Origin of the sequence: Allobosea sp., from assembly GCF_051860145.1 — a bacterium.
Lineage (GTDB): Bacteria > Pseudomonadota > Alphaproteobacteria > Rhizobiales > Beijerinckiaceae > Allobosea.
In genome coordinates this window covers 53,317-100,680 of record NZ_JBHYEM010000018.1, presented here as the reverse complement: position 1 = coordinate 100,680, position 47,364 = coordinate 53,317, and the positions used below count along the sequence as shown (strand labels likewise).

The 47,364-nt window shown below is 66.8% G+C and carries 47 protein-coding genes (1 of these 47 only partly in view); 22 read left to right on the top strand and 25 right to left on the bottom strand.

The features are described 5' to 3' along the window. Positions 1 to 82 precede the first annotated feature (82 nt). The gene (locus ACTIF2_RS22525; RefSeq protein WP_439499361.1) at positions 83 to 988 is read right to left on the bottom strand and encodes an AraC family transcriptional regulator; all 906 of its coding nucleotides are present in this window, start codon (positions 986 to 988) and stop codon (positions 83 to 85) included. Between the two features lie 218 nt (positions 989 to 1,206). Here ACTIF2_RS22525 and ACTIF2_RS22520 point away from each other — a divergent pair, with 218 nt between their 5' ends. Both ACTIF2_RS22520 and ACTIF2_RS22515 read left to right on the top strand, forming a co-directional pair. Further along, on the top strand, positions 1,207 to 1,941 hold the full coding sequence (locus tag ACTIF2_RS22520; RefSeq protein ID WP_439499360.1) for an SDR family oxidoreductase: 735 nt from the start codon (positions 1,207 to 1,209) through the stop codon (positions 1,939 to 1,941). Positions 1,942 to 2,010: 69 nt separating this feature from the next. Further along, complete coding sequence (locus tag ACTIF2_RS22515) at positions 2,011 to 2,364, top strand: Atu4866 domain-containing protein (protein ID WP_439499359.1); 354 nt, start codon at positions 2,011 to 2,013, stop codon at positions 2,362 to 2,364. Positions 2,365 to 2,518: 154 nt separating this feature from the next. On the opposite strand, the gene ACTIF2_RS22510 is transcribed toward ACTIF2_RS22515, so the two are convergent. Further along, positions 2,519 to 3,130 (bottom strand): NAD(P)-dependent oxidoreductase, encoded by a 612-nt coding sequence (locus ACTIF2_RS22510; RefSeq protein WP_439499358.1) that lies wholly within the window; start codon positions 3,128 to 3,130, stop codon positions 2,519 to 2,521. A gap of 125 nt (positions 3,131 to 3,255) precedes the next feature. Here ACTIF2_RS22510 and ACTIF2_RS22505 point away from each other — a divergent pair, with 125 nt between their 5' ends. The 5 genes from ACTIF2_RS22505 (at position 3,256) to ACTIF2_RS22485 (ending at position 8,156) form a co-directional block, all read left to right on the top strand. Beyond that, a complete protein-coding gene (locus tag ACTIF2_RS22505) occupies positions 3,256 to 3,654 on the top strand; it encodes a winged helix-turn-helix transcriptional regulator (RefSeq protein WP_439499357.1) in 399 nt (132 codons plus the stop codon). A gap of 110 nt (positions 3,655 to 3,764) precedes the next feature. Next, a complete protein-coding gene (locus tag ACTIF2_RS22500) occupies positions 3,765 to 4,349 on the top strand; it encodes a flavin reductase family protein (protein ID WP_439499356.1) in 585 nt (194 codons plus the stop codon). Positions 4,350 to 4,527: 178 nt separating this feature from the next. Continuing rightward, complete coding sequence (rpsO, locus tag ACTIF2_RS22495) at positions 4,528 to 4,797, top strand: 30S ribosomal protein S15 (RefSeq protein ID WP_439499355.1); 270 nt, start codon at positions 4,528 to 4,530, stop codon at positions 4,795 to 4,797. A gap of 317 nt (positions 4,798 to 5,114) precedes the next feature. After that, positions 5,115 to 7,283, top strand: coding sequence for a polyribonucleotide nucleotidyltransferase (gene pnp, locus ACTIF2_RS22490; protein WP_439499354.1), 2,169 nt, complete (start codon positions 5,115 to 5,117; stop codon positions 7,281 to 7,283). A gap of 237 nt (positions 7,284 to 7,520) precedes the next feature. After that, entirely contained in the window at positions 7,521 to 8,156 is a 636-nt protein-coding gene (locus ACTIF2_RS22485) for a pyridoxamine 5'-phosphate oxidase family protein (RefSeq protein ID WP_439499353.1), read from the top strand. A gap of 163 nt (positions 8,157 to 8,319) precedes the next feature. Here ACTIF2_RS22485 and ACTIF2_RS22480 read toward each other — a convergent pair whose 3' ends face one another. The 5 genes from ACTIF2_RS22480 to ACTIF2_RS22460 form a co-directional block, all read right to left on the bottom strand. Continuing rightward, a complete protein-coding gene (locus ACTIF2_RS22480) occupies positions 8,320 to 9,318 on the bottom strand; it encodes an adenosine kinase (protein WP_439499352.1) in 999 nt (332 codons plus the stop codon). 74 nt (positions 9,319 to 9,392) lie between these two features. Continuing rightward, on the bottom strand, positions 9,393 to 9,767 hold the full coding sequence (locus ACTIF2_RS22475; protein ID WP_439499351.1) for a helix-turn-helix domain-containing protein: 375 nt from the start codon (positions 9,765 to 9,767) through the stop codon (positions 9,393 to 9,395). Beyond that, entirely contained in the window at positions 9,764 to 10,321 is a 558-nt protein-coding gene (locus ACTIF2_RS22470; RefSeq protein ID WP_439499350.1) for a Smr/MutS family protein, read from the bottom strand. The genes ACTIF2_RS22475 and ACTIF2_RS22470 overlap by 4 nt, the downstream gene beginning before the upstream one ends. A gap of 3 nt (positions 10,322 to 10,324) precedes the next feature. Continuing rightward, on the bottom strand, positions 10,325 to 11,503 hold the full coding sequence (gene mltA, locus ACTIF2_RS22465) for a murein transglycosylase A (RefSeq protein ID WP_439499349.1): 1,179 nt from the start codon (positions 11,501 to 11,503) through the stop codon (positions 10,325 to 10,327). After that, positions 11,500 to 12,231 carry a Tim44/TimA family putative adaptor protein gene (locus ACTIF2_RS22460; RefSeq protein WP_439499348.1) on the bottom strand — a complete coding sequence of 244 codons (732 nt, stop codon included), beginning with the start codon at positions 12,229 to 12,231 and terminating at the stop codon, positions 11,500 to 11,502. Before ACTIF2_RS22460 ends, mltA begins: the two co-directional genes overlap by 4 nt. A gap of 250 nt (positions 12,232 to 12,481) precedes the next feature. On the opposite strand from ACTIF2_RS22460, the gene secB reads away from it, so the two are divergent. After that, positions 12,482 to 12,976, top strand: coding sequence for a protein-export chaperone SecB (gene secB / locus ACTIF2_RS22455; RefSeq protein WP_439499347.1), 495 nt, complete (start codon positions 12,482 to 12,484; stop codon positions 12,974 to 12,976). 179 nt (positions 12,977 to 13,155) lie between these two features. Continuing rightward, a complete protein-coding gene (locus ACTIF2_RS22450; RefSeq protein ID WP_439499346.1) occupies positions 13,156 to 13,899 on the top strand; it encodes a TerC family protein in 744 nt (247 codons plus the stop codon). Positions 13,900 to 13,913: 14 nt separating this feature from the next. Here ACTIF2_RS22450 and dnaQ read toward each other — a convergent pair whose 3' ends face one another. From dnaQ to ACTIF2_RS22425, 5 genes are read right to left on the bottom strand one after another with little or no spacing between them, the layout of a single operon-like run. Beyond that, complete coding sequence (gene dnaQ / locus ACTIF2_RS22445; RefSeq protein ID WP_439499345.1) at positions 13,914 to 14,624, bottom strand: DNA polymerase III subunit epsilon; 711 nt, start codon at positions 14,622 to 14,624, stop codon at positions 13,914 to 13,916. Beyond that, positions 14,617 to 15,243, bottom strand: coding sequence for a dephospho-CoA kinase (gene coaE / locus ACTIF2_RS22440; RefSeq protein WP_439499344.1), 627 nt, complete (start codon positions 15,241 to 15,243; stop codon positions 14,617 to 14,619). The genes dnaQ and coaE overlap by 8 nt, the downstream gene beginning before the upstream one ends. Positions 15,244 to 15,290: 47 nt before the next feature. Beyond that, on the bottom strand, positions 15,291 to 16,124 hold the full coding sequence (locus ACTIF2_RS22435; protein ID WP_439499343.1) for a shikimate dehydrogenase: 834 nt from the start codon (positions 16,122 to 16,124) through the stop codon (positions 15,291 to 15,293). Between the two features lie 17 nt (positions 16,125 to 16,141). Then, the gene (locus tag ACTIF2_RS22430; RefSeq protein WP_439499342.1) at positions 16,142 to 16,762 is read right to left on the bottom strand and encodes a Maf family protein; all 621 of its coding nucleotides are present in this window, start codon (positions 16,760 to 16,762) and stop codon (positions 16,142 to 16,144) included. Then, entirely contained in the window at positions 16,759 to 17,589 is an 831-nt protein-coding gene (locus tag ACTIF2_RS22425; protein WP_439499341.1) for a pyruvate, water dikinase regulatory protein, read from the bottom strand. The genes ACTIF2_RS22430 and ACTIF2_RS22425 overlap by 4 nt, the downstream gene beginning before the upstream one ends. A 454-nt stretch (positions 17,590 to 18,043) precedes the next feature. On the opposite strand from ACTIF2_RS22425, the gene hemE reads away from it, so the two are divergent. The 3 genes from hemE (at position 18,044) to rho (ending at position 21,000) form a co-directional block, all read left to right on the top strand. Next, the gene (gene hemE / locus ACTIF2_RS22420; protein WP_439499340.1) at positions 18,044 to 19,078 is read left to right on the top strand and encodes a uroporphyrinogen decarboxylase; all 1,035 of its coding nucleotides are present in this window, start codon (positions 18,044 to 18,046) and stop codon (positions 19,076 to 19,078) included. 12 nt (positions 19,079 to 19,090) lie between these two features. Beyond that, positions 19,091 to 19,513, top strand: coding sequence for a protoporphyrinogen oxidase HemJ (hemJ, locus tag ACTIF2_RS22415; protein ID WP_439499339.1), 423 nt, complete (start codon positions 19,091 to 19,093; stop codon positions 19,511 to 19,513). Between the two features lie 221 nt (positions 19,514 to 19,734). Beyond that, a complete protein-coding gene (gene rho / locus ACTIF2_RS22410; RefSeq protein WP_439499338.1) occupies positions 19,735 to 21,000 on the top strand; it encodes a transcription termination factor Rho in 1,266 nt (421 codons plus the stop codon). A 309-nt stretch (positions 21,001 to 21,309) separates the two neighbouring features. Here rho and ACTIF2_RS22405 read toward each other — a convergent pair whose 3' ends face one another. Next, on the bottom strand, positions 21,310 to 23,313 hold the full coding sequence (locus tag ACTIF2_RS22405; RefSeq protein ID WP_439499337.1) for a thioredoxin domain-containing protein: 2,004 nt from the start codon (positions 23,311 to 23,313) through the stop codon (positions 21,310 to 21,312). 54 nt (positions 23,314 to 23,367) lie between these two features. On the opposite strand from ACTIF2_RS22405, the gene mnmE reads away from it, so the two are divergent. The 5 genes from mnmE to ACTIF2_RS22380 all read left to right on the top strand — a co-directional run bounded on the left by mnmE (position 23,368) and on the right by ACTIF2_RS22380 (position 29,054). Continuing rightward, the gene (gene mnmE / locus ACTIF2_RS22400; RefSeq protein WP_439499336.1) at positions 23,368 to 24,684 is read left to right on the top strand and encodes a tRNA uridine-5-carboxymethylaminomethyl(34) synthesis GTPase MnmE; all 1,317 of its coding nucleotides are present in this window, start codon (positions 23,368 to 23,370) and stop codon (positions 24,682 to 24,684) included. Positions 24,685 to 24,780: 96 nt separating this feature from the next. Next, on the top strand, positions 24,781 to 26,670 hold the full coding sequence (mnmG, locus tag ACTIF2_RS22395; protein WP_439499335.1) for a tRNA uridine-5-carboxymethylaminomethyl(34) synthesis enzyme MnmG: 1,890 nt from the start codon (positions 24,781 to 24,783) through the stop codon (positions 26,668 to 26,670). A 3-nt stretch (positions 26,671 to 26,673) separates the two neighbouring features. After that, positions 26,674 to 27,321: a 16S rRNA (guanine(527)-N(7))-methyltransferase RsmG gene (gene rsmG, locus ACTIF2_RS22390; RefSeq protein ID WP_439499334.1), complete on the top strand. Its 648-nt coding sequence runs from the start codon at positions 26,674 to 26,676 to the stop codon at positions 27,319 to 27,321. Next, complete coding sequence (locus tag ACTIF2_RS22385; RefSeq protein ID WP_439499333.1) at positions 27,318 to 28,148, top strand: ParA family protein; 831 nt, start codon at positions 27,318 to 27,320, stop codon at positions 28,146 to 28,148. The genes rsmG and ACTIF2_RS22385 overlap by 4 nt, the downstream gene beginning before the upstream one ends. A 27-nt stretch (positions 28,149 to 28,175) precedes the next feature. Further along, positions 28,176 to 29,054, top strand: coding sequence for a ParB/RepB/Spo0J family partition protein (locus ACTIF2_RS22380; protein WP_439499332.1), 879 nt, complete (start codon positions 28,176 to 28,178; stop codon positions 29,052 to 29,054). 102 nt (positions 29,055 to 29,156) lie between these two features. Here ACTIF2_RS22380 and holA read toward each other — a convergent pair whose 3' ends face one another. From holA to leuS, 3 genes are read right to left on the bottom strand one after another with little or no spacing between them, the layout of a single operon-like run. After that, positions 29,157 to 30,188: a DNA polymerase III subunit delta gene (holA, locus tag ACTIF2_RS22375; RefSeq protein ID WP_439499331.1), complete on the bottom strand. Its 1,032-nt coding sequence runs from the start codon at positions 30,186 to 30,188 to the stop codon at positions 29,157 to 29,159. Between the two features lie 13 nt (positions 30,189 to 30,201). Beyond that, positions 30,202 to 30,765 carry a hypothetical protein gene (locus ACTIF2_RS22370; protein ID WP_439499330.1) on the bottom strand — a complete coding sequence of 188 codons (564 nt, stop codon included), beginning with the start codon at positions 30,763 to 30,765 and terminating at the stop codon, positions 30,202 to 30,204. Next, on the bottom strand, positions 30,752 to 33,376 hold the full coding sequence (gene leuS / locus ACTIF2_RS22365; protein ID WP_439499329.1) for a leucine--tRNA ligase: 2,625 nt from the start codon (positions 33,374 to 33,376) through the stop codon (positions 30,752 to 30,754). The genes ACTIF2_RS22370 and leuS overlap by 14 nt, the downstream gene beginning before the upstream one ends. Before the next feature lie 203 nt (positions 33,377 to 33,579). Here leuS and ACTIF2_RS22360 point away from each other — a divergent pair, with 203 nt between their 5' ends. Then, positions 33,580 to 34,245 (top strand): YggS family pyridoxal phosphate-dependent enzyme, encoded by a 666-nt coding sequence (locus ACTIF2_RS22360; protein ID WP_439499328.1) that lies wholly within the window; start codon positions 33,580 to 33,582, stop codon positions 34,243 to 34,245. A 164-nt stretch (positions 34,246 to 34,409) separates the two neighbouring features. Here the strand turns inward: ACTIF2_RS22360 and ACTIF2_RS22355 are convergent, their stop codons facing one another. Then, positions 34,410 to 34,991 (bottom strand): L,D-transpeptidase family protein, encoded by a 582-nt coding sequence (locus ACTIF2_RS22355; RefSeq protein ID WP_439499327.1) that lies wholly within the window; start codon positions 34,989 to 34,991, stop codon positions 34,410 to 34,412. A gap of 81 nt (positions 34,992 to 35,072) precedes the next feature. Between ACTIF2_RS22355 and ACTIF2_RS22350 the strand changes: the two genes are divergently transcribed. Together ACTIF2_RS22350 and ACTIF2_RS22345 are read left to right on the top strand one after the other, a co-directional pair. Beyond that, entirely contained in the window at positions 35,073 to 35,759 is a 687-nt protein-coding gene (locus ACTIF2_RS22350) for a response regulator transcription factor (RefSeq protein WP_439499326.1), read from the top strand. A gap of 7 nt (positions 35,760 to 35,766) precedes the next feature. Further along, a complete protein-coding gene (locus ACTIF2_RS22345; RefSeq protein WP_439499325.1) occupies positions 35,767 to 36,231 on the top strand; it encodes a cyclic nucleotide-binding domain-containing protein in 465 nt (154 codons plus the stop codon). A gap of 125 nt (positions 36,232 to 36,356) precedes the next feature. Here ACTIF2_RS22345 and xth read toward each other — a convergent pair whose 3' ends face one another. The 3 genes from xth to ACTIF2_RS22330 form a co-directional block, all read right to left on the bottom strand. Further along, positions 36,357 to 37,172: an exodeoxyribonuclease III gene (gene xth, locus ACTIF2_RS22340; protein ID WP_439499324.1), complete on the bottom strand. Its 816-nt coding sequence runs from the start codon at positions 37,170 to 37,172 to the stop codon at positions 36,357 to 36,359. Between the two features lie 255 nt (positions 37,173 to 37,427). Further along, positions 37,428 to 38,267, bottom strand: coding sequence for an outer-membrane lipoprotein carrier protein LolA (locus tag ACTIF2_RS22335; protein ID WP_439499323.1), 840 nt, complete (start codon positions 38,265 to 38,267; stop codon positions 37,428 to 37,430). 195 nt (positions 38,268 to 38,462) lie between these two features. Continuing rightward, positions 38,463 to 41,024 (bottom strand): DNA translocase FtsK, encoded by a 2,562-nt coding sequence (locus ACTIF2_RS22330; protein ID WP_439499322.1) that lies wholly within the window; start codon positions 41,022 to 41,024, stop codon positions 38,463 to 38,465. Between the two features lie 218 nt (positions 41,025 to 41,242). Between ACTIF2_RS22330 and ACTIF2_RS22325 the strand changes: the two genes are divergently transcribed. Further along, on the top strand, positions 41,243 to 41,587 hold the full coding sequence (locus ACTIF2_RS22325) for a hypothetical protein (RefSeq protein ID WP_439499321.1): 345 nt from the start codon (positions 41,243 to 41,245) through the stop codon (positions 41,585 to 41,587). A gap of 64 nt (positions 41,588 to 41,651) precedes the next feature. Here ACTIF2_RS22325 and ACTIF2_RS22320 read toward each other — a convergent pair whose 3' ends face one another. The 3 genes from ACTIF2_RS22320 to tesB form a co-directional block, all read right to left on the bottom strand. After that, the gene (locus ACTIF2_RS22320) at positions 41,652 to 43,013 is read right to left on the bottom strand and encodes an ammonium transporter (protein ID WP_439499320.1); all 1,362 of its coding nucleotides are present in this window, start codon (positions 43,011 to 43,013) and stop codon (positions 41,652 to 41,654) included. Positions 43,014 to 43,047: 34 nt separating this feature from the next. After that, entirely contained in the window at positions 43,048 to 43,386 is a 339-nt protein-coding gene (locus ACTIF2_RS22315; RefSeq protein ID WP_054141588.1) for a P-II family nitrogen regulator, read from the bottom strand. 255 nt (positions 43,387 to 43,641) lie between these two features. Next, positions 43,642 to 44,508 carry an acyl-CoA thioesterase II gene (gene tesB, locus ACTIF2_RS22310; protein ID WP_439499319.1) on the bottom strand — a complete coding sequence of 289 codons (867 nt, stop codon included), beginning with the start codon at positions 44,506 to 44,508 and terminating at the stop codon, positions 43,642 to 43,644. A 146-nt stretch (positions 44,509 to 44,654) separates the two neighbouring features. On the opposite strand from tesB, the gene ACTIF2_RS22305 reads away from it, so the two are divergent. Continuing rightward, complete coding sequence (locus ACTIF2_RS22305; protein ID WP_439499318.1) at positions 44,655 to 45,905, top strand: ubiquinone biosynthesis hydroxylase; 1,251 nt, start codon at positions 44,655 to 44,657, stop codon at positions 45,903 to 45,905. A gap of 169 nt (positions 45,906 to 46,074) precedes the next feature. Here ACTIF2_RS22305 and ACTIF2_RS22300 read toward each other — a convergent pair whose 3' ends face one another. Continuing rightward, the gene (locus tag ACTIF2_RS22300) at positions 46,075 to 46,278 is read right to left on the bottom strand and encodes a Trm112 family protein (RefSeq protein WP_439499317.1); all 204 of its coding nucleotides are present in this window, start codon (positions 46,276 to 46,278) and stop codon (positions 46,075 to 46,077) included. Between the two features lie 11 nt (positions 46,279 to 46,289). Beyond that, a protein-coding gene (locus ACTIF2_RS22295; RefSeq protein ID WP_439499316.1) for an NAD-glutamate dehydrogenase crosses the window boundary here: on the bottom strand, positions 46,290 to 47,364 show its 3' portion. 3,779 nt of this gene lie beyond the right edge of the window; only the last 1,075 of its 4,854 coding nucleotides appear in the window; its start codon lies off the right edge, out of view; the stop codon is at positions 46,290 to 46,292.

Here is a 47,364-nt window from a genome sequence, read left to right as displayed (position 1 = left end):
CAAACGCGCGCCCGCAAAGAAGATCGCGAACGGACGCGACGATGCAGGATGGGAGGAATTCTGACGGGAGAGCGGGAGCTGGTCAGGCCGAGACCAGGCTGTGCTCGCCTGCGCGCAAGCGGGCTACGTCGCGCAGCGGCGGCGCACCGAACAGGCGGCTATATTCCCGGCTGAACTGCGAGGGGCTCTCATAGCCGACCCGGAACCCGGCTGAAGCCGCATCCAGCGCGGCGCTCAGGATCAGCCGGCGCGCCTCCTGCAGGCGCAGCTGCTTCTGGTATTGCAGCGGGCTCATCGCGGTGACGGCCTTGAAATGCTGGTGCAGGGCCGAGGGGCTCATCCGCGCCTGTGACGCCACCGTCTCGAGGTCGAAGGACTTGTCGTAATTGCGCTTGATCCAGCCGATCGCGCGGTTGACCTGCTGCAGCTTGCTTTCGCCAAGCGCGATCTGACGCAGACGCCCGCCGGCCTCGCCGCCGAGCAGGCGGTAAAGGATCTCGCGCTCGGCCAGCGGCGCGAGAATGGCGATGTCGGCCGGCGTCTCCAGCAACCGGACCAGCCTAGTCAGCGCGTCGAGCAATGCCGGCGTCACCGGATCGAGCGCCAGTCCGGAGCCTGGGGCCGCGGCGGATGCCGCGCCCGAGGGATCGGCCTCCAGCATCAGGGCGCCCAGCACGCCGGGATCGAGATCGAGCCGGATGCAGAGATAGGGCGCCTCGAGGCTGGCCTCGATGACCTGGCCGACCACCGGCAGGTCGACCGAGACGATGAGATAGCGCGTCGCGTCATAGCGATAGACCCGCTCGCCCAGCATGACCTGCTTGGCGCCCTGGACGATGATGCAGACCGCCGGCTCGTGCAGCGCGTGCAGCGGCTCGGTCGGCTGCGCCGAGCGGATCAGGAACAGGCGCGGGATCGCGGTCTGATGCATTCCGTCCTGCGGCGCCAGGCCGCTGACGAGCGCGGCGAGCTCCTGCTGGCGATCCATGTCTCAGTCCTCTGCCTTGCCTTGCGACGCCGGGTCACCGCCCAGCACCTGGGCTTTCATATAATGAAACCTGCCCTGCCGACCATGCCCGCGCCTCACTCCTGGAGAATCGGGCAATCTTCGCGGCGCATCGGTCTACCGCCCATCGCCTCGGCCGAGCCATCTTCCGCTCACACCGGACGGCGCAGCGCCGCTGGCCCCAGAAGCGGGAGATTTTCATGTCCGAACTCGACAACAAGGTCGTCGCCATCACCGGCGCCAGCAGCGGCATCGGCGAAGCCACGGCCCGCGTCCTCGCCCGCAAGGGCGCCCGGGTCGTCCTCGGCGCGCGCCGCACGGAGCGGCTGGCGGCACTCGCCGCCGCGATCGAGGCGGAGGGCGGCAACGTGCGCTACATGGCGCTCGACGTCACCGAGGCGAACAGCGTCGCCGCCTTCCTCGCCTTCGCCCAGAAGGAATTCGGCCGGCTCGACGTCGTCGTCAACAATGCCGGCGTGATGCCGCTGTCCCCGCTCGCAGCGCTCAAGCTCGACGAGTGGAACCGGATGATCGACGTCAATATCCGCGGCGTGCTGCATGGCATCGCCGCGGGGCTGCCGATCATGAAGCGCCAGGGCTCCGGCCAGTTCATCAATCTCTCCTCGATCGGCGGACATGCGGTCTATCCGACGGCCGCGGTCTACTGCGCGACAAAATATGCGGTGCTGGCGATCTCGGAGGGCTTGCGCCAGGAGCACAGCGACATACGTGTGACAGTGATCTCGCCCGGCGTGACCCGTTCCGAACTGGCTTCGACGATCACCGATACGGGCGCGCAGGCCGCAATGGCCGAATTCCGCCAGGTCGCAATCGAGCCGGACGCAATCGCCCGGGCCATCGCCTTCGCGATCGCCGAACCCGGCGATGTCGATGTCAGCGAGATCATCATGCGCCCGACAGCGAGCGCCTACTGACCGCTTTATGCGGGCGTCGCAGCTATACCGCTGCGCCGCCGACCAAACTATCTATGAGGAGACCCGATCATGGCATTCACCCAGATCGTCCAGGCGCTCGGTGCCTTCACCGCCCGCGTCATTCCCGCCGCGAAGCCGGCACGCCCGCTCGAGATCGATCTCGACCTGCCGGCCCGGCTCAGCCCCGCCGAGCGGGCCGCGATCGGTACCTGGATCACCGAGGACGGCGCGATGCAGCTCGAGCTGCGCCGCGATGGCCGTTTCGACAAGACCAAGGCCGCCGAGCAGGTCCGGTATCGCGGCCGCTACGAGGTCGATGACAACCGGCTCTATTTCGAGGGCGACAGCGGCACCGTCGCGCTCGGACAGCTGCGCCGCGGCGTGCTCGACATCGGCGAGAAGCGCTTCCGCAAGGCCGCCTGAGGGCGAATTCAGGCTTCAGCGGGACCACTATCCGGTCCCGCTGACGCATCCCGCTAGAGCAATTCCGCGTTCTTCGAATCGCGGAATTGCTCTATCTCTTTGTTTTATCGCATTTTCTTCACGCGAACCGGTACCCACTTCGCTCGAAAATGCTCTAGTAACCCACCGTGAAACGCCGGCGCGAATGCGCCGGCGTTTCCACTTCATCGACCAGCGCGACGGCGTAATCCTCGGCCGAGATCGCGCTCTTGCCCTGGGCATCGACCAGGAGCTGGTCGCCGCCGAGCCTGAACGTGCCGGTGCGCTCGCCCGGCTGGATCAGCGCCGAGGGCGACAGGAAGGTCCAGTCGAGCCCGGTCTCGCCCTTCAGCAGGTCGAGGAAGGCGCCGCCCTTCTTGGCTTCGGCGTGATAGATCTGCGGGAAGTCTGGCGTATCGAAGAGCTGCTTGCCCGGCGCGACCTCGAGGCTGCCGGCGCCGCCGACCACGAGATAGCGCTTCACGCCGGACTGCCTGACGGCGGCGAGCAGGGTCGCCGGATCGCTGGCGGTAAAATGCACGGCGCTGATCACGGCGTCGTGACCGGCGAGCAGCGCGGCGAGGCCGTCGCGATCGAAGACGTCGCCCTTTTTCGCCGTCACGCCGGGCGCAGCCTGGACCTTGTCGGGATTGCGGCTGATCGCGGTGACCTGATGGCCACGGGCGGTGAGTTCGGCGAGAAGGCGCGAGCCGATGAAGCCGGTGGCGCCAATGAGTGCGATGTTCATGGAGATCTGCCTTCCAAGATAGTATCTTTCAGGAACCAACATCCTGTGCGATACCAGATGGCGCATGTGCGAAAGGCCGTAAAGAAGGCACCTTCGCGCGACATGGTCACTTTCAGGAAACCGCGATGCTGCAGCGCCCGGACGCTTTCAACGCGCAATGCCCGACCCGGCAGGTCCTCGACCGCATCGGCGACAAATGGGCGGTGCTGATCCTGATCCTGCTCGAGCAGGAGACATTGCGCTTCAACGCGCTGCGCCGGCGCATCGACAGCATCTCGCAAAAGATGCTCTCGCAGACGCTGAAGAGCCTGGAGCGCGACGGGCTGATCAGCCGCGCGGTGTTCGCGACCGTTCCCGTGACCGTGGAATATGCGCTGACGCCGCTCGGCCGTACGCTGGCCCGCACGGTGCAGGGGCTGACGCTCTGGGCCGAGGCGCATATCGCGGAGGTGCAGGACGCCCAGCGGCGCTATGACCGCGGCGAGACGGCGGCGGACCATGTCCGGAGCGAGCACGCCGGCTGAATCTTGGCCAGGCGCAACGCCGGATCGTCGCCACACCTGCCGAACCGGCACCGCCCTGACGCGTTCCTCATCGGACGACCCGGCATCCGGGCCGAGCGATGGAGCGAGCCATGCCTGCGAAAGCCGGCGCCAGGACGGGACGGCGCAGCGCCAAGCGCGATTTTCCGCTCAGCCGCGTCCGCTATTTCCTCGAGCCTGGCCCGATCGTGCTGGTCTCCTCGAAATGGCAGGGGCGGACCAATATCATGACGATGGGCTGGCATATGGTGATGGCGTTCTCGCCATCGCTGGTCGCCTGCCTGATCTCGAGCGGCAATCACAGCCATGACATGATCCGCGGCAGCGGCGAGTGCGTCATCAACCTGCCGACGACCGAGCTGACCGAGCAGGTGATCGGCATCGGCAACAGCTCCGGCAGCGAGATCGACAAGTTCAAGGAGTTCGGGCTGACGGCCGAGAAGGCGAGCGAGGTCGCGGCGCCCCTGATCCGCGAATGCCATGCGAATTTCGAATGCCGCCTGCATGACGAGGCGCTGATCAGCCGGTACGACGTCTTCGTCTTCGAGGTGGTGAAGGCGCATGCGCGGCCTGAGCCGAAACATCCCGAGACGCTGCACTACAAGGGCGACGGCGTGTTCATGGTCGCCGGCACGGTGATCGATCGCAGCTCGCTGTTCCGCGCGTCGATGCTGTGAGGCGCCAGCGCGATCGGCGCGCTGGCCTTTCGCCCAGTTTCGTGTATATCCCGCCCCAACCGGCCCTTGCGGCCGGCTGCGCACCCTCTCCGTGATGAGATGGCTGCGGGCTTCGGACCTTGCTGGACGACATCCCGGCCTGGCCCGCCAGATCAACATCCAACCGAAGGATCACACGATGTCGATTACGCCTGAGCGCAAGACCGCGCTCATGAAGGAACATGCCACCAAGCCGAACGACACCGGCTCGCCGGAGGTCCAGGTCGCGATCCTGACGGAGCGCATCAACAACCTGACCGGCCATTTCAAGTCGCATGTCAAGGACAACCATTCGCGTCGCGGCCTGCTCAAGATGGTCTCGCAGCGCCGTTCGCTGCTCGACTATCTCAAGAGCCGGAACGAGGCGCGCTACAGGTCGCTGATCGAGAAGCTCGGCATCCGCCGCTGATCGATCGCAGATACGTCCCGCCCGGCGCCGATCGGTTCCGGGCGGCTTTTCCAAAAGCGGGATGGCAAGGGCCGCAAACCGGCCCTCGACGACATCTCGCTGCAATTCCAGGGTCTCGCCGCAATGGTGCGGCGCCCTGACTCCAACGCGGCGGCCGCATGGGCGGTGCGTCGCTGGCTTCCGCCGGACGCCCCGACGTCCATGGCAGGATCGCCGAGCGCTCGGGCGCCATCGTCTTCGCCTCCCGAGCTTTCCGCCGTCTTGCCCATGGGCTTGAGACGTCCGGACGGATGCCGCATCCGACCGAAAGAAAATCCATGTTCGACATCCAAACCGAAGAGCTGATCTGGGGCGGGCGCAAGCTCGTGCTCGAAACCGGCAAGATCGCCCGCCAGGCCGACGCCGCCGTGCTCGCGACCTATGGCGAGACCGTCGTGCTCGCGACCGTCGTCTCCGCCAAGTCGCCCAAGGCCGGGATCGACTTCTTCCCGCTGACCGTGAACTACCAGGAAAAGACCTTCGCCGCCGGCCGCATTCCCGGCGGCTATTTCAAGCGCGAAGGCCGCCCGACCGAGAAGGAGACGCTGGTCTCGCGCCTGATCGACCGGCCGATCCGCCCGCTCTTCGTCGAGGGCTACCGCAACGAGACGCAGGTCGTCTGCACCGTGCTGCAGCATGACCTCGAGAACGATCCCGACATCGTCGCGATGGTCGCGGCCTCCGCCGCGCTGACGCTCTCCGGCGTGCCCTTCATGGGCCCGGTCGGCGCTGCCCGCGTCGGCTATTTCGACGGCGCCTACAAGCTCAATCCGCTGGTCGACGAGATCAAGGAATCGCAGCTCGACCTCGTCGTCGCCGGCACGCCCGACGCCGTCCTGATGGTCGAGTCGGAGGCCAAGCAGCTCTCCGAGGAGATCATGCTCGGCGCCGTGATGTTCGGCCACAAGCACTTCCAGCCGGTGATCGACGCCATCATCCGCCTGGCCGAGAAGGCCGCCAAGGAGCCGCGCGACTACACCCCGGCCGACAATTCCGTCGTGCTCGACGCCGTGCTGAAGCTTGTCGATGCGGATATCCGCGCCGCCTACAAGATCACCACCAAGGCCGAGCGCTACAAGGCTCTCGACGAGGCCAAGGCCAAGGTCGCTGCGCTGATCTCGGACACGCCGGACGGCAAGACCACCTTCACCAAGGAGCAGGTCGGCGGCCAGTTCAAGGAAGCCCAGGCCAAGGTCGTGCGCTGGACCATCCTCGATGATGGCGTCCGCATCGACGGCCGCGACCTCAAGACGGTCCGCAAGATCGTCTCGGAAGCGGGCATCCTGCCGCGAACCCACGGTTCGGCGCTGTTCACCCGCGGCGAGACCCAGGCGCTGGTCGTGACCACGCTGGGCACCGGCGACGACGAGCAGTATATCGACTCGCTGGAAGGCACCTACAAGGAGACCTTCCTGCTGCACTACAACTTCCCGCCCTATTCGGTTGGCGAAGCTGGCCGCATGGGTTCGCCCGGCCGCCGCGAGATCGGCCATGGCAAGCTCGCCTGGCGCGCGATCCGCCCGATGCTGCCGGCCAAGGCGGAGTTCCCCTACACGATCCGCGTCGTCTCGGAGATCACCGAGTCGAACGGCTCCTCCTCGATGGCGACCGTCTGCGGCACCTCGCTGGCGCTGATGGATGCCGGCGTGCCGCTCAAGGCGCCGGTCGCCGGCATCGCCATGGGCCTCATCCTGGAAGGCGAGCGCTTCGCGGTGCTCTCCGACATCCTCGGCGACGAGGACCATCTCGGCGACATGGACTTCAAGGTCGCCGGCACGGCCGAGGGCATCACCTCGCTTCAAATGGACATCAAGATCGCCGGCATCACCGAGGAGATCATGAAGGTCGCCCTCGACCAGGCCAAGGGCGGTCGCGACCACATCCTCAGCGAGATGAACAAGGCGCTGTCGGCCTCGCGCGGCCAGCTCGGCGAGTATGCCCCGCGCATCGAGACGATGAAGATCCCGGTCGACAAGATCCGCGAAGTCATCGGCTCCGGCGGCAAGGTCATTCGCGAGATCGTCGAGAAGACCGGTGCGAAGGTCAACATCGAGGATGACGGCACCATCAAGATCGCCTCGGCCGACGGCAAGTCGATCGAAGCCGCGATCAAGTGGATCAAGTCGATCGTCTCGGAAGCCGAGCCGGGCATGATCTATGACGGCACCGTCGTGAAGATCATGGAGTTCGGCGCCTTCGTGAACTTCTTCGGCGCCAAGGACGGGCTGGTTCATATTTCGGAGCTGGCCGCGGCCAGGGTCCAGAAGGTCTCGGACGTCGTCAAGGAAGGCGACAAGGTCAAGGTCAAGTTCCTCGGCCAGGACGAGCGCGGCAAGATCCGCCTCTCGATGAAGGTCGTCGACCAGGAGACCGGCGAGGACCTTACCGAGAAGCTCAAGGCCCAGCGCGATGCGGAGAAGAACCGGGAGCGCGGCGCCGCCGAGTAAGCCTTTCGCGATTCACGTGAAACGGAACGCCCCGCATCGCAGGATGCGGGGCGTTTTTGTTTTGGGGTCAGCTCTAGCGTCATTGCGAGCGCAGCGAAGCAATGCAGAGCCATGGAGCGCGCCCCTCTGGATTGCTTCGTCGGTCATGCCTCCTCGCAATGACGGCAAGCCGCATCTCGGCACTGGCGCCTCGGTTCGATTTCGAATAGTCTAGACTTATCGATCTCGGAGACCGGCATGCCCGACCACAGCATCACTTCGCTCGACGCGCTTGCCGCGCTCTACACCAGCCCCATCGCCCCGGCCTCCATCGCCAAGGAGATCGACCATGTCGATGCGAACTACGCGGCGCTGATCGCAGCCTCGCCATTTTTCGTGCTCGCGACCAATGGTCCGGACGGCCTGGATTGCTCGCCGCGCGGGGATCTGCCGGGCTTTGTCACGGTCCGGGACGCGAAAACGCTCCTGATTCCGGACCGAAGAGGCAATAACCGCCTGGATTCATTGAAGAATATCCTGTTCGACGATCGAATCGGAATGCTCTTCCTGGTGCCCGGTTACGGCGAGACGCTGCGCGTTAATGGACGCGCGTCTCTCTCCAGCGACCCTGGGTTGTGCGAGGCCTTCGAGATGGCCGGAAAGCTGCCGGCCTGCGTCATCGTGGTGAAAGTCGAGAGCGTCTACTTCCAGTGCTCGCGCGCCGTGGTCCGCGCCGACCTCTGGAACCCGGCCGGGCATGTCGACCGGCGCGCGCTGCCGAGCGCCGGCCAGATCCTGCGCGACATCACGGCACGGAACGACGCGATCGAGACCTTCGACGGCGAGGCCTATGACAGGGCGCTGCCGGCGCGGGTGAAGGCAACGCTGTATTGAGGTGCGGTTTCCCCTTCTCCCCTCGGGGGAGAAGGTGGCAGCGCGCAGCGCTGACGGATGAGGGGAGCCCCACCCGTAGAAATAAGAAAGGGCCGCTGACGCGACCCTTCCCTCATCCGTCTGCTTCGCAGACACCTTCTCCCCCGAGGGGAGAAGGTCGCTCTCACAGCAGCCCTTCGTTCCCCGCCAGCGTCTTCAGGCTGATATCCGGCCGGGCGCCGACATGGCTGATGATCTCGCCCGCCGCCAGCGCGCCGAGGCGCAGGCTGTCGCGGACCTCGCGGCCCGAAGTCAGGCCATAGAGGAAGCCGGCGGCGAAGAGGTCGCCCGCGCCCGTCGTGTCGACAATGCGCTCGACCGGGAAGACCGGCTCGGCGATGATCCCGTCCGGCGTCACCGCCAGCGCGTCCTTCTCGGAGCGGGTCACGGCGGCGACGATGTTCTCCGCGCGCAGAGCCGCGAGCGCGGTGTCGAAATCGGCGGTCTGGTAGAGGCTCTTCAGCTCCGCCTCGTTGGCGAAGACGATATCGACCAGCCGGTTGCGGATCAGACCGAGGAACTCGTCGCGGTAGCGATCGACGCAAAAGGAATCCGACAAGGTGATGGCGACGCGCCCACCGGCCGCATGGGCGAATTCGGAAGCCTTGCGGAAGGCCTCCTTGGCCGCCGGCGGGTCCCAGAGATAGCCCTCGAGATAGACGATCTCGGCGTCCTGCACCGCCGCCTTGTCGACATCGGCCACCGTCAGGCCCTGGCAGGCGCCGAGATAGGTGTTCATCGTGCGCTCTCCATCGGGCGTGACGATGATGAAGGAACGCGCCGTGGCGGGCCCTTCGCTGGCGAAACCGGTGTCGAAGGCGACGCCGAGCGAGGTCAGGTCGTGCTTGTAGAGCTTGCCGAGCTCGTCCTGCTTGACCTTGCCGATGAAGGCGCCCTTGCCGCCGAAGGACGCGAGCCCGGCGATGGTGTTCGCCGCCGAGCCGCCGGAGACGATCTTGCTCGGGCCCATCGCCGCATAGAGCGTCTCGGCGCGATCCTCGTCGATCAGCATCATCGCGCCCTTGGTCAGCTCATGGGCGATCAGGAAATCCTCCTCGGCCGAGGCGAAGACATCGACGATGGCGTTGCCGAGGGCGAGAACATCGGTGCGCTTGGCGGTCATGAGGATTTCCGGGAACAGTTGAGACAGGTGACGCGGCGTGTCGCATCCGCCGCAGCGGGGGTCAAGCCGGCGCTTCAGCTGCGCCCGCGCCGGGCCGCCGCTTCGTCGATGATCGCGGCGAGCCGCTGGAGGTCCTGCGGCTCGAGCGCCGCGATCTCGCGCGAGAGCCGGTTGGCGAAGAGCGTCGCCTCAGGCTCGAGCCCGGCGGTGTCGATCGTGACGCGCGGATGCGAGAGATCGGCAAGGCGGATGAGCTCGTCGGCCTCGTCCCAGATCACGCCGAGGACATGGATCACGCCCTGGATCAGAGTGAAGGTCGGCCGGCCGCGCTTGCCATGCTCCAGCGCCGAGAGATAGGCCGGCGTCACGCCGAGCGCCGCCGCCATCTCGGCAAGCGTGACGCCACGCACGGCCCGCAATGCACGGACGCGCTGGCCGAACGGGGTCACGGCTCGCGCTCCCGGCTGCGGCGCAGGCGAATATAGAGTGCGCCCGCGCCGCCATGGCGCTGCTCGGCCTCCTCGAAGCCGACGACGAGCGGGCGCAGGTCGGGCAGGCGCAGCCAATGCGGCACGCTGCGGCGAAGCACGCCGCGCTCCTCGCCGAACAGCGCGTCACCCGCGGCGCCCTTGCCGGTCACGACCAGCACCAGTTTGGTGCCGCGCGCCTGCTCGCGGCGCAGGAAGCCGCGCAGGGCGGCATGGGCCTCGTCCTGGCGCAGGCCGTGCAGATCGATGACGGCCTCGACGGATTGGGTGCCGCGGCGCAATTGCGTGCGCAGGCGGCGTTCGAGCGGTGCGAGCGGCGGCTGGGCCGGTCTTGCAACGGTAAGCTTGGCTGCCATGACGAGAACGGGCGTCGCGGCATCGGTGGCCGGAGCCGCGGGCAGCGGCGGGTCGGGTTCCTCGGGCAGGGCGCGGCCGGCCAGCGGCTTGACCGAGCGGGCGACCTGACGCCATAGGGCGAGATCCGCCTCCGAGAGAATCTTGCCGCGCCGGCGCATGGCTCAGCGCGCCTCCGCGCGCGGCCAGAGCACGGTGAAATCGAAGCCATGACGGACCAGCCCGGCGCGATGCCCTGCCTCCGGCCCCGAGCCGACGAAGAGATCGACCCTGGCCGGGCCGAGGATCGCCGAGCCGGTATCCTGGGCGACCATCAGGCGCGCCAGCCGCTCCATGCCACCGGTGCCGCCCGGAATCTCGGCGTCGATCCAGGCCGGCAGGCCATAGGGCCAGATCGCGCGGTCGATCGCAATGCTGCGCAGCGCCGTCAGGGGCAGGCCGGCGCCGCCGATCGGCCCCGAATCCGGCGGGAGGTCGTCGTTGCGGGCAAAGAAGACGAAGGATCTGTTGAGCCGGATCAGGTCGCGCGCGAAATCGGCATCGGCCTTCAGCCGCGCCACCAGCCGGTCCATGGTCATTTGTGCCGGCGGGATGTTCTCGCGCTCGCTCAGCACACGTCCGAGCGAGGTATAGGGATGGCCGTTGCGGCCGGAATAGACCAGCCGCACCGTCTTGCCGTCCGGCAGGCGCACCCGGCCCGAACCCTGGACCTGCAGCACGAAGCGATCGACGGGATCGCGCAGCCAGAGGAGTTCGAGGCCCTGACCATCCAGGGCTCCATTCTCGATCGCGCCGCGCTCGGGGAAGGGTTCGAGGCCTTTCGCGGTCTTGCGCGCCGCCGAGAGAGCGGGGTCGACGCCCGGCCAGCCGTCGCCGGCCAGGCGCGTCACCAGATCGGCGGGGCGGCCGTAGAGCGGCGTCGGGAAGGCGGTGGTCCGCGTCAGCGAGCCCTCGAATTCCGGCTCGAAATAGCCGGTCATGAAGCCACGCTCGGCGCCTTCGGGCCGGATACGCCAGAAGCTGAAGCGCTCCTCGAAGAAGCGCCGTGCGGTCGCCCGGTCCGGCGCGCCGCCAGCGACCAGCCGTCCGGCCTCGGCGCAGGCGCCGGCAAGAGCGGGAGGAATCGGCGCGCCCTGGCGCAGCGGCGGATCGGCCGCGCAACCGGCGGCAAAGATGCGCAGCGCGACGCGGTGATCGTCGTCGCGCCAGCCTGGAAGCCTGTCGGGAGACACCACCTCGGCGCGCGCGCCAGGCGGCAAGGGAGGCGCGGCCGGAGCGCCGGTCATGGCCGCGAAGAACAAGCCGGCGGCCACAAGCGCGACGCGCCCGGCGCCATCGCTCACGCGCCGGCTTCGGTCGCGACCAGCAGCCAGTTCGGATCCCGGCTGCCGAGCTGACGCGAGAAGGTCCAGATGTCGTTGACCTCGGAGACCGCCTCGGCGCTGCCGTCGACGACCGCGCCCTGCGCGTCGCGGGTCACGCTGATCAGCTGCGAGACGAAGGCGATGGTCACCTGGGCCGACTTGCCCTTGACCTCGACGGCGTTGAGATCGGCCTTGTCGATCGAGACGAAGGAGGATTCGGCCTTCTCGCCGCGCTTCTCGCGATCGGTGATGGCCTGCTCGAAGCCGTCATAGACCTCCTTGGCGAGAAGGCCCTTCAGGGTCTTGCGATCACCACGGGCAAAGGCGGTGACGATGGTCTCGTAGGCCGATTTCGCGCCCTCCAGGAAATCGCGCGGCTCGAAGCCGGGCTCCTGGCGAATGACGGCCTCGATGCCAGCGATGATCGGGGAATCCGCCGGGGCGAGATCCTTCCAGCGCTCGGCGGCCGGCACGATGGTCGCGGCCGGATCATTGGCCGCGCCTGGCAGGCGAATGACGTTGTCGCGCTTGGCATCGGCCGAGGCCTGCTGATCGGGCCGCATCGGCGGCGTCTCGCGGCGGGCGAAGGGATCGGTCGGCGGCTGTTCGCTCCCGGTCTTCTGGCCAAGAACCGAGCGAAGCTTCCAGGCGACGAAAACGGCCAGAGCCAGGAAGACCAGAGTCGTCATGTCGAAGGAATTTTGCATCGAAAGCTGATCCGGGGCTCCAGTGACCGTTTCGCACACCGGCTCGACACGACGGTCGGCCGGCCGTCGCATGCCATATGGTGATCAAGGCTCGTAACATCCACCCCTTGGCTTGTGAAGGCGGCTTCTTGTGCCGGAGGGATGTCCATGATAGCCGACGCGGGCAAATGCACCGGAGAGCGGTGCGCGGTCCCGGACGCCGGCAGGGCGCGGGATTTCCGATAAAGCCCGCCAGATGATGATGGGACCGATGGCCAACGACATCCCCAACGGCAATGCCGCGAACGAGGCGAATGCCGCGCCCAGCATGAACGCCCTGATCCAGTACACCAAGGATTTCTCCTTCGAGAACCCCAAGGCGCCGCGCTCGCTGGGCCAGCAATCGGACCAGGGCCCGCAGATGTCGCTGCAGGTCAATGTCTCGACCTCGGCGATGTCCGAGACGGATTACGAGACGGTGCTGCAGCTTGAGGGCAAGGCCGTCCTGAACAACGAGACGCTGTTCGCCTTCGATCTTAGCTATGCCGGCGTGTTCCGGCTCATCAACGTGCCGCAGGAGCATATCCACCCGGTCCTGGTGATCGATTGCGCCCGCATGCTCTTCCCCTTCGCCCGCCAGATCATCGCGGAGGCGGTCCAGACCGGCGGCTTCCCGCCCTTCTACGTGCCCGCGATCGATTTCGCGGCGCTGTTCCAGCAGCGCATGCAGGAGCTCCAGGCGCAGCAGGGCACGCCCGACGCCTGAGCCCATTTACCAGTGACGGAATTTCCGGAAAGGGCCCTCGCGGGCCCTTTCTTGCATTTCATTCAATAGTCACGGACATCGCCCATCGTCTTGCGATCGGCGGGAGCGTTCTCCATCTGGCATAGCACTGGAAACGGGCGCCAGACCCTGCGCCCGCCTTTTGCCGTGCCGGAGACCCAATGGACCATCTTATGACGCTTGCCGCCGATCCCGCCGTCTGGGCGGCCCTCGGGGCACTGATCGCCATGGAGGTCGTCCTCGGCATCGACAACCTGATCTTCATCTCGATCCTGACCAACAAGCTCCCCGAGCATCAGCGCTCGCGCGGCCGCAAGATCGGCATCGCGCTCGCCCTGATCCTGCGGCTCGCCCTGCTCGGCACCGTCGCCTTCATCGTCCAGCTCACCGAGCCGGTCGTCTCGCTTTTCGGCAAGGCCTTCTCCTGGCGCGACTTCATCCTGATCGCCGGCGGCCTCTTCCTGGTCTGGAAGGCGACGACGGAAATCCATCACAAGGTCGATACCGATCACGGCCCCGACCTGTTCGACGGCGGCAAGGCGGCAGCGGTCACCTTCGGCGGCGTGATCTTCCAGATCCTGCTGCTCGACCTCGTCTTCTCGATCGACAGCATCATCACGGCGGTCGGCATGACCGAGCATGTGCCGGTGATGATGATCGCGGTGATCTTCGCCGTGCTGGTGATGCTGCTCGCTGCCGATCCGCTGGCGCAATTCATCGAGCGCAATCCGACGATCGTGATGCTGGCGCTCGGCTTCCTGCTGATGATCGGCGGCACGCTGATCGGCGAGGGCTTCGGCATGCATGTGCCCAAGGGCTATATCTATGCCGCCATGGCCTTCTCGGCCCTGATCGAGGGGCTGAACATGCTGTCGCGCCGCGCCAGCCGCGGCCGGAAGGGCTGAGGCGGCCGAACCGTTCAGCTTTCCTCGGTGATGCCGAGATAGCCCTTCCAGAGCGGCGCCTTGCCGAGTGTGAGGATGAACGCCTCATGCGCGGCAATGGCGGCCTCGTCGAGACGAGGGCTAAGCGGCCGCAGGCGCTGCGGCCGCTCGCTGAGCCCGGACAACCCGTTGCCCAGGCCAGCCGCCACGACGACGCCGAGACCGAGATCGGCCTGCTTGCCGCCGATCAGTTCGATATAGACCTCGGCCAGGATCTCGGAGTCGAGCAGGGCGCCGTGCTTGGTGCGCCTCGTATTGTCGATGCCGTAGCGCTGGCAGAGCGCATCGAGGCTGTTCGAGGCACCGGGATGCTTGCGCCGCGCCATCGCCAGCGTATCGACGACGAGCGTCGGTACGATCGGCCCGCGGCCGATGCGCTTCAGCTCCATGTTGAGGAAGCCGACGTCGAAGGCGGCGTTGTGGATCACCAGCCGGGCGCCATCGATGAAGGCGGCGAACTCCTCGGCGATCGTGGCGAAGACCGGCTTGTCGGACAGGAAGGCATCGGAGAGGCCGTGGACCCTGAAGGCGCCGTCGGACATCGGCCGCTCGGGATTGATGTATTGATGGTAGTTGCGGCCGGTCGGGCAATGATTGACCAGCTCGACGCAGCCGATCTCGACGATGCGGTCGCCGGCATTGGCTTCGACGCCGGTCGTTTCCGTGTCGAGGACGATCTCACGCATGTCCTGCCGCCTTGTCCTGGCCGCGCCGACCGGGCCGGCCGGCGAGCGCCTGCAGGATAGACCCGACCTGCCGCTCAGCGGCCAGCAGGCCTCGCGAGGTGTCCACAAGGAAGTGGGCGCGCCGGCGCTTCTCGGCATCCGGCATCTGGCGGGCAAGGATCGCATCGAGCTTTGCCGCCGTCATCTCCGGCCGGGCCAGAACCCTTGCGCGCTGGACATCGGCAGGCGCGGTGATCACCACGACCGCGTCGCAACGCGACTCGCCGCCGGTCTCGAGCAGAAGCGGAATGTCGAGGATTGCGATGTCCTCGCCAGCGGCGCGGCAGCACTCGATGAAGGCGACCTCGTCCTCGCGCACGAGCGGGTGAATCAGCGCCTCGAGGGCGTGCAACTTCTCCGGCTGGCCGACGACCGCGGCCGACAGCCTGGCACGATCGACGGCAGCGCCGACGACCGCGCCGGGAAAGGCGGCTGCGATCGGCGCCACCGCCCTGCCCCGGTACAGCGCATGGACGGCGGCATCGGCGTCATGCACCGGGATGCCGCGGGCCCGGAACATCGCCGAGGTCGTGGATTTCCCCATGCCGATCGAGCCGGTCAATCCGAGGATGAAGGTCATGCGAGATGAAGGATTGCGAGGCGAAGGGTCATAGCGCGTCCGTCGAATCAGGCGCGCAGGATATCCGCTTCCAGCCTCGCCCGCAGCGCCGGCGTCACCGCGGGCGTCACGCCGAACCAACGGGTGAAGCCGGGCACCGCCTGGTGCAGCAGCATGCCGAGCCCGTCGACGATGACGCCACCACGGCGTTCGGCCTCGTCGAGCAGGGCCGTGCGCAGTGGCACATAGACGATGTCGTCGACGATCGTGCCCGGACGCAGCCCGGCGAGGTCGAGCTCGAGCGGCGGCTGGCCCTTCATGCCGAGCGCTGTGGTGTTGACGATCAGGTCGGCCTCGGCGACCAGATCGTGCCGCTCGCTCCAGTCCCGGGCCTCGAGCGGAGAGCCCAACGCCAGCGCGAGCTCGCGGGCACGCGCCGCGCTGCGATTGACCAGGATGATCCGGCCGAGCCCGCGCGCCTTCAGGCCGTAGCCGATCGCTCGGGCAGCCCCGCCGGCGCCGAGGATGAGGGCCGTGCGGACATGGTCGGCCCAGCCCGGCACGCTCATGTCGAGATGGGCGAGGAAGCCGGCGGCGTCGGTATTGTCGCCATGGAGCCGGCCGCCCTCGCGCCAGATGGTGTTGACGGCGCCCATGGCGCTCGCGGTCTCGCTCGCCTCGTCGACCAGCCGCAAGGCCGCCTCCTTGTGCGGAACGGTGACGTTGCCGCCGGCATAATCACCGGCCCTGACACGAGCGAGAAAGGCGGCAAGCTCGCCCGGCGCCACGTCGATGCGGTCGTACGAGCCGTCGAGCCCATGCTCGGCGATCCAGGCGCCATGGATGAGCGGCGAGCGGGAATGGCCGATCGGATGGCCAATGACGAAGCAGCGGCGGGTCATGCAGCGGGATATCCGGATCAGCGGGCGAGAAGGCCCTGATCGCGCAGAGCGTCGAGGACGGCAAGGAGGGGCAGGCCGAGAACGGTGAAATGATCACCCTCGACCGACTTGAAAAGCTGGGCGCCGAGGCCCTCGAGCCGATAGCCGCCGACGCTGCCCAGCACCGCCTCGCCGGCGAGCGCGACATAGGCCGCGATGAAATCCGGCTCCAGGCGGCGCATCCTCAGCCGGGCGGCCTGGCTGCCCTCGGCCAGGATCTCGCCGTCATGGGCAAGGACGAAGGCCGAGTGGAGGACATGCTCGCGCCCGGCCAGCGCCGCGATCTGCGCGCTTGCCGCCGCCAGATCCCCTGGCTTGTGGAAGCTCCGTCCCTCGCAGATCAGGGTCTGGTCGGCGCCGAGGACATAGCGGCCCGGCTTCATCACCGAGACCGCGAGCGCCTTGGCACAGGCGAGCGCAGCAGCGACCGCCTCGCCCTGCACGCCTTGGGCCAGCAGCGGCGCCTCGGCGGCGCGCTCGTCGATATCGGGCCGAAGCGTCTCGACCGGCAGGCCGGCGGCGCGCAGCATCTCGGCCCGGGTCGCACTGCCGGAGGCAAGCAGAAGCGGCTGCGCCGCGCGCCAGAGCGAAGCCGTCATGTCGCGATGAACTTCATGCGGTGATCGCGCAGCAGGTCGAGGATGGCGGCAGCCGTCTCCTCGATCGAACGGCGCGTCACATCGATGACCGGCCAGCCCTTGCGGGCGCAGAGCTTGCGCGACTGGGCGATCTCGTCGGCAACGGCAGCGGGGTCGACATAGGGCGTCTCGTCATCGGCCTTCATCGAGAGCAGCCGGTTCTGGCGGATCTGGACGATGCGCTCGGCGCTGGCGACCAGGCCAACGACGAGCGGTTTCTTGAGCTGTTCGATCTCGGGCGGCAGCGGCACGTTCGGCACGAGCGGGACATTGGCGGTCTTGATGCCGCGATTGGCGAGATAGATGCTGGTCGGCGTTTTCGAGGTGCGGCTAATGCCGACGAGGATGATGTCGGCATTCTCGAGATCGCCGCCGAGCTGCCCGTCGTCATGCATCAGCGTGTAGTTCATCGCGTCGATGCGCCGGAAATATTCCGCGTTGAGCACGTGCTGCGCGCCCGGCCGCGGCGCCGCCGCCTGTCCGAGATAGGACTGGAAGAGTGAGAGCACGGGGTTCAGCACCGACAGGCAGGGGCAGCCGATCTCCTGGCAGAAGCTTTCGAGACGCTCCGACCATTCCGCCTCGACCAGCGTGTAGAGCACGACGCCCGGCGAGGATTCGATCTCGGCAAGCACGCGGGCGAGCTGCGCTTCCGAGCGCACCAGCGGATAGACATGCTCGATCGCCGAGACCGATTCGTATTGGGCGGCGGCGGCCCGGCTGACGGCGATCAGGGTCTCGCCGGTCGCATCGGAGACGAGGTGGAGGTGAAAATAGTTGCGCGCCACTTCAGCTCCTGGGGCTCTACGGTCACGCCACCTCTAACGCGCCGGCCCAGCAAAGGAAATCGCCGTTCGCCGGGCCAGCCGTCCGGACAGGCGGCATGAGCATCGGGCAGGCCATGGGGATGGATGTGGACAACCGGACGCGTCAGAACGGCTCTCGGGCCGCCCTGTATAACCCCCGGCAACGATCAACAGCCCGGACCATGTGGAGGCGCGTCGCGATGTTTCACGTGAATCATTTTTCGGCGCGGCGCGTCGTTCACGATTTGGAAAGGTTAAGAAACAGTTAAGCTCCGGGTGCCACCTTTCCGGTCTCGATCCTGGCATCTGCCCAGCCTGTGGACTGGTTGTGGACAGGCTTGGGTCGCGCTATCTGCCCCCCACCAAGAGTCAAAACAGAAGATTCTCTCTCAAGAATTATATTTGATTTAAGAGAGGACGGGTGACCGGAGTGGACATGGCAACGCGTGACGATTCTCTCTTCCTGCGCGCCCTGTCCGGTGAGACGCTTGCAAAGCCGCCGATCTGGCTGATGCGCCAGGCCGGCCGGTTCCTGCCGGAATACCGCGAGGTCCGCGCCAGGGCCGGTGGCTTTCTCGATCTCTGCTACAATCCGGATTTCGCCGCTGAGGTGACCTTGCAGCCGATCCGCCGGTTCGGCTTCGATGCGGCGATCCTGTTCTCCGACATTCTCGTCATTCCGCATGCGCTCGGCCAGAAGCTCTGGTTCGCAACGGGCGAAGGCCCGCGGCTCGAGCCGGTCGCTGACGCAAAGAGGCTTGGCGAGATCCATGAGGAGATCGACCAGGACGTGCTGGCGCCGGTCTACGAGACGGTCCGCCGGGTCAAGGCGGCACTGCCAGCGCAGACGGGCTTCATCGGCTTCTGTGGGGCACCCTGGACCGTGGCGACCTATATGGTGGCTGGACGGGGCACGCCGGATCAGGGTCCGGCCAAGGAGTTCTTTGCGCGCGACCCGGCCCTGTTCGGCGAGATGATCGATCGCCTCGTCATTGGCTCGGCCGCCTATCTGAATGCGCAGATCGAGGCCGGCGTCGATGTTGTGCAGATTTTCGACAGCTGGGCCGGCTCGCTTGGCGAGAGCGATTTCGAGCGCTGGTGCATCGCGCCGACCAGGCGGATCGTCGATGCGGTGCGGGCGCGCCATCCAGGCGTGAAGATCATCGGTTTCCCGCGTGGAGCCGGACGCCTGATCCCGGCCTATATTGCGGGGACGGGTGTCGATGCGGTCGGCCTCGAAACCGAGATCGATCGCAGCTTCGTTCGCGAGCAGATCCAGTCCCTCGTCCCGGTGCAGGGTCATCTCGATCCGCATGTGCTGCGCGCTGGCGGACCGGAGCTCGAGCGCGAGGTCGAGGCGATCCGTGCGGCATTCGGCGCAGGTCCGTTCGTCTTCAATCTCGGGCATGGCATTCTGCCGGATACGCCGATCGCGCATGTCGAGCGGCTGGTCGCGGCGGTCAGGGCCTGAGGGAGCGTAGCGATGTACGAGTGGATCAAAGCCTTTCACGTGATGGCCGTCATCTCCTGGATGGCGGGGATGCTCTATTTGCCGCGGCTGATGGTCTATCACGCCGATTCGGCGGTGGGCTCTGTGCAGTCCGAGACCTTCAAGATCATGGAGCGCCGGCTGCTCAAGGGCATCATCAACCCGGCGATGGCCCTGACCTGGGTCCTCGGGCTCTATCTCGCCTGGAGCGCTTTCGGCTTCAAGGGCGGCTGGCTGCACGGCAAGATCCTGCTGGTCGTGATCCTGTCCGGCATCCACGGCTTCCTCGTTGGCCGCGTCAGGGCCTTCGCCGAGGACCGCAACGACAAGCCGGCGCGCTTCTACCGGATCATCAACGAGGTTCCGGCCGTGCTGATGGCGCTGATCGTCATCCTGGTCATCGTCAAGCCGTTCTGAAGGAACGCGCGTTTCCGGCTTGAGCCCCCACGAGAAACCAGCTATCAAGCGCTACGCGCATTCTTGCGTCCTCCCTGTTGTCGATGGTTCGTGAGCCGGCTGCCGCTGCAGACGCTCATGGCGCGCTACCAGCGCGCTGGTCTTTTCAGGCCCTGTCGAGCCCTCCTTTGAGTCCTTGGCCCTCGCCGTTCGCGCTGGGGCGTTTACGATCCGGGTGCCCCATGCGGGAAATCAAACTTCACGAACTCAAGGTCAAATCTCCGACCGAACTCCTGACCTTTGCCGAAGGGCTCGAGGTCGAGAACGCCAGCACGATGCGCAAGCAGGAGCTGATGTTCGCGATCCTGAAGCAGCTCGCGGCGAAGGAGACCGAGATACTCGGCGAGGGCGTGGTCGAGGTGCTGCAGGACGGGTTCGGCTTCCTGCGCTCGTCGGATTCCAACTACCTGCCCGGGCCCGACGACATCTATGTCTCGCCCTCGCAGATCCGGAAATTCGGACTGCGCACCGGCGATACGGTCGAGGGGCCGATCCGGGGGCCGAAGGACGGCGAGCGCTATTTCGCGCTGCTCAAGGTCAACACGATCAATTTCGAGGATCCGGAGAAGATCCGGCACAAGATCCATTTCGACAACCTGACGCCGCTCTATCCCGACGAGCGGCTGCGGATGGAAGTGCAGGACCCGACCAAGAAGGATTTCTCGGCCCGCGTCATCGACATCGTCTCGCCGATCGGCAAGGGCCAGCGCGCCCTGATCGTGGCGCAGCCGCGCACCGGCAAGACCGTGCTGCTGCAGAACATCGCGCAGTCGATCACGACCAACCATCCGGAATGCTATCTGATCGTGCTGCTGATCGACGAGCGGCCTGAAGAGGTCACCGACATGCAGCGCTCGGTGAAGGGCGAGGTCGTCTCCTCGACCTTCGACGAACCGGCGACGCGCCACGTCCAGGTCGCGGAGATGGTGATCGAGAAGGCCAAGCGCCTGGTCGAGCATGGCCGCGACGTCGTGATCCTGCTCGATTCGATCACCCGTCTCGGCCGCGCCTACAACACCGTGGTGCCCTCCTCCGGCAAGGTGCTGACCGGCGGCGTCGACGCCAACGCCCTGCAGCGGCCGAAGCGCTTCTTCGGCGCGGCGCGCAATATCGAGGAAGGCGGCTCGCTGACCATCATCGCGACCGCGCTGATCGATACCGGCAGCCGCATGGACGAGGTGATTTTCGAGGAGTTCAAGGGCACCGGCAACGCCGAAATCGTCCTCGACCGCAAGGTCGCCGACAAGCGTATCTTCCCGGCGATCGACATCCTCAAGTCCGGCACCCGCAAGGAAGAGCTCATCACCGCCAAGGACGTGCTGCAGAAGACCTATGTGCTGCGCCGCATCCTCAACCCGATGGGCCCGCAGGACGCGATCGAATTCCTGATGGATAAGCTGCGCCAGACCAAGCAGAACTCCGAGTTCTTCGATTCGATGAACACCTGATCCTTCTCCCAGCGAGAAGGTCTGCAAAGCAGGCCAGTATGAGGAAGGGTCGCGCTCGCGGCCCTTTTTCTTTTCGTGCAAGCGCTTGGGCTCGCCGTCAGCCTATAGCATGCTGCGTTTAGACGGGATCGGGGTGTCTTTCCGGGGCATTGCGCAACAATGAGCCCGGAACCCAGAACCGCCGTCGATCATCGTATGGAGCGCAACGCGCAGCGCATTGCCTGCGAGAGCCCGTGGGTCTGGTTTCCAGGCTCGGCCCCACGGGCCGCCCCGGAATGACGGCGTGTTTCCGTCTAAACGCAGCACGCTCTAACGCGACGCGGCCAAGGCTTCGGCCAATCGATTCGGGTCCGTGACGGGCGGCAGGCAGCGGCCTTCGAAACAGAGGAACGCCGCGCCCCTGCCCGCCTGCCGCGCCATCGCGGCGGCCGGATGATCGGAGGGCAGCGCCGAGGCGTCCGGGCAATCGACGATGATCGTGGTCGTGTAAGGTAGTGCCAGCGCGGCGACGCGAAACGCCCCACGCTCCGGCCCCGCCAGCACCAGCTCGACACCGTTGCGGGCCAGATCGTAGGCATTGAGCACCGAGCTATGCGCCATCGGCGCACGCGCGGCAGCCGCCAGCGCTGCGGCCAGGAAGGTCTCGGCGCGGTCCCGGTCGGTGGCTTCGCCGGTCTTGGCAGCCAGGCGTAACAGGTTCGAGGCATGGACGCCGTTGGCGTTGGGCACCGCATCGTCATGGGTTGGGCGTGGCGAGACGGGCAGACCCTCGTCATCGCCGCGAGTCATCCCGAGTAGTGCCGCCTCGGAATGGCGGTAGTGCCGCCAGAGCTGCTCCGACCAGCGCTTGGCGTCATCGAGGTAGTGCTGTTCCGAGGTCGCGTCATGCAGAGCCAGGGCAGCCTCGGTCATACCGGCATGATCGAGCGCGAATCCGGGCTTGATCAGCCGCCCCTGCCGATAGGAATGGGCGAGCCCGTCACCATCCTGCATCGATTCGCTGACGAAACGGTAGCCGCGCTGGGCGAGCTTGAGCCAGTCGGGCCGCGCGAGCAGACCGGCGGCGTGCGCCAGGGCCGCGATCACCAGGCCGTTCCAGTCGGCCAGGATCTTGTCGTCGCGCGCCGGCGGAACGCGCTTTGCGCGAAGTGTGAGCAATGTCTGGCGGATGCGGGCGAGCTCGGTTTCCGTCGCGGCGTCCGGATCCGGGGTCTCCAGCCGGTTGGGGATGGTGACCTCTTCCCAGTTCCCGCGCGGGGTCACGTCGTAATGGGTCGCGAACAGCCGCGCATCCTCGGCCGACAGTGCCTGGTCGAGCTCCTGCGCCGTCCAGACATAGTACTTGCCCTCGACGCCTTCCGAATCGGCGTCGAGACTGGCGGCGAAGGCGCCTTCGGGCAGGAGCATCTCGCGCTCGAGCCAGGCGACGATGCCCTCCGCCGCACTGCGCGCCAGCGGATCGCCGCTGCGCCCGGCCTCGAGGGCATAGAGCCCGAGGAGCTGGGCGTCGTCATAGAGCATCTTCTCGAAATGCGGCGCGAGCCAGCGCTCGTCGACGGAATAGCGCGCGAAGCCGCCGCCGAGGTGATCGTGGATACCGCCGCGCGCCATCCGCTCCAGGCTGCGCGTGGCACGCTGCAGCGTGGTCGGGTCGCCGCTGCGGCTGCCATGGCGCCAGAGCAGCTCGACCAGCCCGGGATTGGGGAATTTCGGCGCGCCCCGCAGGCCGCCATGATGCGGGTCGAAGGCCTGGGCGACCTGGCTGGCGATGGCATCGAGATCAGGCTCGTAGCGCGCCTCGCCGACCGCGCTGGCTTCGCTCTGGCGCAGGGCGGCGCCAATGGCGGCGGCGTTGCGCTCGATGCGGTCGGGGTCCTGCGCATGGATCGCCGCGATCTGCTGCAGCACCTGGGTGAAGGACGGCCGCCCATAGCGTGCCGTCGGCGGGAAATAGGTGCCGCCCCAGAAGGGCTCACCCCTGGCGGTCAGGAACATGGTCAGTGGCCAGCCGCCTTGCTCGCCGAGGCTGTGCAGCGCGCTCATATAGACATGGTCGATATCGGGCCGCTCCTCGCGATCGACCTTGATGTTGACGAAGAGCTCGTTCATCAGCGCCGCGGTCGCCTCGTCCTCAAAACTCTCATGGGCCATGACATGGCACCAATGGCAGGCGGCATAGCCGACGGACAGCAGCACGGGACGGCCGCTCGCTTTGGCCTCGGCGAAGGCCTCGTCGTTCCACTCCCACCAATGGACGGGATTGTCCTTATGCTGCAGGAGATAGGGGCTGGCGGCTGCGCCTAGACGGTTCATGAACGGGTCTCCCGGAGGCCGAAACGGCATCGCGACGGAAAGAATTGGCTGCGCATGACGACAGGACATGAATACCCGACGATTGTGGCGTTGTCGTCGGCGAGCGGCCGTGCCGGCGTCGCGGTCCTGCGGGTGTCGGGCGCGCGGGTTCGATTCGTACTCGAAACATTTGCCGGACTTGTCCCCAGGCCTCGTCACGCGACGCTGCGCTCCCTGCGCCATCCGGCTTCCGGCGAGGTGATCGATACCGCGCTCGTCCTGTTCTTTCCGGGTCCGGCGAGTTTTACGGGGGAAGACGTAGCGGAGTTCCATGTTCACGGCTCGCGTGCCGTCCTGAGTCTACTGCTGGCAGCGCTGGCGGAGCTTCCCGACGTTCGGCTGGCCGAGGCGGGCGAGTTCACGCGCCGCGCCTTCGAGGCGGGCAAGCTCGACCTGGCCGCGGTCGAGGGCCTCGCCGACCTGATCGATTCGGAAACGGAATGGCAGCGTCGCCAGGCCTTGCGCCAAATGGAGGGCGCGCTGGGCGAGGCGGCAAGCTTGTGGCGGGGGCAGCTGATCCGCGCCATGTCGCTGCTCGAGGCCGAGATCGATTTCTCCGACGAGGGCGATGTTTCGGCCGGGCTTGCCGAGGACGCGGTCTCGGCCGTGGCCACAGTGTTGACCGGTCTGCGCGAGGCGCTCGGTTCGTTCCGGATGGGCGAACGGGTGCGCGAGGGTTTTGTCGTGGTCTTGGCCGGGCCGCCCAATGCCGGAAAGTCGAGCCTCCTTAATGCCTTGGCCCGGCGCGACGTCGCGATCGTCTCGCCGCAACCCGGCACGACGCGGGATATGATCGAAGTTCGGCTCGATCTCGCCGGGTTTCCGGTCATCCTCATCGATACGGCAGGCTTGCGGGAAAGCGCCGATCCGGTCGAGATCGAGGGAGTGCGGCGGGCGACGGCCCTGGCCGATAAGGCGGATCTGGTCCTGCGGCTCCGCGCGATCGATTCACCTCCGAACCGAAACGGCTCCGAACCTCAGGATCTACTGATCGCCACCAAATCGGACCTAACGGGGTCGGTGAGTTCTGGCGAACTGGCGATCTCGGTCCGAAACAATAGCGGACTGGACGCACTCTTGCAGATGATCGCCGCGCGCCTCGGCACGCTGGCAAACCCCGAGCCGGCCCTTCTGACCCGCGAACGCCAACGCGTCGCGGTGATGGAGGCGGTTGCAGCGTTGGAGCGCGCCACCGAGGCACGGCATGGCCAGGTCGAGCTGCTCGCGGAAGATATCCGCATCGCGGTGCGCGCGCTTGAACGGCTGGTCGGTCGCATCGATGTCGAGGATGTCCTGGATCAGCTTTTTGCCGGCTTCTGCATTGGGAAATGAGCGCAGGATCGGCGATCAGGAGCGTTTCACGTGAAACGTGCGGCTCGATGCGACAAGATGATTGACCGCTTCGGCAACGTTGAGTAGCGAAAAGCGATGTCCCATTCACCCGTCCCTGGCCATTACGACGTGATCGTCGTCGGTGGCGGCCATGCCGGCGTCGAAGCCGCGGCCGCTGCGGCGCGGCTTGGTGCGCGCACGGCGCTGCTGACGCATCAGCGCGAGACGATCGGCGTGATGTCCTGCAACCCTGCCATTGGTGGGCTTGGCAAGGGCCATCTGGTGCGCGAGATCGATGCACTCGACGGCATCATGGCGCGCGCCGCGGACCGGGCGGGCATCCAGTTCCGCATGCTGAACCGCCGCAAGGGTCCGGCCGTCCGCGGCCCCCGGGCACAAGCCGACCGCAAGCTTTACCGAAGCGCCGTGCAGGATCTGCTGGCGGTCTATGGCAATCTCGACATCATCGTGGGCGAGGCTTTCGATCTCGACATCGCCGGCGGCCGCGTCGCAGCCGTGATCCTGTCTGATGGCCGCCGATTCGCATGCGGAACAATTGTCCTCACCACGGGCACGTTCCTGCGTGGATTGATCCATATCGGCGAGACCCGGATTCCGGCCGGGCGCGTCGGCGAGGCGCCGTCGCTGGGCTTGTCGGCGACGCTCGAGCGTCACGGCTTCCCGCTCGGCCGGCTGAAGACCGGGACGCCGCCGCGCCTCGACGGGCGGACGATCGATTGGGCGGCGCTGGAGATGCAGGCGGGGGACAATCCGCCGGAGCCGTTCTCGGCGCTCACCGATGCGATAACGACGCCGCAGATCTCCTGCGGCATCACGCGGACCACCTTGGCCTCACATGAGCTGATTCGAGCCAATCTCCATCGCGCGCCGATGTTTTCGGGGCAAATCGAGGGACGCGGGCCGCGCTATTGCCCGTCCATCGAGGACAAGGTCGGCCGCTTCGGTGACCGCGACGGACATCAGATCTTCCTGGAGCCGGAGGGGCTGGATGATCCGACGGTCTACCCCAACGGCATCTCGACCTCGCTGCCCGAGGATGTGCAGCGCGGCCTGCTGACGACGATCCCGGGGCTGGAGAAAGCCACGATGCTGCGGCCGGGCTATGCGATCGAGTATGATTTCGTCGATCCCCGCGCGCTGAAGAACACGCTGGAGACCCGCGCGATTGGCGGCTTGTTCCTGGCGGGGCAGATCAACGGAACCACGGGCTATGAGGAAGCCGCAGCCCAAGGGCTGTTCGCGGGCCTCAACGCGGCGCGGCAGGCCGGTGGCGGCGAGCCGATCGTGATGGACCGGACCAGTTCCTATATCGGCGTGCTCGTCGACGATCTCGTCACGCGTGGCGTGACCGAGCCCTACCGGATGTTCACCTCCCGGTCCGAGTTTCGCTTGTCGTTACGGGTCGACAATGCCGATGAGCGCCTGACGCCGCTTGGCCTGGATTGCGGGCTCGTCGGAGCCGAGCGCGAGCGCCGGTTCCGCGCCAGCACCGAACAGGTCGAGAGCTTGCGCGCACGTCTCAAGGATTTGTGGCTGAGTCCGCAGCAGGCGGATGTCGCCGGTCTCAAACTCAATCGCGATGGCATCCGGCGGAATGCCTATCAGCTGCTGTCCTATCCCGATATCGGTTTCGATCAGCTTGCGGTGATCTGGCCGGATCTTGCCAGCTATCCCCCGCCGGTCGCCGCGCGGGTGACCGCTGATGCGACCTACGCGGTCTATCTTGATCGCCAGGCGGCTGAGATCGGCGCCTACCAGCGCGACCAGGCGCTCGCCGTCCCGGCCGATCTCGATCTCGACGTGATCTCGGGCCTGTCGAACGAGCTAAAAGCGAAGCTGTCGCAACAGCGGCCGGCCAATCTGGCTCAGGCGGCGCGGATCGAAGGCATGACGCCGGCGGCGCTGACATTGCTCGCCGCCCATGCGCGACGCAGCCGGAAGTCGCCGGTAGAGCCGGTGTCGTGATTCGTGCCTGTTGACAACGACGATCGCGCCCGCGCGCTGCGCTTGACACCTGTTTCACGTGAAACAGAGGAGCGTCTTGCGCTTCTGGTGTCCGAGTTGGCGCGCTGGCAGAACGCAAAGAATCTCGTCTCTTCGGCGACGCTTTCCGATGTCTGGACGCGCCATATTGCCGATTCGCTGCAGATTCACGCGCTGGCGCCGGAGGCCGAGACCTGGCTCGATCTTGGCTCCGGCGGGGGTTTTCCCGGTCTGGTGCTCGGAATCTGCCTGGCGGAAGCGGGCCGGGGCCATATCCATCTGGTCGAGAGCAATGCGCGCAAATGCGCCTTCCTGCGCCATGCGGCACGGCTGACCGGGGCGCCGGCGACGGTTCACGCGGCGCGGATCGAATCGGTGATCGGCGATTTCACCGGGAAAGTCGATGTCGTGACCGCGCGGGCTCTCGCTCCGCTGCCGATTCTGCTAGGATGGTGCAAAGACCTGTTGAGAACCGGGACGCTTGGGCTCTTTCCCAAGGGACAATATCTAGATGCAGAATTGACCGAAGCGTCTAAATATTGGAAGATTCAGGCCTCGACAGTTGTCTCCGTGACAGATCCGGCCGCGCGTATCCTGATGATTCGCGAGGCCGAGCAGCGGGCCGATTCATGAACGACCTGACACCCATACCCGTCCCGCGCCGCCCTCGGGTGCTGGCGCTCGCCAACCAGAAGGGCGGCGTCGGCAAGACGACGACGGCCATCAATCTCGGCACGGCGCTCGCCGCAATCGGCGAGAAGGTGCTGATCATCGATCTCGACCCGCAGGGCAATGCCTCGACGGGTCTCGGCGTCGACCGCAAGAGCCGGCGTTGCTCGACCTATGACGTGCTGTGTGGCGATATCGGCCTCGGCCAGGCCCTGCACGAAACCGCTGTTCCCGGATTGTTCCTGGCGCCCTCGACGCTCGACCTGCTCGGCGTCGAGCTCGAGATCGCCAGCGCCAAGGACCGCGCAGTGCGCCTGAAAAAGGCGATCGACGAGCTCTGCTATGACCAACGCTGTTCCGAGCTGACCTATGTCCTGATCGACTGCCCGCCTTCGCTCAGCCTGATCACGATCAATGCGATGACCGCGGCCGATGCCGTCCTGGTGCCGCTGCAATGCGAATTCTTCGCGCTCGAGGGCCTCAGCCAGCTGCTCAAGACCGTCGAGCAGGTGCGCGCCGGCCTCAATCCGCGGCTGATCATCCAGGGCGTGGTCCTGACCATGTTCGATCCGCGCAACAATCTCTCGGGCCAGGTCATGGCCGATGTCCGCGATTTCCTGGGCGACAAGGTCTATGAGACGGTGATCCCGCGCAATGTGCGGATTTCGGAGGCGCCGTCCTATGGCAAGCCGGCGCTGCTCTATGACCTGCGCTGCTCCGGCTCGCAGGCCTATCTCCGACTTGCCTCGGAGGTCATCAAGCGGGAGCGGGCGCTGCGCGCCGCCGCCTAATCAATCGTGGTATCAAGGGGTTCAGTGATGGCCGAGGAACAGGGACGTTCACGTCTTGGCCGGGGTCTCGCCGCTCTCATCGGCGATGTCGGCGATGAAATGGGCGCTCTTGAGCGCTCCCGCGGCCAGCGGCGCGTGCCGGTCGAGTTCCTGCGCCCGAGCGCGCGCAATCCGCGGCGCAGCTTCGCCGATGACGAGCTCGAGGAGCTGACCGCCTCGATCCGCGAGCGCGGCATTCTGCAGCCGATCATCGTGCGTTCGATCACCGGCATGGCCGACGCCTATGAGATCATCGCCGGCGAGCGGCGCTGGCGCGCGGCGCAGCGTGCCGGCCTGCATGACGTTCCGGTGATCCTGGTCGAGGCCGACGATCGCGAGGCGCTCGAGATCGCCATCGTCGAGAACGTCCAGCGCAGCGATCTCAATGCGATCGAGGAGGCGGCCGGCTACGAGCGGCTGATCGCCGAGTTCAGCTACACCCAGAACGACCTGGCGCGGGTCATCGGCAAGAGCCGCAGCCATGTCGCCAATACCTTGCGCCTGTCGAAGCTTCCCGAGCCGGTGCGGCGCATGGTCACCGAAGGGGCGGTTTCGGCCGGCCATGCGCGTGCGCTCCTGTCCGTGTCGGACCCGGAACAGATGGCGCGGAAGATCGTCGCCGAAGGCCTGAGCGTCCGCGACATCGAGCGTATCGTCCAGGACGAGGCGCGCGGGGAGACCAAGAGCGTTCCCGGCAAGCTCAAGCCCGACAAGGATCCCGATACCCGCGCCGTCGAGAAGGCGCTGGAGGAGGTTCTGGGGCTGTCGGTCTCGATCCAGCACCGCGCCAGCGGCGGCGGCGAGATGAGGATCGGCTATAAGACGCTGGAGCAGCTCGACGCGCTCTGCCGGCGCCTGAAGGCCTGATTAGATCGCCATGCGTCCCACCGGACGCAAAGTGGCGATCTATCTCTTTATTTTATCGCATTTTCTTTACGCGAACCGGTACCCACTTCGCTCGAAAATGCTTTAGCGGCCACGTCCGCCGTTCTGCCCCAGCCGGGCGAGCGTCCAGAGCGCGCGCGCGGCGGTTGGGCGTGCGACCTCGCCATCGCGCCTCACCGCGAGCATCGCGGTTCCCAATGTGCCGATGGCCTCGGTCAGCTTTTCGGTGGACCAGGCATTCACGGCCGCCTCCGCGGCCGCCAGGCGGGGAAACGGCAGGCGCATGGCCGCCACCGCGTCGCGGGCGCCGCGGCCGCTGTCGAGGCTCTGACGGGCCTTGAGCAAAGCCAGCGCGTGACGCAGCACCGCGCCGAGCATGACGCCGGGATCGAGCCCTTCGCTGACCAGCTTGGCTTGGGTCAGGTCGAGCACCGGCAGGCGGCCGGCGAAGACGGCGTCGACCAGCGCCGCCTGCTCGCGCTGGGCCGTATCGCCGACGACGGCCTCGATATGGCTCTCGCTGATCGCAACATCGGTTCCCGCATAGAGCAGCAGCTTCTCGATCTCGCGGCGCGAGGTCTGGCGGTCGCCGCCGAGCAGGCCGGTCAGCTGTTCGCGTGTGCCGCGGTCGATGGTCTTGCCGGCGGCGCGGAGCATTTCGTCGATGATGCTGCCCAGATCGCGCGCCGCGTCGCCATAGCAAGGCACCGCGAGCGCCGTCCGGGCCTTCTCGCAGGCCTGGCGTAGAGGGTTCGTGCGCTGGAGATCGCCGGCCTCGACGATGACGATCGCGTCCTGGGACGGCGTCGACAGCAGAGGCTCGACGGCGGCGTGCAGGGGTTTCGAGGTGGGCGAGACGCGAATGGCGCGCCGGCCGCCGAATAGGCCGATCGTGTTGGCCTCGTCGACCAGTTTCAGCGGATCGGAGGCGATATCGTCGCCATCCATGCGGACGAGCTGGAAGGCGTCATTGACGTCGTCGACGCTGGCGCGGGCCAGCGCCGAGGCGCGCTCGGAAACCAGGCCGGAATCCGGACCGTAGATCAGGACGAGGCGCCAGGCCGGGTCCGGCTTCGCCAGGGCCCGGTCGGCCTCATGCGCCTTGACGGCGACCATCCTCGCGCCCGGCTCAGCCGGCGACGAGATCGGCGGAAAGCTGCCCGCGAATCAGGGTCGCGAGCGATTTCGCCGCGCGGATCTGCGCATCGCGGGCCGCGCGGACCGTGGCGAAGCGCTGGAGCGAGCGCTCATAGGGCGCGCGCACGACATTGGTGCCAGAGGAGATGACATCGCCCGAGCCCTCGCGGGTGACCGACCAGTTCGCGGTGGCGACGAGGACGGCCGAATCGGCGCGGCCATTGGCGTAGTCGACGGTGATGACTTCGAGCGTCTCGCTCACGGAGGCCTGGAGCTTGAGGCGCTTGGGGCCGCCCGTCTCACCGCCGCCACCATCGAGCTCGAAGACGAGCTCATTGCGGAGATAATGGCCGACGAGGCCCTTCATCTCGGCGACCTCGACATCCTTGAGGGCATTGCCGACGCTGCCGCCGATGGTGCTGGTCGTGCCTTCCGCATAGAGCGGACGCAGGCAGCCGCCGGCCAATGCCGCGGCGCCAAGCGCTGCGGCGAGCATCAGGCGGCGGGTCGGCACGTTCCGGATCGGATCGGGACGGCTGGTATCAGGCGACGACATTCACAATTCTCCCCGGCACCACGATGACCTTGCGGATCGCGCGCCCATCCAGCGCCCTGACGACGGCCTCCGACGACCGGGCGATGGCCTCGACGGCCACCGTATCCGCATCAGCCGGCACGGTCACCTCAGCACGCTTCTTGCCGTTGATCTGCACGGGGAGAATGATGCTGTCGTCGCGTAAAAGTTCGGTTTCAGCCTCCGGCCAGGAGGCTTCGCCGACAAGACCCGGCCGGCCGAGCGCCTGCCAGCACTCCTCGGCCAGATGCGGCATCATCGGTGCGACAAGCTGCGTCGCGATCGTGGCGGATTCATGTAGCGCGAAGGCCATGTCGGCATCGAGCGCGGCCTTCTCGGCCGCGGCGTCGAGCGCTTTGCCGATGGCGTTGGTCAGCGTGTAGACATGGGCGACGCAGCGGTTGAAGCCGAGCCGCTCGATATCGGCGCCGACCGCGTGCAGGGCGCGATGGCTGGCCTTGCGCAGCGTGAGTGCCGCCTCGCCGAAGGTCGCGGGCGCGGCGGCCTCATTGCCGGTCCGTTCGGCGATCTCGCCGATCAGGCGCCAGAGCCGCTGGACGAAGCGGGCGGCGCCCTGGACGCCCTCGTCGGTCCAGATCACGTCGCGATCCGGCGGCGAATCGGAGAGCATGAACCAGCGCGCGGTGTCGGCGCCGTAGGAAGCGATGATGTCGTCGGGATCGACGACGTTCTTCTTCGACTTCGACATCTTCTCGATCGAGCCGATCTCGACCGGCGCGCCGGTCTCGACATCGAAGCCGCGCCGCTCGCCGCCCGTCGTCTCGATGCGAACATCGCCGGGCTCGAGCCAGGTCCCGTCGGCGGCGCGATAGGTCTCGTGCACCACCATGCCTTGGGTGAACATGCCGTCGAAGGGCTCGTCCAGGCCGGCATGGCCGGTCGCCTTCATGGCGCGGGTGAAGAAGCGCGAATAGAGCAAGTGCAGGATCGCGTGCTCGACGCCGCCGATATACTGGTCGACCGGCAGGAAGCGGTCGACGGCCTTGCGGTCGGTCGGGCTGTCCTCGCGCCACGGATCGGTGAAGCGGGCGAAATACCACGAGGAATCGACGAAGGTGTCCATCGTGTCGGTCTCGCGCCGGGCCGGCTTGCCGCAGGACGGGCAGGCGACATGCTTCCAGCCCGGATGATGGTCGAGCGGGTTGCCGGGCTTGTCGAAGGAGACGTCGTCCGGGAGCTTGACCGGCAGGTCGGCATCGGGAACCGGCACGGCGCCGCAATCGGCGCAATGGACGATCGGGATCGGGCAGCCCCAATAGCGCTGGCGCGAGATGCCCCAGTCGCGCAGGCGGAAATTGACCTTGCGCGCCGCAACGGGGTGATTTCCGCGGGTCTCACCCTCGAGCCGGCGCGCGACCTCTTCTTTCGCCTCCGGAATGGTCATTCCATTGAGGAAGCGCGAATTGATCATCCGGCCTTCGTCGGTATAGGCGGTGTCGGTGATCACGAAATCGGCCGGATCGACGCCCTCTGGGCACACCACCGGGGTGTTGCCGAGGCCGTATTTGTTGACGAAGTCGAGATCGCGCTGGTCATGGGCCGGGCAGCCGAAGATCGCGCCGGTGCCGTATTCCATGAGGATGAAATTCGCGACATAGACCGGTAAAGTCCATGACGGATCAAAGGGATGCACGGCGCGCAGGCCGGTGTCGAAGCCGAGCTTCTCGGCCTTGTCGATGGCCTCCTGGGCCGTGCCGGTGCGCTTGCACTCCTCGATGAAATCCTGCAGCGCCGGGTTGTCGACGGCTGCGGCCTTAGCCAGCGGATGGTCCGGCGCGATCGCCATGAACTTGGCGCCGAACAGCGTGTCCGGCCGCGTCGTGTAGATCTCGAGCTCGTTCTGACCCAGCGGATTCGATTCGAGGTCGAAACGAATCAGCAGCCCTTCCGAGCGCCCGATCCAGTTCTTCTGCATCAGCCGCACCTTCTCGGGCCAGCGTGTCAGGCCCTCCAGCGCGTCATTCAGCTCCTGGCCGTAATCGGTGATCTTGAAGAACCATTGCGTCAGCTCGCGCAGCTCGACCGGCGCTCCCGAGCGCCAGCCGCGCCCGTCGATGACCTGCTCGTTGGCCAGCACCGTCTCATCGACCGGGTCCCAGTTGACCTTGGCGGTCTTGCGGTCGACCAGCCCGGCCTTGAGGAAGTCGAGGAACATCTTCTGCTGGTGCTTGTAATAGCTCGGGTCGCAGGTCGCCAGCTCGCGGCTCCAGTCCAGCGACAGGCCCATGGACTGCAGCTGCGCCCGCATCGTCGCGATATTGGCGTAGGTCCATTCGCGCGGATGGATCCGGTTGGCCTTGGCGGCGTTCTCGGCCGGCAGGCCAAAGGCGTCCCAGCCCATCGGGTGGAGCACCGCGAAGCCCTTGGCGCGCTTGTAGCGGGCCACCACGTCGCCCATCGCATAGTTGCGGACATGGCCCATATGGATGCGCCCCGAGGGATAGGGGAACATCTCGAGCACGTAGTAGCTTGGCCGCGGATCGTCGTTGCGGGTCTCGAAGAGCTTGCGCTCATTCCAGACGCTGCGCCATTTCGGCTCGGATTCCTTGGGGTTGTAACGTTCGACGGCCATGATGCGCGGGCAATTCTTGCGTAAGCGGAGCCTGCCGGCCGCTTCCAGGAAATCGCAAGGCGCTTTCTCAGGAAACAGGAGGCCGTTTCCGCGGTCAGAGCGGGAGTCATGCGGAAAACCGGGTCCCGCTTTTCCACATGATGTTCTAGGACACCATTGCGCGCACGCGGTCAACGGCGCGCGCGAGATGGAAGGGTTTCACGATGAACGAGACGATGACGCGGCTTGCCGCCACGCAGGCGGCAATCGCGCGGGCGGCGCGCGATTTCGGACGCGAGCCCGGCGACGTGACGCTGATCGCCGTCTCGAAGACGATGCCGGACGAGGCGATCCTGCCTGCGCTGGAGGCGGGACAGCGAATCTTCGGCGAAAACTACGTGCAGGAGGCCAAAGCCAAGTGGCCTGCGCTGCGCGAACGCTTTCCGGATGTCGAGCTGCACATGATCGGGCCGCTGCAATCGAACAAGGCGCGCGATGCGGTCGCGCTGTTCGACGCGATCCATACGCTCGATCGCGAAAGCCTGGCCAAGGAACTCGCCCGCGAGATCGGGCGTGCAGGCCGCGCGCCCAAGCTCTTCGTCCAGGTCAACACGGGGGAGGAGCCGCAAAAGGGCGGCGTCAACCCGGGCGAAGCCGATGCCTTCATCACCCGCTGTCGCGCCGAGCACGGCCTCGTGATCGCGGGGCTGATGTGCATCCCGCCAGCGGACGAGCCGCCCTCGCCGCATTTCGCCCTGCTCGCCAAGATCGCCGCACGCAACGGCCTCAAGGGCCTGTCGATGGGAATGAGCGCCGATTACGAGGCGGCGATCCAGCTCGGTGCGACTTATGTGCGGGTGGGTAGTGCCATTTTTGGCGCGCGTGGGTAGGGCTCATTAAGTACTTGAAGTAATTGTCAGAATTTTGGTAGCGCTGACTGCGGTATGGCTGAGCGCTTTCGTCATGCTCGCCCTTGTCCCGACCATGACGGAAAGCATCTCGTTCAGAGATTCTCGGGTCTGCGCTTCGCTCCGCCCGAGAATGACGCTCTTCTTCAACCCTGCCCGATCACCATCACGCAATCCCGCGCCAGTCGCGGCAGCAGTTTGCGGAAGACATGGCGCTCGACGGCGACGCAGCCGGCCGTCGGCGTGAAGCCCGGCCGCGCCAGATGCCAGAAGATCGCGCTGCCGCGGCCGCGAATGACGGGCGCGTCGTTCCAGCCGAGCTCGACGATGACGTCGTAGAGATGGTCCTCGCGGGCGAGGCGCTCCTCGGCCTCGCCGGGCGGCCGGTCGATCAAGGTGTTATAGCGCCGATCGGTCCTATCATCGCACCAGGCGTCGCGCGGCGTGATCGCCCGGGCCGACAGCGCGGTCGACAGACGCGGCATCCTGTCGGCGCGGTAGAAGATGCGGCGCAACGGCAGAATGGCGCGCGGCGTGCCGCCGTCGCCCTCGCGCTTGGCGCCGGCCACGACGAGGCCGGAGCGGCCGAGCGCGCAGGGAAAGACGGAGCTTCCGGCGATCAGGAAGCCCTTGCGCCGGTCGTGGACGGAGGCGACGACGCGCAGCACGGAGAGGTCGCGGTAGTGCCGTTTGCGGCCGGTTCCGCCGTTCCAGTCACATCTTCTCACGGAAATTCCATCCTGCGTGACTTGCGGTCGCGATTCAGCGGGCCCATGGTGCCGGGATCGCAAACAATTCAAATGATTGCCATGCCCGCCGTCCATCATATCCTTCTGGTCGACGACGACCAGACGCTGCGTGAGGCGCTCGCCGAACAGCTCGCGCTTTATGACGAGTTCCGGATCTCGACCGCCGCCACCGCGACCGCGGGGGTCAAGGCGGTTCAGGCGGAGCGCGTCGACCTCACGGTGATGGATGTCGGGCTTCCCGACATGGACGGCCGCGAGGCGGTGAAGATGATGCGGCGGAACGGCTTCAAGAGCCCGGTGATCATGCTGACCGGGCAGGGGTCCGACGCCGACACGGTGCTCGGGCTCGAGGCCGGCGCCAACGATTACGTGATCAAGCCGTTCAAGTTCGCCGTGCTGTTGGCGCGGATCCGCGCGCATTTGCGGCAATACGAGGCGAGCGAGGACGCGATCTTCCAGGTCGGGCCCTATACCTTCCATCCCGGCTCGAAGCTGCTCGTCAGCGAGAAGGGCTCGAAGACCAAGCTGACCGAGAAGGAAACCGCGATCCTGCGCTTTCTCTATCGTGCCGGCCGCAAGCCCATCGCCCGCGAGATCCTGCTGCAGGAGGTCTGGGGCTATAATTCACAGGTCACGACGCACACGCTCGAGACCCATATCTACCGCTTGCGCCAGAAGATCGAGCCTGATCCGGCCAATGCGCGGCTGCTCGTGACGGATGCCGGCGGCTACCGCCTGAATCCCTAGACTCTTGATGACGCTCAACGACGACATCGCGTTTCTGGCCCGACAGCCCTTGCTGAGCCTGATGGAGCGGGACGCCTTGCGGCTGGTCGCCTTCGCGGCCGAGAACCGCATCCTGCGCGCCGGCGACGTCCTCTTCCGCCGCGACGACATGTCGGACGGCGCCTTCCTGGTGGTGACCGGCGCGGTCGCGCTGATGAACAAGGATGACGGGCAGCCGGCGGACGAGGTCGTCGGTCCCGGCGCGCTGCTCGGCGAGCTTGCCCTGTTCGCCGCGGTCAAGCGGCCGGTCACGGCGATCGCCCGCGAGCCGACCCAGGTGATGAAGCTGTCGCGCAGCGTGATGCGCCGCGTGCTCGGCGAATCACCGCAATCGGCGCAGGCCATCGCGGCGGCGATCGGCGAGCGGCTGCAGGGTTTCGTCAGCGAACTTTCGCAGGTCCATGAGGCGCTGACGGCGATCGACCGTAGCTGAGTCGCCCGCGCGAGCCGCTCCCTTCCCCGTCATTGCGAGCGTTAGCGAAGCAATCCAGGAGGTTTCGCTCAGTCTTCCTGGATTGCTTCGTCGCTTCGCTCCTCGCAATGACGGGAGAACGAGCTTCAGAGCTCCAGCGTCACCGTGACCGGGACGTGGTCGGAGGGGCGTTCCCAGCCGCGCGCCTCGCGCAGGAAGGTGAGGTTCCGCAAGGTCGGCTTGAGGCCGTCCGAGAGCCAGATGTGGTCGAGACGGCGGCCCTTGTTCGAGGCAGCCCAGTCGGCGGCGCGGTAGCTCCACCAGCTATAGAGCTTCTCCGGCTCCGGCCGCAGCGTGCGCGCCGCGTCGGTCCAGCCGAGATCGCTGCGCAGCCTTTCCAGCGTGGTGGTCTCGATCGGCGTGTGGCTGACGACGTCGAGGAGCTGCTTGTGGCTCCAGACGTCATGCTCATAGGGCGCGATATTGAGGTCGCCGAGCAGGATGCTGGGTCGTTCGCTCGGCTTCTTGGTCACGCCCCAGGCGCCGATCTCGTCGAGAAAGGCGAGCTTATGGGCGAATTTGGGATTGAGCTCTGGGTTGGGGATGTCGCCGCCGGCCGGGATATAGAAATTATGGATGGCGATCCCGGCAGCCGCGCCGGCGCCGGCATCGAGCACCGCCGTCATGTGGCGGGCGTCGCTGCGGCCGCACATCGCCATGGCGTCCTTCTCGCTGAAGGGCAGCTTCGAGAGGATGGCGACGCCGTTATAGCCCTTCTGGCCGATAAAGGCCTGATGGACATAGCCGACCTTGTCGAAGGCCTTGGTCGGGAACTGTTCGTCCGGACATTTGGTCTCCTGCAGGCAGAGCACGTCCGGCGCATGGCTCGTCAGGAAATCCGTGACCATGCCGATGCGCAGGCGCACCGAGTTGATGTTCCAGCTTGTGACCTGAAGTTTCACGCCCGTATCCGCTTTGCTGCCTCGCGCAGCCCAAGTCGGTCGCGCCGTCTGGCTCAATCTGGCGGCGGGACAAGGCAGGCGCAACGGCAAGCGGCGCAATGGCGGTCGTCATCCGCAGAAAAGGGCCATGGCAATGCTACTTATCGTCATGGTCGGGCTTGTCCCGACCATCCACGTCTTCTGCGGCAAGCGTTCAAGACGTGGATGCTCGCCACAAGGGCGAGCATGACGGGAGGGCGGCACGCGCCTACGTGATCAGAGCATGCGCTCGTAATTGATCACGAAGTTCTTCGGATCGGGGCGGCGCTGGGTGTCGAGATTATAGAGCGAGACCGAGGTCTCGTAGCCCTGCGGATCGACCACGACCCATTGCCGCAGCTCGTTGGCGGTCAGGTCGAAATTCAGTGTGATCTTCGAGGTGCCGCCCAGCGTCGAGCGATCGTCGACGCTGACCGAGAGGATATCGCCCTTGCTGCTGACCTTGGTGATGGTCGAATCGCGGGCGAGGTCCATGCGCTCCTTGGTCAGGAATTTCAGCGGCGTCTGGCCGATCGAATAGAGGTCCTGCGTCGCGAGCTTCTTGTCGCGGATCGCGACCGAGGTGCCGTCGGCGATGACTTCCATGGTCACCGGCGGACGATACTCGAAGCGCATCTTGCCCGGCCGCTGGATATAGAGCTTGCCCTCGAGCCGGCGGCCGTCGGCCGCGAACTGGATGAAATCGCCCTGCAGGGTCGAGAAACTGTTGAAATAGGCGTTGAGACGCTCGACCGCGTCCTCCCGCGTCAGCGGCGCGGAAGGCTTGCTGGTCTTCACCGGCGTCGCGGCAGGACGCGGCTGTTCAGCCGCGGCGCTCGCGACCGTGGTGGGCGCAGCGGAGGCGGCAGCGGCCGCCGTGCGCGGCATTCCCAGCCCGGGCGGGCGGGCGGGCGGAAGCGGCAGCGCGCGTGGAGCGGCCGGGCGGCTCGTGGCCGCGGCAGGCTTGGCCGGCGGCTGCAAGCTAAGCGGCTGCGCGGCAAGCGGCCCCATCGCCAGGCCGAGCCCGAGCGCGACGCATGCGCCGAGCGAGGCCTGCGGTGGCATAAGACGTGTCATGAGCAAGGCTGCTCCGGTGCTTGGGCCTGTCGGCCGGAATGTCGTGCCGTCGCCGGGACTTTGCAATGGCCCAGGCCCAGCAATGACGGGAGCGGGCGCCAAGCCCACTCCCTAAGGGAAACGCATCGACTGCCGGATGAGTTGCATCGCAGCGTGGCAATTTGAGGACGCGTTCCCGAGGGGGAGCAGCGCCGTTCAATCCTCGTCTTCCCTGGCGCGGCCGGTCTCGACCAGGATCTCGCGCTTGCCGGCATGGTTGGCGGGCCCGACGATGCCCTCGTTCTCCATCCGCTCCATGATCGAGGCGGCGCGGTTATAGCCGATCTGGAGGCGGCGCTGGATATAGGAGGTCGAGGCCTTCTTGTCGCGCAGCACGACCGCCACCGCCTGGTCATAAGGATCTTCGCTCTCGGCCTGGCCCATGGCGCTCTTGTCGAAGACGGCGCCGTCCTCATCTTCGGCCGCTGCCTCCTCATCGGCGGTGACGGCGTCGAGATAATCCGGCCTCCCTTGCGTCTTCAGATGGGCGACGACCTTCTCGACCTCGGCATCCGAGACGAAGGGCCCGTGGACGCGGGTGATGCGGCCGCCACCGGCCATGTAGAGCATGTCGCCCTGGCCGAGCAGCTGTTCGGCGCCCATCTCGCCGAGAATGGTGCGCGAATCGATCTTGGACGTGACCTGGAACGAGATGCGGGTCGGGAAATTCGCCTTGATCGTGCCGGTGATGACGTCGACCGAGGGCCGCTGGGTGGCCAGCACGACATGGATGCCGGCGGCGCGCGCCATCTGGGCGAGGCGCTGGATGGTGCCTTCGATCTCCTTGCCGGCGACCATCATCAGGTCGGCCATCTCGTCGACGATGACGACGATATAGGGCAAGGGTCCGAGCTCCATCACCTCTTCTTCGTAGATAGCCTCGCCGGAATGCTTGTCGAAGCCGGTCTGGACGGTGCGGGTGATGACCTCGCCGGCAGCCAGCGCCTCGCCGACGCGGACATTGAAGCCGTCGATGTTGCGGACACCGAGCTTCGACATCTTCTTGTAGCGCTCCTCCATCTCGCGCACCGCCCATTTCAGCGCGACCACGGCCTTCTTCGGGTCGGTGACGACGGGGGTCAGCAGATGCGGGATGCCGTCATAGACGGAGAGTTCGAGCATCTTTGGATCGACCATGATCAGGCGGCACTCCTCCGGCTTCAGCCGGTAGAGGATCGACAGGATCATGGTGTTGATCGCGACCGACTTGCCCGAGCCGGTGGTGCCGGCGACGAGCAGATGCGGCATGCGGGCGAGATCGGCGATCACCGGCTCGCCGCCGATGGTCTTGCCGAGGCAAAGCGCCAGCTTGTGCTTGGTCGATTCGAAATCCTGGCTGGCGAGGAGCTCGCGCAGGAAGACGGTCTCGCGCTTGGCGTTGGGCAGTTCGATGCCGATGGCGTTCTTGCCCGGAATCACGGCGACACGGGCCGAGATCGCGCTCATCGAGCGGGCGATGTCGTCGGCCAGCGAGATGACGCGCGAGGATTTGGTGCCGGGCGCCGGCTCGAGCTCGTAGAGCGTCACGACCGGGCCGGGCCGGACCTGGCTGATCTCGCCGCGGACGCCAAAGTCCTCGAGCACGCCTTCGAGCAAGGTGGCGTTCTGTTCGAGCGCGTCGGTCGAGATCGTGTTGGCCGGCAGCTTCTTGGGCTCGGCCAGATAGGTCAGCGGCGGCAGTTCGAAGCGGTCGCGGTCGAGCAGCGAGGGCTGGGCCTCGCGCGAGAGGCGCTTGCCGGGCTTGGGCGCGGCGGGCGGAGCCGTGACCCGCGGCGCGTTCAGGTCGCGCAGGTCCTGCGGCTCGTCGAGGTCGTCTTCATCGTCATAAGCCGCGGGCCGGGTCGTCTGGCGCGGCGCCGGCAGCGGCTCGGGCGCGAAGACCGGCGGAGCGCCGCGTGCCGGCGCCTCGTTGAATTGCGGTTCGCGGCGCACGCGGCCGACGGGCTGCGAGCCGGCCGAGCCGGTGCTGACGGCAGGCTCTGGCGGGTGCGGCAGGCGGCGCAGGATGGCGCCTTTCAGCATCATCGCGCCATGGGCGAGCCAGCCGACCATGATGACGGCGAAGCCGGGCTCGTCGTCGCGCCGCTCCTCGCTCTCGGCCCAGGATTCGTCGTCGTCCTCGTTTTCCGGGACGGGATCCTCGTCGGTGACGAAGCCGTAGCCGGCGGCGGCGGTGACCGCCAGAATCGCGATGCCGGCATAGAGGAAGGCGACGAGGCCGGCGAGCGCGCTGCCGGCGATGCCGACGAGATTGCGGGTGCCGAAGAGAAGGCCGTCGCCGATGACACCGCCCATGCCGGTCGGCAGCGGCCAGCGCGGCGTCGCCGGAAGGGCGCTCGCCACCGCGGCGGTGGCGACGATGCCGACGATCCAGAGGCCGAGCTTGAGCGCGCCACGGTCGAAGATATGGAACCGGACCAGGCGCAGCGACCAGATCAGCGGCGGGAACAGCATGGCGATGACGCCGAGCCCGATCATCTGCATCGTCAGGTCGGCGATCATCGCGCCGGGCCGGCCGAGCAGGTTGCTGACGGCGCCGCCGGTCGCGTTGTTGAGGCTGGGATCGTCGGCCGTCCAGGTCGCAAGCGCGAGCGCGACGGCTGCGGTCAGCGCCAGCAGCCCGAGCCCGACCATTTCCGTCGTCCGGCGCGACAGGAATTCGCGTGCCGGATCGGGCAGCCGATCGATCAGGGATGAGGAGCGTCGGATCGTGCGCATGCGGGACGGACCGCCTTCCATAGAACTTCAGACCGCGTGGTCCGGCCTTCTGCAGCCACGTTATGAAGGCGAGGTTAAGACCCGCTTAACCTTGAGCGGCCGGCCACTGACATTGCCTCGCCCGGCGTTTCGCTGCTGACGGAACAATGCCGGCAGATATGCCTTCATGACGGATATCGCGAGGTTCGAGGGCGCTGACGACATCGAAAGGAGCGGCAATGACCGAACACGAAACGAAGGCTCAGCCAAAGATCGCGCGGATCTGGCGCGGGCGCACCAGCGCGGCAAGGGCCGATGAATATGCCGTCTATTTGCGCGAGGCCGGGGTCACGCCATTGCTCGAGATATCGCTCGGCGCGCAGATGTTCCGCGAGGACCGCGACGGCGAGAGCGAGTTCGTGACGATCTCCTATTGGGAAAGCATCGAGGCGATGTCGCGCTTCGCCGGGCCCGATCCGCGCCGCATCCATCATCTGCCGCGCGACGCCGAGTTCCTGATCGAGCTGCCCGAAAGCGTTCAAGTGCTGGAGATCGCGCTGCATCGCCCCCCAGCTGGGCAATAGAAAAAGACCCCGGTGATCTCGCGCCGGGGCCTTCTGTTTCACGTGAATCGCAGGTGGCGGGCGCTCACATGTTGTAGGCGCGCTCGCCATGCTCGGCGATGTCGAGGCCTTCGCGCTCCTGGTCGGTGGTGGCGCGCAGGCCGACGATCACGTCGACGACCTTGTAGAGGATCAGCGAGCCGACGCCGCACCAGACGATCGCGACGACGACGGCAACGAACTGCTTCCAGACTTGAGCGCCCATGGCGTAGTCGGCGACGCCGACGCCGCCGAGCGCGGGGCTGACGAAGATGCCGGTGCCGATCGAGCCGATGATGCCACCGACGCCGTGGATGCCGAAGACGTCGAGCGAATCGTCATAGCCGAGCGCGTTCTTGATGGTCGTGCAGAAGAAGAAGCAGACCACGCCGGCAATGGCGCCGAGCACGATCGCGCCCATCGGCCCGATCAGGCCCGCTGCGGGCGTGACCGCGACCAGTCCGGCGATGATGCCCGAGAGCATGCCGAGCAGCGAGGGCTTGCCCTTGACGATCCATTCGATGAAGAGCCAGCCGAGACCCGCGCCGGCCGTCGCCGTGAAGGTGTTGATCATGGCGAGCGCCGCGCCACCGGTGGCCTCGAGATTCGAGCCGGCATTGAAGCCGAACCAGCCGACCCAGAGCAGAGCGGTGCCGATGAAGGTCATGGTCAACGAATGCGGCGACATCAGCTCCTTGCCGTAGCCGACGCGCTTGCCGACGAGCAGGCAGCCGACCAGCGCGGCGATGCCGGCATTGATGTGGACGACGGTGCCGCCGGCGAAGTCGAGCGCGCCGAGCGTGAACAGGTAGCCCTCGCTGAACCAGACCATGTGGGCCATGGGGAAGTAGACGAAAGTGGCCCAGAGCACGACGAAGAGTAGCATCGCCGAGAATTTCATGCGCTCGACCAGGCCGCCTATGATCAGCGCGGGCGTGATGATCGCGAAGGTCATCTGGAAGCAGATGAAGGTCCATTCGGGGATGACGACGCCCTTGGTGAAGGTGTCGGAGACCGAATCATTGTTCACGCCGGCGAGGAAGGCCTTGGAGAAGCTGCCGACGAAGCTCGTCAGCGAGCCGCCGCTGGTGAAGGCGAGGCTGTAGCCGTAGACGACCCAGACGATGCACATCACGCAGGCGGTGACCGTCACCTGGCTCATCACCGAGAGCATGTTCTTGCTGCGCGACAGGCCGCCATAGAACAAGGCGAGGCCGGGCATCGTCATCATCAGCACGAGGATGGTCGAGACCAGCATCCAGGTGGTGTCGCCCTTGTTGGGCACGGCGGCGGCAGCCGCAGCAGCGGCCGGGGCTTCGGGCGCAGCCGTCTGGGCGAGCGCGATGGCGGTGGTGGCGGCGAGCGCCAGCCCAACCAGCCCGGCCCGCAATGGGGTCTTGAAATTCATCGTTGAAAACTCCTGGAACGAAGGATCGTGAGAATCAGAGGGCATCGCCGTCGGTTTCGCCGGTGCGGATGCGCACGGCCTTCTCGATCGACGAGACGAAGATCTTGCCGTCGCCGATCTGGCCGGTGCGGGCCGCGGCGGTGATCGCCTCGATCACCTTGCCGACGAGCTCGTCCGAGACGGCGACCTCGATCTTGATCTTCGGCAGGAAGCTCACGGCATATTCGGCGCCACGGTAGATCTCCGTGTGGCCCTTCTGCCGGCCATAGCCCTTCACCTCAGTCACGGTCAGGCCGTGCACGCCGATGGCGGTGAGCCCGTCGCGCACCTCCTCCAGCTTGAACGGCTTGATGATAGCCATCACGATTTTCATTGCTGGGTTTCCCCGTTTCCGCCGCCCGGATGTCAGCCCCGGCGATCCCGTTGCGCCTCGCGCGCGCCCGAGAACCCGGCGCGCGTCACGGCGGGTCAATTCAAGGCGCGTGCCAACTGCGGGATGGCGGTCTTGCCGGCCCCAAGACCGGATCGGCCCCGATCACGTCATTTTGTGACGCGTCTTTGCCTAAGAAACAGGCAGATGCCTGATAATCGCTCTCTTGCCCAGAAAGCGCTCAGCCCTGGAACGCGCTCAGCCGAGGTCCGGCCGCGGCCGAATCAGGCCTTCCTGCACGACCGAGGCGACGAGCTCGCCCTGCCGGTTGAAGACGAGGCCGCGGGAAAAGCCGCGCGCGCCCGAGGTCGAGGGGCTGTCCTGGGCGTAGAGCAGCCAGTCGTCGGCCCGGAAGGGGCGATGGAACCAGAGCGCATGGTCAAGGCTGGCGCCCTGGATCTTCTTGTCGAAGACCGAGGTGCCATGGGCGATCAGGCTCGAATCGAGCAGCATCAGGTCCGAGGCATAGGCGAGCACGCTCTGATGCACGGCCGGATCATCCGGCAAGGGATGCATCGCGCGGATCCAGACGTTGAATTTCGGCTCCATCTTGCCGCCGGTCGCATAGCGCGCGAGCTCGACGGGGCGGATCTCGATGGGGCGCTCGCGCTGGTAATAGGCGCGCACCGGCTCCGGCATATGCGGCAGGACGCTGCGCTTCATCTCCTCGCGGTCGGGCAGATCCTCCGGCATCGGCACGTCGGGCATGGGCATCTGATGCGTCAGCCCCGGCTCCTCGACCTGGAAGGAGGCCGACATCGAGAAGATCGCCTCGCCATGCTGGATGGCGAGCACGCGCCTGGTGGTGAAGGAGCGGCCGTCGCGCAGGCGCTCGACCTCGTAGATGATCGGCGTCGCGGGGTCGCCCGGCAGCAGGAAATAGGCATGGAGCGAGTGCGGCTGCCGGCCCTCGACCGTCTTGCAGGCCGCAAACAGCGCCTGGCCGATGACCTGCCCGCCAAAGACGCGCTGCCAGCCGACCTTCGGGCTGCGACCGCGGAACAGGTTGCGCTCGAGCGGCTCGAGGTCGAGGATCGACATCAGGGAGTCGCTGATCTGGGACATGGTCGTTCGGGCTCGGCTGGCAGGCGGATTGACGGACGCGCCGGCTGCGCCGAAGAGGGCAAGCCGGTCCTCGCATCAGCACCGACGCCATGGGCGTCGTCAAGCCGCAGGCGTCGAGACCGGCCGACAGGCCTGGGAGCAACGAGATGGGTCAGCAAGCCGCCGCTTCCTCCAGCCGGATCGTGATCGCGGGCGGCGGCGTCGCCGGGCTTACGCTGGCGCTCGCGCTGAGGCAGGCGCTGGGCGAGGGTTTCTCAGTCGTCCTGGCCGATCCGGCGCTGGCTGCCGCGCCGCGCGCCGATAATCGTGCCTATGCCGTCGCCGCGGCCGCCCGCAACATGCTCGACGCGCTCGGAATCTGGGAGAGGATCGCGGGTGGCGCCGCCGCCATGACCGAGATGGTGGTGACCGACAGCCGCAATCCCGACGTGGTGCGGCCGGTTTTCCTGACCTTCGACGGCGAGGTCGCGCCGGGACAGCCCTTTGCCCATATGGTCGAGAACGCGGCGCTGGTGACGGCGCTGCTCGATGCCTGCCGCGAGGCCAAGGTCGAGCTTCGGCCTATGGGCGTGCGCGGCTTCGAGGTTGCGCCCGAAAGCGTCCGGGTCACATTCGCGGATGGCGGCGAGGCCGCAGCCGCTCTGCTCGTCGCTGCGGACGGTGCGCGCTCGCGGCTGCGCGAGCGGGCCGGCATCGGCTGGGTCGGCTGGTCCTATGACCAGTCCGGCCTGGTGGCGACGCTCAGCCACGAACGGCCGCATGGCGGACGCGCCGTCGAGCATTTCCTGCCGTCGGGCCCTTTCGCGATCCTGCCGCTCGGCGATGGCGGCAGGCTCGGGCACCGCTCCTCGATCGTCTGGACGGAGCGCAAGGAGAATGTCGAGGCGCTGCTCTCGCTCGACGATGCCGACATGCTGGACGAGATCGAGCGCCGCTTCGGGCTGGAACTCGGGGAGCTGGCGCTGGAGAGCCCGGTCGTGGCGCTGCCGCTCGGTTTCGGCGTGGCGCGGCGCTTCGTCGGGGAGCGGCTGGCGTTGCTCGGCGACGCGGCCCATGTCATCCACCCGATCGCGGGGCAGGGGCTCAATCTCGGGCTGAAGGACGTCGCGGCGCTGGCCGAGGCCATCGTAGACGCGGCCCGCCTCGGGCTCGATCCTGGGTCGGAAGACGTGCTGGCGGGCTACGAGCAGGCGAGGCGCTTCGACACCGTCGCGATGGGCGCGGTGACCGACGGGCTCAACCGGCTGTTCTCGAATGATGCGACGCCGCTCAGGCTGGCGCGCGATCTCGGCCTCGGCCTGGTCGACCGGATGCCGGGGCTGAAGCGCTTCTTCATCCGCGAGGCCGCCGGGCTCGCCGGCAAGCCGCCGCGCCTGCTCAGGGGCGAGGCGCTGTAAGATCAGGCGTCATGCTCGGGCTCGACCCGAGCATCTCAGGCCGGTGAAGGCGCTGGCGGGTACTACCTCGTCATGAGATTCTCGGGTCTGCGCGGAGTTAATCCTTGGGCCGACCGAAGGTCGGACCCGAGGCTTCGCCCGAGAATGACGTGTGGCACTACCGAAGGCACTACCCTTCCAGCTGCCGCGCTTCCTCCGGCAGCATGATCGGGATGCCGTCGCGGATCGGATAGGCGAGCCTGGCGCTGCGGCTGATCAGCTCCTGCTTTGCGGCATCATATTCCAGCGTGCTCTTGGTCACCGGGCAAACCAGGATTTCGAGCAGTTTCGGGTCGATCCGCGTGGCGGGCACGTCGTTTTCGGTGTCGGTCATGGCTATATCCGTCAAAGGCTCTTGCGTGGCAGGTCGGCGAGCATGCCGGCCGCGACCATCAGCTTCGGCAAGGACAGGCCCGAGGTGGTGATGGCCGAGACGGTGGCGCGCGTACGGTCGGCCTCGGCGCCGCGCTCGGCCAGCCAGCCGTTGAGCGTGCCCGTGCCATTGGCGCCGGCGGCGATCTCCTGGGTCAGTCCGGCATGGGCGTCGACCAGGGTTTCGATCGCCCGGTCGCGGGCCATGCGCTCGTAATCGTCGGTGGCCGGCACCGACCCGGCCGAGATCGCGAGGCCGGACAGCCCGAAAGCCGAATCGGCTCCGAAATGAATCCGCGCGACCTCGGCGATCGGCCGGCCGGTCCGCTCGGCGATATCGACGATATCGGTCGCCTGGGCGAGTGCCGGCAGGCTGGCGATGCGGGTCGCAAGGGTCTCGGGCACTCCTTCGGAGACCAGCACGGTGATGCGGGCCGTACGCTCCCTGGCCGCCGCCTCGGGCAGCAGGCTATCGAGCTCGGATGCGAGCGCAGCGACGCCCTTGGCGTAATGCGTCACGGTCTGCTCGATCGTGCCCGGCTTGGCGACGCCCCGGCGCAGGAACCAGCCCATCCGGTCGGTGACGAGCTGCTGGGCGGCGGCATAGAGGCCGAGCTGGGTCTTGCCGGAGATTTTGGCGTCGAGCGCGTCGATCGCCCCGTTGAGCGCGATCAGGTCGAAGGAATCGCGGGCGATCGCATAGGCCGCCGCGATCTCGGGCGCCTCGGCGCGATGCTGGCCGGCCAGGATCGGCACGATCGCCGGGCCGCCGCGGTTGATGATGGCGTTGGCGAGCTGGGTCGCGACGATCTCGCGACGCAGCTTGTGGCCGGCGATCTCGGCCCCGTATTTGTCGCGCAAGGCCCTGGGGAAATAACGGATGAGCTCGCTGTTGAGATAGAGATCGTCCGGAACCGCCGATTCCAGCAAGGCGTCATGCAGCGCCAGCTTGGCATAGGCCAGCAGCACCGCGAGCTCGGGCCGGGTCAGCCCCTCGCCGCGCTTGCCGCGCTCGGCCAGGGCCATGTCGGTCGGGAGGAACTCGACC

Bases quoted from the DNA above. Each gene is read 5' to 3' on its own strand.
- ACTIF2_RS22500 (WP_439499356.1), top strand. From the start codon at position 3,765: ATGCCTGCGAAAGCCGGCGCCAGGACGGGACGGCGCAGCGCCAAGCGC.
- ACTIF2_RS22330 (WP_439499322.1), bottom strand. From the start codon at position 41,024: ATGCGCACGATCCGACGCTCCTCATCCCTGATCGATCGGCTGCCCGAT.
- ACTIF2_RS22480 (WP_439499352.1), bottom strand. From the start codon at position 9,318: ATGACCGCCAAGCGCACCGATGTTCTCGCCCTCGGCAACGCCATCGTC.
- ACTIF2_RS22380 (WP_439499332.1), top strand. From the start codon at position 28,176: ATGGCCGAGGAACAGGGACGTTCACGTCTTGGCCGGGGTCTCGCCGCT.
- ACTIF2_RS22435 (WP_439499343.1), bottom strand. From the start codon at position 16,124: ATGACCCGCCGCTGCTTCGTCATTGGCCATCCGATCGGCCATTCCCGC.
- holA (WP_439499331.1), bottom strand. From the start codon at position 30,188: ATGGTCGCCGTCAAGGCGCATGAGGCCGACCGGGCCCTGGCGAAGCCG.
- ACTIF2_RS22335 (WP_439499323.1), bottom strand. From the start codon at position 38,267: ATGACACGTCTTATGCCACCGCAGGCCTCGCTCGGCGCATGCGTCGCG.
- ACTIF2_RS22405 (WP_439499337.1), bottom strand. From the start codon at position 23,313: ATGAACCGTCTAGGCGCAGCCGCCAGCCCCTATCTCCTGCAGCATAAG.
- ACTIF2_RS22510 (WP_439499358.1), bottom strand. From the start codon at position 3,130: ATGAACATCGCACTCATTGGCGCCACCGGCTTCATCGGCTCGCGCCTT.
- ACTIF2_RS22320 (WP_439499320.1), bottom strand. From the start codon at position 43,013: ATGAATTTCAAGACCCCATTGCGGGCCGGGCTGGTTGGGCTGGCGCTC.
- hemJ (WP_439499339.1), top strand. From the start codon at position 19,091: ATGTACGAGTGGATCAAAGCCTTTCACGTGATGGCCGTCATCTCCTGG.
- pnp (WP_439499354.1), top strand. From the start codon at position 5,115: ATGTTCGACATCCAAACCGAAGAGCTGATCTGGGGCGGGCGCAAGCTC.
- hemE (WP_439499340.1), top strand. From the start codon at position 18,044: ATGGCAACGCGTGACGATTCTCTCTTCCTGCGCGCCCTGTCCGGTGAG.
- ACTIF2_RS22350 (WP_439499326.1), top strand. From the start codon at position 35,073: ATGCCCGCCGTCCATCATATCCTTCTGGTCGACGACGACCAGACGCTG.
- mnmE (WP_439499336.1), top strand. From the start codon at position 23,368: ATGACGACAGGACATGAATACCCGACGATTGTGGCGTTGTCGTCGGCG.
- ACTIF2_RS22315 (WP_054141588.1), bottom strand. From the start codon at position 43,386: ATGAAAATCGTGATGGCTATCATCAAGCCGTTCAAGCTGGAGGAGGTG.
- secB (WP_439499347.1), top strand. From the start codon at position 12,482: ATGGCCAACGACATCCCCAACGGCAATGCCGCGAACGAGGCGAATGCC.
- ACTIF2_RS22505 (WP_439499357.1), top strand. From the start codon at position 3,256: ATGCTGCAGCGCCCGGACGCTTTCAACGCGCAATGCCCGACCCGGCAG.
- ACTIF2_RS22430 (WP_439499342.1), bottom strand. From the start codon at position 16,762: ATGACGGCTTCGCTCTGGCGCGCGGCGCAGCCGCTTCTGCTTGCCTCC.
- ACTIF2_RS22520 (WP_439499360.1), top strand. From the start codon at position 1,207: ATGTCCGAACTCGACAACAAGGTCGTCGCCATCACCGGCGCCAGCAGC.
- ACTIF2_RS22485 (WP_439499353.1), top strand. From the start codon at position 7,521: ATGCCCGACCACAGCATCACTTCGCTCGACGCGCTTGCCGCGCTCTAC.
- ACTIF2_RS22470 (WP_439499350.1), bottom strand. From the start codon at position 10,321: ATGCGCCGGCGCGGCAAGATTCTCTCGGAGGCGGATCTCGCCCTATGG.
- ACTIF2_RS22515 (WP_439499359.1), top strand. From the start codon at position 2,011: ATGGCATTCACCCAGATCGTCCAGGCGCTCGGTGCCTTCACCGCCCGC.
- ACTIF2_RS22460 (WP_439499348.1), bottom strand. From the start codon at position 12,231: ATGCAAAATTCCTTCGACATGACGACTCTGGTCTTCCTGGCTCTGGCC.
- ACTIF2_RS22450 (WP_439499346.1), top strand. From the start codon at position 13,156: ATGGACCATCTTATGACGCTTGCCGCCGATCCCGCCGTCTGGGCGGCC.
- ACTIF2_RS22300 (WP_439499317.1), bottom strand. From the start codon at position 46,278: ATGACCGACACCGAAAACGACGTGCCCGCCACGCGGATCGACCCGAAA.
- tesB (WP_439499319.1), bottom strand. From the start codon at position 44,508: ATGTCCCAGATCAGCGACTCCCTGATGTCGATCCTCGACCTCGAGCCG.
- ACTIF2_RS22305 (WP_439499318.1), top strand. From the start codon at position 44,655: ATGGGTCAGCAAGCCGCCGCTTCCTCCAGCCGGATCGTGATCGCGGGC.
- leuS (WP_439499329.1), bottom strand. From the start codon at position 33,376: ATGGCCGTCGAACGTTACAACCCCAAGGAATCCGAGCCGAAATGGCGC.
- ACTIF2_RS22360 (WP_439499328.1), top strand. From the start codon at position 33,580: ATGAACGAGACGATGACGCGGCTTGCCGCCACGCAGGCGGCAATCGCG.
- ACTIF2_RS22325 (WP_439499321.1), top strand. From the start codon at position 41,243: ATGACCGAACACGAAACGAAGGCTCAGCCAAAGATCGCGCGGATCTGG.
- ACTIF2_RS22370 (WP_439499330.1), bottom strand. From the start codon at position 30,765: ATGTCGTCGCCTGATACCAGCCGTCCCGATCCGATCCGGAACGTGCCG.
- coaE (WP_439499344.1), bottom strand. From the start codon at position 15,243: ATGACCTTCATCCTCGGATTGACCGGCTCGATCGGCATGGGGAAATCC.
- dnaQ (WP_439499345.1), bottom strand. From the start codon at position 14,624: ATGCGTGAGATCGTCCTCGACACGGAAACGACCGGCGTCGAAGCCAAT.
- ACTIF2_RS22525 (WP_439499361.1), bottom strand. From the start codon at position 988: ATGGATCGCCAGCAGGAGCTCGCCGCGCTCGTCAGCGGCCTGGCGCCG.
- rho (WP_439499338.1), top strand. From the start codon at position 19,735: ATGCGGGAAATCAAACTTCACGAACTCAAGGTCAAATCTCCGACCGAA.
- mnmG (WP_439499335.1), top strand. From the start codon at position 24,781: ATGTCCCATTCACCCGTCCCTGGCCATTACGACGTGATCGTCGTCGGT.
- ACTIF2_RS22385 (WP_439499333.1), top strand. From the start codon at position 27,318: ATGAACGACCTGACACCCATACCCGTCCCGCGCCGCCCTCGGGTGCTG.
- ACTIF2_RS22345 (WP_439499325.1), top strand. From the start codon at position 35,767: ATGACGCTCAACGACGACATCGCGTTTCTGGCCCGACAGCCCTTGCTG.
- rpsO (WP_439499355.1), top strand. From the start codon at position 4,528: ATGTCGATTACGCCTGAGCGCAAGACCGCGCTCATGAAGGAACATGCC.